Consider the following 57,671-nt stretch of genomic DNA (forward strand, 5'->3'; position numbering starts at 1 on the left):
CGGGCGCCCACGGTGTGGGCGCCCGCTTCGGGGGTCGGGTCCGAGCCTGCGGCTCCGGACGGCGGATCAGACGGTTGCGGTGGCGTCGTCCTCGGTGACGATCGTGGCACCCATCTCGCGGAGGCGGTCGGTGTGTTCCTTGGCGTGGTGTCCGCAGAACAACAGCTCACCACCGGTGGCCAGAACGGCGCGGACGCGAGCGGCGGCACTGCACCGGTCGCACCGGTCGGCAGCGGTCAACTTCGGGCTGGTCAAGGTACCGGGCATGACTCCTCCAAACTGGCCACCACTGAGTCGGTCGCCTGGGGTCTGGTCCGCCGCGCCGGGGTGGCGCGGTAGATCTACTCTGTCAGACGATGCGCGTTCATGTGTTGTTCCCCTGGGCGCACGATGGTGGCGCGTTTCACGTGAACGGCTGCAAAAGCCCAGGACGTGGACATATATGCCGAGTGTTTGTTCGCTCACAGCGCAGCGGAAGGAGTGCCGGTGACCGGGAATCTGCTGCACATCTGCAGCCGGGACGAGTGGTCTGCCGCGCAGCGGGACGGGGTCGTGGCCCCGGATTCGCTGGAGTCGGTGGGCTTCGTGCATCTGTCCACACCGGAGCAGGTGCACCTGCCGGCGAACCGGTTGTTCTCCGGGCGTCGCGACCTGGTCCTGCTCCACGTCGCACCGGAACGGCTGTCCGATCCGGTGCAGTACGAGCCCGGTGTGCCCGGCGATCCCGAATCGATGCGCTTTCCGCATCTGTACGGTCCGCTGCCGGTCGGAGCGGTCGTGGACGTGACCCCGTACGAGCCGGGTGAGGACGGGCGATTCGCGGCCCTGTGAGCCGCGCCGTCCCCGAAACCGCTCGCGCGGAACCGCTCGATCCGGGGCAGAGGTGAGCCCTGACTGCGAGCTGTCGCGGGGCAGTCCTACCCTTGCGGAATGAACGTCGACGTGACGCCGCTACCAGGCATTGGAGTACGCAAGGATTTCGAGCTGGCATCGGGACGCCGGATCGGGGTCATCACCCACCGGGACGGCCATTCCGACCTGATCATCTCCAAGGCCGACGACCCGGACGCATGCGCCGCCTCCCTTCCGATGACCGTCGAGGAGGCGGCGACGCTGAGCAACCTGCTCGGCGCACCGCAACTCGTCGCCCAGCTCGAAGAGGACCACCGGGACCTGCCGGGGATCATCACCCGCCAGCTCCACGTCCACGAAGGCTCGCGTTTCGACGGCGCGGTCCTGGGCGACACCGCGTTGCGCACCCGGACCGGCGTCTCGGTCGTCGCGGTGATGCGCGCGGGACAGGTCGCGCCCTCCCCGAAACCGGACTTCATCCTCACCGGAGGTGACATCCTCGTCGCAGTGGGCACCGCGGACGGCCTCGACGCCGCGGCCAAGATCCTGCGGAACGGCTGACCCGCACGCATGAATTCGACGACTCTCGCACTCATCGAACTGGGTGCGGTCTTCTTCGCGCTCGGGGTCCTGGGGCGTGTCGCAGCCAGGTTCGGCATGTCGCCGATCCCGTTCTATCTCATCGGTGGCCTGTGCTTCGGCAACGGCGGGTTCATCCAGCTCGGCGACATCAGCGAGTTCAGCCACCTCGCCAGCGAAATCGGCGTGGTACTGCTGTTGCTGCTGCTGGGGCTCGAATACACCGCCAGCGAACTGGTCACGGGACTTCGCCGGTCGCGCACGGCCGGAATCATCGATCTCGTCCTCAACGCGACCCCGGGCGCAGTCCTCGCGCTCATGCTCGGACTGGGTCCGATCGGCGCGTTCGTGCTCGCCGGCGTCACCTACATCTCCTCGTCCGGCATCATCGCGAAGGTCCTCGACGACCTCGGCCGGCTCGGTAACCGGGAAACCCCGATCGTGCTGTCCATCCTCGTCTTCGAGGATCTCGCCATGGCCGTGTACCTGCCGATCCTCACCGCGATCCTGGCCGGGGTGAGTCTGCTCGGCGGACTCGAAGCCGTCGCGATCTCGCTCGGGCTGGTCACCGTCGTGCTGGTCCTGGTGCTGAAGTACGGCCGCTACGTCTCGCTCGTTCTCGACAGTCCGGACCGGGAAACCCTGCTGCTGAAACTGCTCGGCGCGGCGCTGCTCGTCGCGGGTATCGCCTCGGCGCTGCAGGTTTCGGCCGCAGTGGGTGCGTTCCTGCTGGGTATCGCCATCTCCGGGTCGACGGCGCACAACGCGTCGCGGGTGCTCGAGCCGTTGCGTGATCTGTTCGCCGCGATCTTCTTCGTGTTCTTCGGCCTCAACACCGACCCGACGGCGATTCCGCCGGTCCTCGGGTGGGCGGTGCTGCTGGCCGTCGTCACGTCGCTGACGAAGCTCGCGACCGGGTGGATCGCCGCACGGCAGCACAGCATCGCTGTCATGGGCCGTGCCCGCGCGGGTGCCGCGCTCATCGCCCGCGGTGAGTTCTCCATCGTGATCGCGGGACTGGGCGTCGCGTCCGGTCACGTCGACAACAAACTCGCGGCGATCGCGTCCGCCTACGTGATGATCACCGCGGTGCTCGGCCCGGTCGCGGCCCGCGTCGTCGAACCCGTGATGCGCGCCGTGGCGAGCCGCCGATCCGGGCAGCCGGCCCAAACGCCCGGTCCCGAGCCGGATCTTCTCTGACCACCTCCGAACGCAGTCAGGGCCACCCGGAAGGGTGGCCCTGACTGCATTCCGAGATGGGTGCTCTAGTCGAGGTAGTCGCGCAGCACCTGCGAGCGGGACGGGTGCCGCAGCTTCGACATCGTCTTCGACTCGATCTGGCGGATGCGTTCACGCGTCACGCCGTAGACCTGACCGATCTCGTCGAGCGTACGAGGCTGGCCGTCGGTGAGGCCGAACCGCAGCCGCACGACGCCGGCCTCGCGCTCGGACAGCGTCTCGAGCACCGACTGCAGCTGATCCTGCAGCAGCGTGAAGGACACGGCGTCGACCGCCACGACGGCCTCGGAGTCCTCGATGAAGTCGCCGAGCTGGCTGTCGCCCTCGTCGCCGATCGTCTGGTCGAGCGAGATGGGTTCACGCGCGTACTGCTGGATCTCCAGCACCTTCTCCGGCGTGATGTCCATTTCCTTGGCGAGCTCCTCCGGCGTGGGTTCGCGACCCAGATCCTGGAGCAGCTCACGCTGGATACGGCCGAGCTTGTTGATGACCTCGACCATGTGCACCGGAATACGGATGGTGCGGGCCTGGTCGGCCATCGCGCGGGTGATGGCCTGACGGATCCACCACGTCGCGTACGTGGAGAACTTGTAGCCCTTGGTGTAGTCGAACTTCTCGACGGCACGGATCAGACCGAGGTTGCCCTCCTGGATGAGATCCAGGAACGCCATGCCGCGGCCGGTGTAGCGCTTCGCGAGCGAGACGACGAGGCGCAGGTTCGCCTCGAGCAGATGGTTCTTCGCGCGGTTGCCGTCGCGGCAGATCCAGTTCATGTCCCGGCGCTGAGCGACCGGCAGCTTCTCACCCTTCGCGGCGAGCTCCTGCATCCGGTAGGTCGCGTACAGGCCGGCCTCGATGCGCTTGGCGAGCTCGACCTCCTCCTCGGCGTTGAGCAGCGCGACCTTGCCGATCTGCTTGAGGTAGGCGCGAACCGAGTCGGCGGACGCGGTGAGCTCGGCATCCTTGCGGGCCTGCCGCAGGGCCTCGGACTCCTCCTCGTCCCACACGAAGTCGCCGGACGCCTTGTCCTTCTCGCTGGGCTCGTCGGTGTCGGTGTCCTCGTCCTCGACGACGATCTCCTCGGCACCCTCGAGGTCGTCCTCGCCGATGTCGAGATCTTCGAGGTCGGTGTCGTCGCCGTCGAAGTCCTCTTCGCCGGCCGCCTTCGTCGCCTTCTTGGCAGCGGCCTTCTTCGCGGTGGTCTTCTTCGCGGCCTTCTTGGCGGGGGCCTTCTTGGCTGCGGCCTTCTTCGCGGGGGCCTTCTTGGCTGCGGCCTTCTTCGCCGGCCGCTTCGTGGCGGGTGCGGTACCGGTCGCGGGGTCCGCGGCGGCGCCCGCGGCGTCCGAGACGGGTGCCGATTCGGCGGAAGAATCAGCGGTGTGGATGTCGGTGGCTGCCACGTACGCCCTTTCGTGACGAGGTAGTGCGGCGTCGCGCCAGAGTAGCTCCGGCGGAGAGGTCTGTCGGGATCGGACCGGTTCACGGCCGGCTGTGCACCATTGTAACGATCGTCGTGACGATCGATGTGGCGGACTCAGGGAGTGACGCCTGTTTCCGCAGCGTATGCGGCTCCGGCGATGCCTGCGGTGTTGCGGAGTTCGGCCGGTACGACGGGCGTGGTGTTCGTCAGCAACGGAATCCACTTGTCGCTCTTGCGGCTGATGCCGCCGCCGGCGACGAACAGATCCGGCCACAGCAGCGCCTCGAACCGCGACAGCACCCGGGAAACCTCCTCGGACCATCGCTTGTAGGACCAGTCCCGGTCCTCCTTCACCTTCGACGACGCGCGATGCTCGGCTTCCTTGCCGTCGATCTCCATGTGACCGAATTCGGTGTTCGGGAGCAGCACCCCGTGGTTGAGCACCGCCGAACCGATGCCGGTGCCGAACGTCAGCAGGATCACGACACCCTTCACGTTCTTCGCCGCCCCGAACCGGTCCTCGGCGATACCGGCCGCGTCCGCATCGTTGAGGACCGTCACCTCGCGCCCGCCGAGTGCCTTCGAGAACAGCGCACGCGCGTCGGTCCCGATCCAGGACGGATCGATGTTCGCGGCCGTCAGGGCGACGCCGCCCCGCACCACGCTCGGAAGGGTCAGACCGACAGGGCCCTGCCATCCGGCCTCGGCGACGATCTCGGTGACCGTGCCGGCGATGGCGGCGGGTGTCGCCGGCTGGGGAGTGAGGATCTTGATGCGCTCGCCCACCAGCTGTCCGGTGGACAGGTCGACGACGCCGCCCTTGACGCCGCTGCCGCCGATGTCGATGCCGAAACCGAGATTCGCCGCGTCGGGGCGGGTTTCCTGCGTCATCCTCGTGCTCCCTGTCGTGTGTGGATGGGCGTCGCTCGTGCCGTCACATTAGTGCGAACCGGGCCGGGCCGTGGGTGGTGTGCGGGCGTGGCGTGTGTTCGGATGGGCGGGTGAGCGAATTCCAGCCACCGGACGCCCTCCGCGGCTCCGATGTCACCGACGCGGTCCGCGTCCCCGATGTCACCGAGGCGGCCGACTCCGGCGATCACGAGGCGCTGCGCGCGGTGGCGGTGGCGGTGGCGGTGGAAGCCGCCACCCACGTCCGTGCCCGCCGACGCGAACTGTTCGGGTCGGATCCCGCCGCCGAGGCCGGTGCGGTCCGGACGAAGTCGACGATCACCGATCCCGTCACGATCGCGGACACCGAGAGCGAGGATCTGATCCGCCGACGGCTGACGCAGCTGCGCCCGGGCGACGGATTCCTGGGTGAGGAAGGCGGCGGCGATGCCGCGACGGGCGAGTTCCGCGTGCGGTGGGTCGTCGACCCCGTCGACGGCACGGTGAACTTCCTGTACGGGATCCCGGCGTTCGCGGTGTCGGTGGCCGCGCAGATCGACGGACGTTCGGTCGCCGGGGCGGTCGTCGACGTGACCACGGGCGACACGTACTCGGCGGCGGCCGGTGGCGGAGCCACGCTGACCACCGCGGACGGCATCGTCACGACCCTGCGCTGCACGCCGGTCACCGACGTGCGGCTGGCCCTCGTGGCGACGGGGTTCTCCTACGACGCCGACCGCAGGGCCCACCAGGGCCGGCTCGTCGCCGAGTTGCTGCCACGGGTGCGCGACATCCGGAGGATCGGCGCCGCCGCGCTCGACCTGTGCATGGTCGCGGCGGGCCGGCTCGACGCCCACTACGAGCACGGGCTGAATCCGTGGGACTGGGCGGCCGGTGCGCTCGTCGCTGCGGAGGCGGGAGCGTCGCTCCGGCTGCCCGCCGGGTTCGGTACCGACGGGGAACTCACCGTGGCGGCCGCTCCGGGCATCGCCGAGGAGTTCCTGGCCATGCTGACCGAGATCGGAGCCGACGCTCCGATCACGTCCCGGCGGGGGTAGCGCTCAGCAGCGTGCCGTGCGTGCGGCGGCGAGCAGATCGATGTCCAGCGGAGCGGTCTGCCCGTCGACCGGCGCCTCCCGCAGTGCCTGCAGGACCTCCTCGGCGTCGGCGTTGGGGGAGATCTCGCGCGAGTAGGTGCCCAGCGCCAGGTCGACGGTGTCGTCGGTGCGGGTGTCCTGGATCAGTTCGGCACACGGCGCGACCAGCCAGACGGTGCTGGCGGCGGCGAGCCCGTCGGGACCGAACCGGATCTGACCGTGGCACTGCATGTTCTGATCGACGTAGACCGGGTCGTTGCCGGCCTGCACGTCGGGAGCGCTCGCGAAGCCGTAGTCACCGAGCTGGGCCGCGACGTGCGTGGCCTGACCACGTTCGCCGTTGGCGTTGAACACGCGCACCCGGGTCGCGGCCACCGGGGCGGGTTCCACGTCGAGCAGCGTCGAGCGGCTCACGACCTCCCCGAGCGGCGCCGGCTCGGGCCCGCCCGGTTCGGTCGCCGCGGTCGGCGGGGCATTGCACGCGACCGTCGTCGTGTCCGGCTCCGACGACGAGAACACCGAGATCCAGACCACCATCGTGATCGCCGCCAGGATCGCGAACAGGACGGCGACCGGGGCCGTGCGTCGCCGGACGAAGGGCCGGCCGCGCTTGTCCGTCGCGCTGCCCTCGGTGATCAGGGAAACCACGCCGCCCTGCCTCTCGTCGTTCTGTGTGGGGTGCGGACATCACTGTAGAGGTCGCACCCGCGTGTCACGAGGAGGCGGTCGGCCCCAGGAATGTCTCAAGTTGCTGTGGTGTTGATGACAATTGATCGTCAATTCGCGCACACGCCCGAAACGGTTGAGAAATTCGCCTCTCCGTCGGCTATTGTTCGGCGGCCCGGTCGTCGAGGGAGGCGGCCACAAGGGTTCGGAAACGGAAGCCCCGGGTATGTCCGAGACCGGGACACCACCAGCGGGAACTTCCCGTGACAGTCGGGCGTTGCCCTGGCCGGAGAGCACCAACAGGGCTCGCCGGAAGAGCATCGGCACGAGGACTAGAGGTAAGAGGATATGGCGACTGACTACGACGCACCGAGGCGAACCGACAGCGACGAGGTGTCGGAGGATTCACTCGAGGAACTGAAGGCGCGACGCAACGAGGCGCAGTCCGCGGTCGTAGACGTCGACGAATCGGATACGGCCGAATCGTTCGAACTTCCCGGAGCAGACCTCTCCGGTGAGGAACTGTCGGTCCGGGTCGTTCCGAAGCAGGCCGACGAGTTCACCTGCTCGAGCTGTTTCCTGGTTCACCACCGGAGCCGGCTCGCGAGCGAGGAGAACGGCGTCCTGATCTGCCGGGACTGCGCGGCCTGACGGCTGCGCCGGGGACAGCGGGAGACACGGCCCCGCGGTCCCCGGAGAGAACGTGGCCGTGTCAGCTCTTCGAGGTGTCCGCACATCCCAAGGCGGCCAGCAGTTCTGCTGGCCGCCTTGTGCTGACCAGCCAATAGGGTGTCGGATCGTCCGGATCGTTCAGGACGACCAGCGCCATCGTGCCCACCCACGGCCGATGGGAGACGTAGGCGGCCGGATCGAGCTGCCGGCCCATGGCTGCACTCTTCGCGCTGGCGGGAACGACGACACCGCGGGCGATCACGTCGATCGGCAGGTGAGCGCGGTCGACGACGAGCTCACCGCCGACCACCCGGATCTCCTTCCGGGACAGCCACCACAGGATCCACACCGGAACGATCAGCAGGACCACGTAGGGCAGCCAATCCGGCAGGGCGCGAGCTGCCATGTTCAGCTCGGCGGCGAGCAAGGCGGCCACACCGAAGCCGAGGGGCCACCACCACAGAGGCACCCACAGACGTTCGGAGTAGGCCGGGGAACCGGTCGCGCTGCGGGCGGCGGCCCCGGGACGAGATGATTCAGACACGTCGTTCAGAGTAGTCGCCTGCACGGGTAGTCTCGGTCCACGTGACCGAGCTACCAGCCATCCCGCTTCGCCGTCTCGACCCGGGAATCCCCGTGCCGCGTCGGGCCCACGCCGGTGACGCCGGCGTCGACCTGTGCACCACCTCCGACGTGACCATCGAACCGGGCAGGCGGGTGCTGGTCGGAACCGGCATCGCGGTGGCGCTGCCGATCGGCACCGTCGGGCTGATCCACCCGCGGTCCGGCCTGGCTGCGAAGTTCGGCCTGTCCGTCGTGAACACCCCCGGCACCATCGACGCCGGCTATCGCGGCGAGATCAAGGTCTGCCTGATCAACCACGATCCGGAACAGCCGATCGAACTGCGGCGCGGCGATCGCATCGCGCAACTCGTCGTCCAGAAGGTCGAGCTCGTGGATTTCGTGGAGGTCGACGAACTCGACGGAACGACTCGCGGCGCGGGCGGATACGGATCGAGCGGCGGGCACGCCGGGCTCGTCAAGGAAGGTATGTGACATGTTCGGACGCCGTAAGAAGAACCGCGCCGAGTCCACCTACGTCGACGACGCCGCCTACGACTACGACGAGCACGACGACGAGGCCGGCGGTGATCCGCCCGCACCGGGAACCGGTCCGTTCGACATCGACGACATCGGTGAGGACGCGATCGGCACGACCCGGCTCGACCTCGGTTCGGTTCTCGTGCCCATTCCGCCGGGCGGGCAGATCCAGGTCGAGATGGCGCAGAACGGCGCACCGCAGGCCGTGCACCTGGTGACCCAGTACGGCCGGATCACTGTGACGGCCTACGCGGCACCCAAGTCGCCCGGCCAGTGGCGCGAAGTCGCCGGCGAGCTCGCAGACACACTGCGCAACGACAATGCGACCGTGAGCATCGAGGACGGCCCCTGGGGTCGTGAACTGCACGGCGTCACCCCGAACGCCGACCTGCGGTTCATCGGCGTGGACGGGTACCGCTGGATGATCCGCTGTGTAGTGGCGGGACCGTCCGGTGCGGTCGCCGCGAACGCACCGCTGGTGGAAATCGCGCGGGCGGTCGTCGCCGACACCGTCGTCCGCCGCGGCACCGATCCGCATCCGGTACGCACGCCGCTCCCGGTTGTGCTTCCGAAGGTGCTGGCCGAGCAGCTCGCTGCGGCCGCCCAGCAGCAACAGCAGGCCCAGCAGCAGGCCCAGCAGCAGCGGCTTCAGCAGGGACAGATGCCACCGCAGCCGGGTGGGCAGCAGATCCCCGGCCGGCAGCCGGGAGCCCCGCTGACCCCGCCTCGGACACCCGCGCCGCAACCGCCGCGACCGCGACGGGGTGAGTCCGGCTCGGCCATGCAGCAGCTCGGCTTCTGAACCCGGCCGGATCCGCGCTTGCGCATCCGCCGGGTTCATCGCCCGGGTTCACGGCCGCGGCCTCACACTCCCGGCCTGACCTCCTCCAGGACATCGGCGAAGGCCTCCTCGAGCAGCGTGGCGTAGCGCTGCGCGTCCGGCATCACGTCCGGTGAGGTGATCACCGTCAGGGTGAGGTCGTCTCCGAGGCCGAACAGCCCGTGGATGAGCGTTGCCTCCGATGTCAACGGTGGGCAACCCGCACCGAACAGGAGTGGACGCCCGGCCAGCGCCCACGGCGTGGTGTTCTTCACCCGGATGCTGGTGAGCGCGGTGTGCATGCGCGGGGCCGGGCGTGCGTCCAGCCGACGTCGGCTCGCGGCGAGTTCCCTCGGCAGCACGAACGACGGAATCGAGGCGGCGTCGGTCAGCCGGCGCAGGGAGGCCGCCGTCGCCGTCTCTCTACTCTCGATCAGCGACGCCTGGACCGCGGCGGCACGCTCCGGGATTGCGTCGATGCCCGGGTGCAGTAGGACGTTCGTCCAGCCGATTCGGTTGATCCCGAGCGACTCCGGCGCCGCCCCCACCGCGAGGGTGACGAACGCGGTCAGATCCTGTGGGCACCGGCCCTCCGTATCGGTGAGATAGCGCTGCAGGGCCAGCGAGATGGTGGTGAGCGCGAGCGCGGTCACCGTGACGTTCCGGGGCAGCGAACCGACCCGTCCCAGCCGCAGCACCAGCAGCGTCCGACGGTCACCGGGATCTCGGTTGAGCCGGGTCGAGGTGAGCTCCGGTGCGGGCGCCGATCCGGCGGCTCCGGCCGCCCGCGCCTGCTTGGCGTCCCGCACCGCGGCGCGGATCGTACGGACGTAACGGATCGTCGCGCGAGGGGCACGCGCGAGCCCCCGCGCCGCCGCGAGCACGGGATTGAGGCGCGGCTCCACCGGTCCCAGGCCGGGAAAGTGCACCGGTTCGGTGCCCTGGCCGTAGAAGGCTTCCCACAGGGGATGGACGATCGGTCCCGAGATCAGGGAGTGGTTTCCGCGGAACACCACGACCGTCGCGGGGCCCGTCGCGCCCGGAGCGTCGCGGACGCCGTGGAAGATGTCGAGCCGCCAGGCGGTCTCCCGCGCGTCGAGGGAGGCGGCAGCCAGGTCCTCGAGAACGTCGAGCAGCGCCGGCCAGTCCAGTCCCACCCGCGCGTCGTGCACGATCCGCTCTTCGACCGGCAGATCGTCGGCCACCCAGTACGCATGGTCGAGATGCCCGGGAACAGCGACGAAGCGCCGGTTCAGCTCCGCGTAGATCGGTGCACGCCGGCGGAAGTGCTCGGTGATCTCCGCGGCGGTCGGGGGTGTCCCGGCCCCGGAGTCGAAGACCCAGAAGTTGAGCGGATCGAGGTGGTGACCTCGATCGGCTTCCAGTACGTAGGCAGCGTCGATCGGCTGCACTTGTGATGTCAATGACATGCCGGAGGTATCGCGGGTGTTCGTCACGCGGTTACACGCTCCCACACGGCCAGGCAGCCCGCCCCGAGAATCGCCGGATCTGCACCGACCTCGGCGAGGGTGACGGTCGTCAGAGCGGCGCAGGGCAGCAGAGCGGCCCATTCCTGCGCGACGGCGAGCGGGTGGACCGCGTCGTCGACGGCGGCGGTGATCCCGACCGGCACCCTCACGCCCGCGAGAGCCTCCGCGTCGAGTGCGTGGAAGGCCGCGGCCTCCTCGAGCGCGGACGGCAGGTCCGGCCACTGGGCACGCCAGGACCGCGACAGCTCCCGGCCCAGCCATTCCGGGCTCGATTCGACCATCGCCGCGACCACAGGCTCGAGCCCGTGCGTACGCAACTCGTGCGCCGTCCACCGGGCACTGGCTGCGGCGGGCGCCTTCTCCGGGGAGCCGGTCCACGCCGGAAGCGCCGCCAGGACCCCGACTGCATCGGACGGGTGCTGCGCCGCCCAGTGCAGGGCCACTGCAGCGCCGATCGACACCCCGCCCGCGAGGATCGCGCCCGTGCGGGCCTCACGGTCGAGGGCGTCGAGGTAGCTGCCGACGACGCGCCGCGGGTCCGGGTCCACGGCGACGACGCGGATGCCGCGACGCTCGAGCGGGGCCCGGAACGCGGCGTCGGCGAACTGCGCGTCGGAGCCGGTTCCGGGCAGGACGACCGCGGTCAACGGCAGGTCACCGGCGGTTTGAGGTAGGTCCTGCGTGGGGAACACAGTGGGATCGGCATCGGCCATGCGTAGATAGTGCCGAACGCGAATCGAGGGTGCCGCACCGGATGTGGTTGTAGGTCTCGATTCGGTCTACAGTGGCCGTCAGAGACCCCTATGTGCGGAATGCGATCCATGCCGCACCCGTTTCAGGAGCGCTGTTATGGCACCCGCCACCGGTTACTTCCGCCGACTGACCCGCCGGTTGACCGAGGACATCGAGAGCATCGACGCCGAGGAGATCGCGGAGTCGTCCCAGGCGACCGGAGCCCGCAAGGCCGCCGAATGCACGCGAGGCGAGGAAGTGACGATGTTCGGGCGTCTGCGCAGCGTCGAGACCTGTTCGAAGGCGGCCAGTGCGACGGTCGAGGCAGAACTGTTCGACGGCACCGACTCGGTCGTGCTCTCGTGGATCGGACGCCGCCGCATCCCGGGCATCGAACCGGGCAAGACGATCCTGGTCCGCGGCCGCCTCGGAGAACGCGACGGCGCGAAGATCATCTACAACCCCTACTACGAGCTGCGCGAACGAGTCTGATCCTCGGTCGCCGGCCCCCGGCGACGGCGCGTGGCCGGTGGGATCCGCCCGCGCGTGCTCGTGATCATCACCCCCCTGAGCGGAAGGTGCCGGTGCCCCGTTGTGGCACCCTCGTAGGAGTGAGCGACAGCAAGCAGCCGACGGTACTCGAGCAACTCGGTGGATTCAGCGGGTTGGTGTCCTCGACATTGCCGGTCCTGGTTTTCGTCCCGGTCAACAGCCTCTGGGGTCTGACCGCGGCGATCTGGGCGGCGATCGCCGTCGCGACCGCCGTTCTGGTGTGGCGGCTGGCGCAGCGCACCCCCATCCAGCCGGCGATCTCGGGGTTCATCGGGGTGGCGGTGTGCGCGTTCATCGCCCACCGGACGGGTGACGCCAAGGGCTACTTCCTGTTCGGGATCTACAGCAGTCTCGCGTACGGCGCGGTCTTCCTGGCGTCGGTGCTGGTGCGCTATCCGCTCGTCGGCGTGATCTGGGGAATGCTCAACGGCCAGGGCACCGGGTGGCGTGCCCACCGGGACGCGGTGCGTGCCTACGACCTCGCGACCGTGGCGTGGACGCTGGTCTTCCTGGCCCGGTACCTGGTGCAGAACCACCTCTACGATGCCGACCGCACGGGCTGGCTCGCGGTCGCCCGCATCGGCATGGGCTGGCCGCTCACCGCGGTCGTGCTGCTGGTGACGCTGTGGGCGGTGCGTCGTGCCGATCGCATCGTCGAACCGGCCGTCACCGACGAGGGCGAGGACGCCTCGCTGCCGGGCGGCGAGACGCGCCGCGACGACAACTGACCGGAACCGGTACTCCTAGAGCCCGATCGCCTCGCGCAGTTCCTGTTCGACCTCGACGGACGCGACGAACAGCAGTTCGTCGCCACCCTCGAGCGGATCGTCGGGCTGCGGCACGATCACCCGATCGCCCCGCAGGATCGTCACGAGCGCCGCGTCGCGCGGCAGAGCCAGCTTCCGGACCGGCTTGCCGGCGAGTGCTGTCGTGTCGGGCAGTGTGATCTCGACGAGGTTGGCGCCCTTGCGCAGCGTCATCAGGCGAACCAGGTCGCCGACCGAGACCGCTTCCTCGACGAGGGCGGCGAGCATCCGCGGCGTGGACACCGCGACGTCGACGCCCCACGACTCGTCGAACAACCATTCGTTGCGGGGGTCGTTGACGCGCGCCACCACCCGCGACACGGCGAATTCGGTGGTCGCGAGCAGGCTGAGCACGAGATTGGTCTTGTCGTCGCCGGTGGCGGCGATGACCACGTCGTAGTTCTGGAGTTCGGCCGCTTCGAGCAGACTCAGCTCGCACGCGTCGGCGTGCACCCACTTGGCGTCCGGTACCGATTCGGGTTCGACATGCTCGAGTTTGCGTTCGAGCAGCATGACCTCGTGCTTGTTGCGGATGAGTTCGCGCGCGATCGAGCGCCCGACGGCGCCCGCACCGGCGATCGCCACCTTCATCTGCGTGGTCCTCTCAGTCGTTCTCGGCGGGCGGGTTCGCGGCCAGCGCGAGCGCCTCGGCGACGGTGCCCGACACCGCCGCGATGTACACCTGGTCGTCGGCCTGCAGCACCGTCTTGCGGTCGGGCAGCAGCCCGGCACCGAAGCGGATGATGAACGCGACCCGAGACTGTGTCGCGTCCTCGAGTTCCGTGACGTTACGGCCGATCCAGTCCTCGTGGAGGCTCACCTCCGCGACCGCGACCGTCCCCGTCGGGTCGCGCCAGCGGGTGGTCTCGGCGTCGCGGACGAGCGCATGCAGGAAGCGGTCCGTGGTCCACGGGACGGTCGCGACGGTCGGGATGCCGAGCCGCTCGTAGACCGCGGCGCGCTTGGCGTCGTAGATGCGGGCGACGACCCGCTCGATTCCGAATGTCTCGCGCGCCACACGCGCGGAGATGATGTTGGAATTGTCACCCGACGACACCGCGGCGAAGGCGTCGGCGCGCTCGATTCCGGCTCGCACGAGCACATCCCGGTCGAATCCCATGCCGACGATCGTCTGTCCGGGAAAGTCCGGACCGAGGCGCAGGAAGGCGCTGGGGTCGCGGTCGATGACCGCGACCTCGTTCCCGAGACGGACGAGTGCTGCGGCCAGCGACGATCCCACTCGACCGCACCCCATCACCACCACGAACACGCTCGATCTCCGTTCCGCTGCTACGCCCGACCGGCAACGTCCATTGTCCGGCGGTCGCCGGGTTGCCGAACCGAAACCGTACCGCCCCGTGCGGCGATCGCGCGTGCAACCAGCATCCAGGCTCCACAATTCGGCCATATCGGACAGGGGAGCGGGTCGGGGGTCCATCGGACGTGCGACGGCTTAGGCTTTGCGAGTGTCCAAGCTTTCGACCGCCACGAAGCGGTTGTTGTTGGGTAGGCCGTTCCGTAGCGACACGCTCGGCCACACCCTGTTGCCGAAGCGGATCGCCTTGCCGGTCTTCGCATCGGACGCATTGTCCTCGGTGGCGTACGCGCCCGAGGAGATCTTCCTGGTCCTTTCGGTCGCCGGCATGTCGGCCTTCGTGTTCGCGCCGTGGATCGGGGTGATGGTCGCGATCGTGCTGGCCGTCGTCGTGGCCAGCTATCGGCAGAACGTGCACGCCTATCCGTCCGGGGGTGGCGACTACGAGGTCGCGACCACCAATCTCGGTCCAACCGCCGGCCTGACCGTCGGCAGCGCCCTCATGGTCGACTACGTGCTCACCGTCGCGGTGTCGATCTCGTCGGCCGCGGCGAACATCGGCTCGGCGGTGCCGTTCGTCGCGCAGCACAAGGTGCTCTTCGCGATCATCGCCATCGCGATCCTCACCGCCGTGAATCTGCGGGGTCTGCGGGAGGCCGGGACCGCCTTCGCCATCCCCACTTACGCATTCATGTTCGGTGTGCTGGTCATGCTGGTCTGGGGCCTGACCCGCATCTTCGTGCTGGGGGAGGACCTGCAGGCTGAATCGGCGGGGTTCGAGCTGACGGCCGAACAGTCGAACCTGACGGCGATCGCGTTCGCGTTCCTCCTCGCCCGGGCCTTCTCCTCGGGTTGTGCCGCCCTGACCGGTGTCGAGGCCATCAGCAACGGCGTGCCGGCGTTCCGGAAGCCCAAGTCGCGCAACGCGGCGACGACCCTGCTGATGCTGGGCGGCATCGCGATCACGCTGCTGCTGGGTATCATCGTGCTCGCCGAGAAGATCGGTGTCGTGATCGCCGAGGACCCGGCGACCCAGCTGCAGGGCGCCCCGGAGGGATACCACCAGAAGACACTGATCGCGCAGCTCGCGGAAACCGTGTTCGACGACTTCCCACTCGGCTTCTACCTGATCACGATCGTCACCGCCCTGATCCTGGTGCTCGCCGCCAACACGGCGTTCAACGGGTTCCCGGTGCTCGCGTCGGTGCTGGCCCAGGACCGGTATCTGCCACGCCAGCTGCACACCCGTGGCGATCGCCTCGCGTTCAGCAACGGCATCCTGTTCCTGTCGGGTGTCGCGATCGTGTTCGTGTGGGTGTTCGGCGCCGAGGTCACCCACCTCATCCAGCTCTACATCGTCGGGGTGTTCGTGTCGTTCACCCTGAGCCAGACCGGCATGATCCGGCACTGGACCCGGCACCTGGCGACGGAGACCGATCCGAACCAGCGCCGCCGCATGATCCGGTCGCGCGTGGTCAACACGATCGGCCTCGTCATGACCGCGACCGTGCTGGTCATCGTGCTCATCACGAAGTTCGTTGCGGGCGCGTGGATCGCGATCGTCACGATGATCGCGATCTTCGGGCTGATGAAGGCGATTCGCCGGCACTACGACAGCGTCGCCGCGGAACTCGAGGGCACCGAATGGGACGGTGTGCTGCCCAGTCGCACGCACTCGATCGTTCTCGTCTCGAAGATGCACCATCCGACGATGCGCGCCCTCGCGTACGCGCGGGCGACCCGCCCGGACACGCTCGAAGCGGTCACCGTCAACGTCGACGACGCGGACACCCGCCAGCTGGTGCGGCAGTGGGAGAGCAGCGACATCACCGTGCCGCTCAAGGTCGTCGAATCGCCCTACCGGGAGATCACGCGCCCGGTCCTCGAATACGTCAAGCGGGTGCGCCGCGATTCGCCGCGCGACGTGGTGACCGTGTTCATTCCGGAATACGTGGTCGGGCACTGGTGGGAGCAGATTCTGCACAATCAGAGCGCGCTGCGCCTGAAGAGCAGGCTGCTGTTCCAGCCCGGGGTGATGGTCACGAGCGTGCCCTGGCAGCTGCACTCGTCGGCTGATGTACGCAAGGAACGAATCGACGCGGCGCCCGGTGCGGTACGGCGCGGACTCGACGATCAGGAGGAACAACGGTGAGCCGGCACGAACGGCAGGTCCCGCCGACGGATTGGTCGGGTCGCCGGATCGAGGTGATCCTCGGCAACCCCGCCCACGGCGGCTCGACCGTCGCGCGCTACGAGGGGCGGGTGGTATTCGTCCGGCACGGGTTGCCCGGCGAACGGGTGATTGCGCTCGTCACCGAGGATCGCGGTGGGGCCTACTGTTTCGCCGACGCGGTGCAGATCCTGGAGGCCTCGCCCGACCGGGTGCACCCGGTGTGCCCGATCTCGGGGCCGGGCGGCGCCGGCTGCTGCGACCTGTCCCACGCGAGCGTGCCCGCGCAACAGCGCATCGGCGCCGCGGTGGTGGCGGAACAGTTGCGTCGGCTCGGCGGGATCGACCGGCCGGTCGAGGTCGAACTGCTCCCCGGCGGCGAGCCGGACGGCACCCGATGGCGGACCCGGGTGCGCCTGGCCGTCGACCGGGTCGGAAACCCGGGCTTCCGCCGGCACCACAGTCACGACGTGGAGACGGACCTGGCGTGCCCTCAGATCGAGGCGCGCGCGTACGTCGGGCTGACCGACCGGGTGTGGCAGCCCGGTGCCGAACTGCAGGTGGTGCTGGACGCGGACGGCGAGCGGCACGTCGTGGAGATCGCGCCGCCCCACGTGTCGCGGACCGGTCGCCGTAGTCCCGGTCGCCGGGGTGCGTCGGCGCGGCGCGCGGCGGCGAGTGCGCCGCGCGCGGAGAAGGTGATGGAGGGTTCGGGCCGTCCGGTCGAACGGGTCGGGACGCGGGAATGGAGGCTCTCCGCGACCGGATTCTGGCAGGCGCACCGCGGCGCCGCCGCGACCTATTCGCGGGTCGTGGGGGAGTGGGCCGATGCCTCCGCGGGGGCGACGGCCTGGGATCTGTACGGCGGGGTCGGGGTGTTCGCGGCCGCGTTGGCCGCCCAGGTCGGTGAGGGAGGCCGGGTCGAGTCGGTCGAGTTGTCGCGCAGTGCGATCGACGACGGCGCTCTCGCCCTCGCGGACCTGCCGCAGGTGCGGTTCCACCACGGGCGGGTCGAACGGGTGGCCGCGGAGCTGCCGCGTCCCGAAGTGGTGGTGCTGGATCCGCCGCGCGCGGGCGCGGGCCGCGAGGTGATCGAGACGATCACCGCGGCGGAGCCGCAGCGGATCGTGCACATCGGATGCGATGCCGCGTCGTTCGGTCGGGACGTGGGGCTGTATCGATCGCACGGTTTCGAACTCGCCGATCTGCGGGTGTTCGCGGCGTTCCCGTCGACGCACCACGTGGAGTGCCTGGCGCTGTTCACGCGCTGACCGTCGTCGACAATCCCGGCACGGTGGGCCCGTGCCGGGATTCGTCCGTTTTAGGGCTAATTGCTTGCAGCAATCAACTAACGTATAGTTGCATGACGCAAGCAATTGATTCGAACGGAGTAGGCGGATGGCGGTTCCCACGGACACGGCAAGCGCCCTGGTCGACGTGATCTTCATGCTCGGCCGCACGGTCCGGACCGCACTGTCGCAGATCGACGAGGAAGCGCTGCCCGCCGCGTTGGTGGGGGTTCTCTTCCTCTTGTGGCGCACCGGCGAATGCCGGCAGAACGAACTCGCCAGCGAGATGTGTGTGAGCCAGTCCGCCTTGAGCCGCCAGATCGGGGAGCTCGTCGAGCGGGGCTACATCGACCGGCATCCCGACCCGGACGACAAACGCGCCCACCGAGTGAGGGTGTCCGACACCGGTGTCGAGCTGCTGCGCGGGGTCCGGGACCGCCGCGCCGCGCGCCTGAAGGACGCACTCGCCGGCTGGGACGAAACCGAAATGGACGACGCGCTGCGGGTGCTCGGCCGCCTCAACGACACGCTCGCACCCGTTCTCACCGATAACGCACGAAGGACCGCCTGATGACGCAAACGACACACGGAGCACCGGGGACACACCCGGGTGACTCGATGACACACCGGGAGATCCTCGAAGCCCTCGCCGGACTTCTCGCCGCGCTGTTCACCGCGCTGCTCAGCAGCACCATCGTCGCGACGGCGCTGCCCACCATCATCGGTGACCTGCAGGGCAGCCAGACCCAGTACGCGTGGGTCATAACCACCGCCCTGCTCGCGAACGCCGCCAGCACCCCGATCTGGGGGAAGCTCGCCGACCTGTTCAACAAGAAGACGCTCGTGCAGTCCGCGATCGTCATCTTCGTCGCCGGTTCGCTTCTCGCCGGTGTCGCCCACAACGTGCCGGTGCTGCTCGCCGCCCGCGTCGTCCAGGGTCTGGGTATGGGCGGTCTGACCGCGCTCGTCGTCGCGATCATCGGCACGATCATCCCGCCGCGCAACCGCGGCCGGTACTCCGGCTACATGGGCGCCGTCATGGCGGTGGCGATGTCCGGCGGTCCGATCCTCGGCGGCGTCATCGTCGACAGCCCCCTCGGCTGGCGCTGGTGCTTCTACGTGTGCGTGCCGATCGCGGTGATTTCCCTGGTGCTGCTGCAGCGCACCCTGCACATCACCACGGAACGCAAGAGCGACGTGCGCATCGACTGGCTCGGCGCGACCCTGCTCACCGCCGGTGTCAGCGTGCTGCTGGTGTGGGTCTCGTTCGCGGGCTCGGGCTTCGAGTGGTTCTCCACCGAATCGGCCCTGTACGTGATCGTCGGCGTCGCGCTGCTCGTCGCCACCGTGATCGTCGAGTCCAAGGTCGCCGATCCGGTCGTCCCGCTGAAGATCATCACCGAGCGCACCACCGGACTGGCGATCATCGCCTCCGTCGCCGTCGGTATCGGCCTGTTCGGCGCCACCACCTTCCTCGGCCAGTACTTCCAGACCGCGCGCGGCTTCAGCCCCACCGAGGCAGGCATCCTGACCATCCCGATGGTCGCGGGCACGCTCGTCTCGTCGGTCGTCTCCGGCCAGCTGATCACCCGCTTCGGTGAGTGGAAGGCCTTCCTCATCGGCGGTGCCGTCCTGCAGTTCGCCGGATTCGCGCTCCTGGGCACGATCGATCACACCACGTCGCTGTGGCTGATCGGGGTGTACATCGCGATCGTCGGCCTCGGCACCGGCATGCTCATGCAGAACCTGGTGCTCGCGGTGCAGAACACGGTCAGCGTCCGCAACATCGGTGCGGCCAGCAGCTCGGTCGCGTTCTTCCGCACCTTCGGCGGGGCGATCGGCGTGTCCGTCCTCGGCTCCATTCTGGCCAGCCGGGTCGCCACCCTGTCGGCCGAGGGCTTCGCGAAGATGGGCATCGAGACCGGTTCGGGCGCCGGCGGCGGCAACCTCGACCTGGGCGCTCTGCCGGAGCCGGTCGCGGCGATCATCCGCGGCGCCTACGGCGACGCCACCGGTCTGCTGTTCCTGGTCGCCGCTGCGTTCGCGGTCGTGACCCTCGTCGCGGTGGTCCTCATCCCGAAGCGGCAGCTGCGCACCACCATCGACATGGTGCCGGAGGAGAAGGAACCCGTCTCGGTGTCCTGATCCGCCGTCACGACAATCGCATCGAACGCCGTGTACCCCTGGTGCACGGCGTTCGGTCTGTGCGGAGCGGGTGAACGATCGGGGCCTTTCTGTGAGGAACATCACGATGGTCCGCCGGTGAGGTCATAACCTCATGTGAGACCCGCCGTGAGGCCGGTGCGTGGGCGGAAGTGCTTCCTGCGCTCCGTAGACTGAGTGGAACTGCTCGCGCGCCACCGCGTGAGTCGAGCCGGAGGGAGCAAAACCAGTTGGGTGTCCTTTCCCGCATCCAGTCGCCCGACGACGTGCGGCGGCTCACGCCTGCCGAGGTCAAGGAGCTCGCCGGTGAGATCCGGCGGTTCCTCGTCGAGAAGGTTTCCGCGACCGGTGGTCACCTCGGCCCGAACCTCGGTGTCGTCGAACTGACCCTCGCCCTGCACCGCACCTTCGATTCGCCGCACGACCCGATCCTCTTCGACACCGGCCACCAGGCCTACGTCCACAAGATCCTCACCGGTCGCGCCGACAGCTTCGACACGCTGCGCCAGAAGGGTGGCCTGTCCGGTTATCCCTGCCGCGCCGAGAGCGAGCACGACTGGATCGAGTCCTCGCACGCGTCGGCGGCCCTGTCCTACGCGGACGGCCTGGCCAAGGCGTACGCGCTCACCGGGCAGCGCGACCGCACGGTCGTCGCGGTCGTCGGCGACGGCGCCCTCACCGGTGGCATGTGCTGGGAAGCGCTCAACAACATCGCCGCCGGTAAGGACCGGTCGGTGGTCATCGTCGTCAACGACAACGGACGCTCCTATGCGCCGACCATCGGGGGTCTCGCCGACCACCTGGCGGCACTGCGGATGCAGCCGGGCTACGAGAAACTTCTCGACAACGGCCGGCGCTTCGTGAAGAAGCTGCCGTGGGTCGGTCCGGCCGCCTACTCGGTGCTGCACGGGATGAAGGCCGGCATCAAGGATGCGATCAGCCCGCAGGTGATGTTCACGGATCTGGGCATCAAGTACCTCGGTCCCGTCGACGGGCACGACGAACCCGCCCTCGAGGGGGCCCTGCGCCGCGCCAAGGCGTACGGCGGACCGGTCCTCGTGCACGCGGTCACCCGGAAGGGCGCCGGCTACGCTCCGGCCGAGAACCACCTGGCCGACCAGATGCACGCGACCGGCGTCATGGATCCCCGCACCGGCCGGTCCACGTCCTCGGCGTCGGTGCCGGACTGGACGTCGGTGTTCTCCGACGAACTCATCGCGCAGGCACAGGATCGCGCCGACATCGTGGCGATCACCGCCGCGATGGCCGGGCCGACCGGGCTTGCCAAGTTCGGCGAACGGTTCCCGGACCGGATGTTCGACGTCGGCATCGCCGAGCAGCATGCGGTCACCTCCGCGGCGGGCCTGGCGCTGGGCGGCCTGCACCCGGTGGTCGCGGTGTACTCGACGTTCCTCAACCGCGCGTTCGACCAGTTGCTCATGGACGTGGCCCTGCACAAGCTGCCGGTCACCCTCGTGCTCGACCGGGCGGGTATCACCGGCTCCGACGGCGCCAGCCACAACGGCATGTGGGACTTCTCGCTGCTGGGAATCGTGCCCGGCATCCGCGTGGCCGCACCGCGTGACGGCGCGACCCTGCGCGAGGAACTCGGCGAGGCGCTCGCGGTCGACGACGGCCCGACTGCTCTGCGGTTCCCGAAAGGAGCGGTGGGCGAGGACATTCCGGCGCTCGAACGTCTCGACGGAACCGTCGACGTGCTGCGGATGCCGGACGGGCGCAGCGGCGACGTGCTGCTCGTTGCCGTCGGCGCGTTCGCCGGTCTGGCGCTCGACACCGCCGAACGCCTCGCGCAGCAGGGCATCACCGCCGCGGTCGTCGACCCGCGGTGGGTGCTGCCGGTCCCGGCCGCGGTGACCGAACTCGCCCGCAATTTCCGGGTCGTGGTGACCGTGGAGGACAGCGGCGTGCACGGAGGTGTCGGATCCGCGGTCGCGGCTGCGCTCAGCGACGCCGACGTCGACGTGCCCACCCGCGAACTGGGTGTGCCGCAACGGTTCCTCGAGCACGCCTCGCGCAGTCAGATCCACCAGGAACTCGGGTTGACCGCGCAGGACGTGGCCCGTCGCATCACCGGATGGGTCGCGGGACTCGACTCCGCCGACGCGGCGGAATCGGTCGAGGAACGCAACCGCGGCGTCGGCTGACCCACTGCTCCGCCGCCTCCGAAAACGCCACCGCTCGTGCGTGTTTTCGGTAGCGGGCGCTACCGGAACCACGCACGAGCGCGGGGGGGCTGCCGACCCGTCGCGCAGTGCTGCGTCAGGTGTGCATCTCCTCGAGTTCCATGCCCTTCGTCTCCGGGATCTTCGCCTTCACGAAGAAGAACGACAGCAGCGCGAAGAACGCGAACAGGCTGTAGAGGAACCACAACCCGACCGTGCCCGTCAGAGGCGGGAACGCCAGGGTGACAGTGAAATTCGCCAGCCAGTTCGCGGCCGTGCTCAAACCCAGAGCGACGGCGCGCATCCGGTTGGGGAACATCTCGCCGAGCATCACCCACATGATCGGGCCCCATGTCGCGGCGAAGAACACCACGAACATGTTGGCGCCCACGAGCGCGACCGGACCCCACGGGCTGGGCAGCTCGACGTTCTCGCCTTCGCCGATCGCCTGCGAGAAGGCGACGGCCGCGAGCACCAGGCTCACGAACATCCCGATCGAGCCGATCATGAGCAGGATCCGTCGTCCGATTCGGTCCACGAACAGGATCGCCACGAATGTCATCGCCACGTTGATCACCGACGTGATCACCGAGGTGGTGAAGGATTGGTTCTCGCTGAACCCCACCGACTTCCACAGTGTGGTCGAGTAGTAGAAGATCGCGTTGATGCCGACGAACTGCTGGAAGATCGCCATGATGATGCCGATCCACACCAGCGGCTGCAGGCCGAACCGCGGACCGCGGATGTCCCCGAACGAGCGCGTCGATTCGCGCCGGAGCGTCAGCCGGATCTCGTGCACGCGTTCGTTCGGCCGGAGCTCGCCGGTGATGTTCGCGAGGATGTCCGCGGCCTCCTGGTCCAGGTTCTTGCCGACGAGAAAGCGCGGTGACTCCGGAATCATCAGCGCCAGAATGCCGTACACGAGAGCGGGAACCACGCCGACGAGGAACATCCAGCGCCACGCCTCGAGGCCCCACCACAGATCGTTCGACGGGCCGCCGGCGGCGTTCTGCAACACCGCATCCGACAGCAGGGCCGCGAAGATGCCGATGGTGATGGCGAGCTGCTGCAGCGAGGCGAGCGCGCCGCGATAGCGGGCCGGTGCGATCTCGGAGATGTAGGTCGGTGCGATCACCGACGCGATGCCGATGCCGAGGCCGCCGATCACACGCCATAGCATCAGATCCGGAACACTGAACGCGTACCCGGAGCCGACCGACGAGATCACGAACAGTGCGGAGCCGAGCAGCATCACCTTCTTGCGGCCCCATCGGTCGGCGAGTTCCCCGGCGAACCAGGCGCCGACGGCGCAACCGAGCAGGGCGATGGCGACGGCGAAACCGGTGAAGAAGTCGCCGAGACCGAAGTTCTCCTGGATCGAGTCGACCGCCCCGTTGATGACCGAACTGTCGAAGCCGAACAGGAATCCGCCGACGGCCGCGGCGACCGTCACGGCGATGACCTTGGCTGCGTGCCCACCGGAGGGTTGCGTCATGGGGCACCTACTTTCGTCGGGCGTCGCTGCCGCGCTGTCCAATCCGAATCAACGCTACGCCGGAAGTGCCTGCTCGCACGGCCGTTTGTGCAACGACGGCGCATCACCGTGCGGTGATGCGCCGTCGTCGGGTGCCGGTTCGTCGAGGGCGGAGGTCAGCGGGGGACGCTGGCGACTCCCGGCTCGAGGAATCGCTTGCCGTTCACCGCTTCCGAGGTTCCGGTGCGGTCCAGGTACGGGGTGATGCCACCGTTCCAGAACGCGAAACCGCCACCGAGGATCAGGCACAGGTCGATGTCCTGGGGAGCCGCGACCACGCCCTCTTCGAGCATGATGCGGATCTCCTCGGCGAACGCGCGGCGGGTGCGGTCGAGCACCTCGTCGGCGGTGGAGGGCTTGTCACCCTGCGGCCACAGCGCGGCGACCTCGGGATCGACGACCTGACCGTTCTCGCCGTAGGTCCACACGCCGGGCTTGCGGGCCTCGACGAGGGCCGACAGGCCGGCCGACGGCTTGAACCGATCCGGGTACGCCGCCTGCAGCGTCTCACCCGTGTGCAGGGCGATCGCCGGGCCGACGAGCGCGAGCAGCGTGAACGGGCTCATCGGCATGCCGAGCGCGGCCACCGCATTGTCCGCGACGTCGAACGGGGTGCCCTCGTCGACGGCGGCGATGACCTCGCCGAGCGTGCGGGTGACCAGGCGGTTGAACACGAAGCCCGGCTTGTCGCCGCACAGCACCGCCGACTTCTTCAGCGCCTTCGCGGTCGCGAACGCCGTTGCGAGGGTCGCGTCGTCGGTCTTCTCGCCCTTGATGACCTCGAGCAGCGGCAGGACCGCGACCGGGTTGAAGAAGTGGAAGCCCACGACCCGCTCCGGGTGCTGCAGATCCGCCGCCATCTCCGTGATCGACAGCGACGAGGTGTTGGTCGCCAGGATCGTCTCGGGGGAGATGTGCTGCTCGAGCTCGGCGAACACGTTCTTCTTGACGTCCATGTTCTCGAAGACGGCTTCGATGACGAAGTCGGTCTTCGCGAACGCGGCCTTGTCGAGCGAACCGGTCACCAGTGCCTTGAGGCGGTTGGCGGCGTCCGGGGACAGCCGGCCCTTGCCCAGCAGCTTGTCGATCTCGGTATGGACGTAGCCGACACCCTTGTCGATGCGCTCCTGGTCGATGTCGGTGAGGATCACCGGGACCTGGAGCTGCTTGACGAACAGCAGCGCGAGCTGGCTGGCCATCAGGCCCGCGCCGACGATGCCGACGCCGGTGATCTTGCGGGCCAGCGACTTGTCCGGGGCTCCGGCCGGGCGCTTGGCGCGCTTGTTGACCAGGTCGAACGCGTACAGGCCGGCGCGCAGTTCGTCGGAGAGCAGCAGGTCCGCCAGCGCTTCGTCCTCGGCGGCGAACCCGGCCGCGAGGGACGCCGCGTCGGAGATGTCGGTGCCGCGGGCGGTCTCGAGCAGCTCGATCGCCTTGGCCGGAGCCGGAGCGAAGCCGCGGGTCTTGCCGTCGACGAGCGCCTTGGCGCGGGCGATCGCGGCATCCCAGCCGGCGCCGCGGTCGATCTCCGGGCGGGCCGGAGTGATCTCGCCGGCCAGGACCTTCGCGGCCCACGCGAGGGACTGCTCGAGGAAGTCCGCGGATCCGAGGACGATGTCCGCGTAGCCGAGGTCGGCGGCCTGCTTCGCCTTGATGGTGCGGCCGTTGTTGAGCGGGTTCTCCAGGATCAGCGTGACCGCGGCGTCCGGGCCGACGATGTTCGGCAGCAGCTGGGTGCCGCCCCACGCCGGGACGAGGCCGAGCATGGTCTCGGGCAGGCCGAGGGCCGGCACGTTGTCGGCGACGGTGCGGTAGTGGCAGTGCAGACCCACCTCGAGGCCGCCGCCGAGGGCGAGGCCGTTGACGAACGCGAAGGTCGGGACCTCGGAGGTGCACAGGCGGCCGAACACCCGGTGGCCGAGCTGCCCGAGTTCGAGGCCCTGCTCCCGGGTGGTCACGGCGGGCACACCCTTGAGGTCCGCGCCCGCGGCGAAGATGAACGGCTTGCCGGTGACGGCGATCGCGGCGGGGTTCGCGGCGAAGGCCTCGTCGAGCGCGGCGTCGAACGCGAGCAGACCCTTCGGGCCGAACGAGTTCGGCTTGGTGTGGTCGAAACCGTTGTCGAGGGTGATCAGCGCGACCTTGCCCTCGATACCGGGAACGGACACCAGCTTCGTGTACGCGTTGGTGACTACCTCGTCGGCGAAAGCATCGATTATTGCGGTCATTTACTTCTCTCCCGCCCGGTAGTCGGCGTGGTTGGGGTTCTCCCAGATGACGGTGCCGCCCATGCCGAGGCCGATGCACATGGTGGTCAGGCCGTAGCGGACGTCCGGGTTCTGCGCGAACTGGCGGGAGAGCTGGGTCATCAGGCGCACACCCGAGGAGGCGAGCGGGTGGCCGCAGGCGATGGCGCCGCCCCACTGGTTGACGCGCGGGTCGTCGTCGGCGATGCCGAAGTGCTCGAGGAACGCGAGCACTTGCACGGCGAACGCCTCGTTGATCTCGAACAGGCCGATGTCCTCGATCTTCAGACCGGTCCGGGCGAGCACCTTCTCGGTCGCGGGGACCGGGCCGATGCCCATGACGGCGGGATCGACACCCTGGAACGCGAAGCCGACCATCCGCATACCCACGGGCAGGCCCAGTTCGGCGGCGGTGTCCTCACCGGCCAGGATGCACGCGGTCGCGCCGTCGTTGAGACCGGCGGCGTTGCCTGCGGTGATCCGGCCCGCGGTGCGGAACGGCGTCTTGAGCTGGGCGAGGTCCTCGACGGTGGTGCCGGGGCGCGGCGGCTCGTCCTCGGTGGCCAGGCCCCAGCCGTTCGCCGACCGGGTGGCGACGGGCGTGATGGTGTCGGCGATGAAGCCGGCCTTCTTCGCGGCGTCGTACTTGTTCTGCGACGCGACGGCGTAGGCGTCGGTGCGCTCCTTGGTGATCGACGGGAACCGGTCGTGCAGGTTCTCGGCGGTGTTGCCCATGACCAGCGCGGACGGGTCGACCAGGCGGTCCGCGAGGAAGCGCGGGTTCGGGTCCGCGCCCTCGCCCATCGGGTGGCGGCCCATGTGCTCGACGCCACCGGCGACGACGACGTCGTACTGGCCGAAGCCGATGCCCGACGCGGTGGTGGTCACGGCGGTCATCGCACCGGCGCACATGCGGTCGATCGCAAAACCGGGAACGGTCTCGGGCAGACCTGCGAGGATCGCCGAGGTGCGGCCGATGGTCAGGCCCTGGTCACCGGTCTGGGTCGTGGCCGCGATCGCGACCTCGTCGACGCGCTCCGGCGGCAGCTGCGGGTTGCGGCGCAGAAGCTCGCGGATCGCCTTGACGACCAGGTCGTCGGCGCGGGTTTCGGCGTAGATGCCCTTCGCCCCGGCCTTGCCGAAGGGGGTGCGGATGCCGTCGACGAACACGACGCCGCGTTGCGTTGAGGTGGTTGGAGCCACGCTGATTCCTCCTGATGGAGCGATGCTCTCGTCTCGTCGCAGTCCGCGACGAGCGGTGGGTTCCGGCCGTGGAAGGTCCGACGCATGAGAGCCTACCCGACGTTACCGCCGAGTAACTTATCACCTTCGGCACAGGTGGGAGACGCGGTTGCGGGGTTGTGATGCGATGGTGTCGATCACGTGTCCGAGCCCCCTCGGACCGCGGCGGCGAGCAGCTGTGCGGCGTGCTGCGGGGTCACCGAGGGCAACAGGTCGCGAATCTGTGTACGGCAGCTGAACCCGTCCGCCAGAATCGTCGTCCCCGGATCGGCCGCCCGGATCGCAGGCAGCAACTTGTCCTCGGCGCACGCGACCGACACCTCGTAGTGGCCGGCTTCGAATCCGAAGTTCCCGGCGAGCCCGCAGCAACCGGCGTCGAGAACAGTGGTGTCCACACCCGCGTGGTCCAGCACCGTGGCGTCGTCGCGGTAGCCCATCACCGCGTGCTGGTGGCAGTGCGGCTGAATCAGCGCCGGCACCCCGAGCGCGTGCGACGGGCGCCAGTCCGGCGCCCTCGACTGCAGCAACTCCCCGAGGGTGAATGTCTGCGCCGCCAGCCGCCGGGCGTCCTCGTTGCCGGGCATCAACTCGGGCAGATCCGACCGGAACACCGCCGCGCAACTCGGCTCGAGCACCACGACGGGAGTGCCGGAACGCAGGACCGGAGCGAGCAGCCGCAGGGTACGGGTGAGCACCTTCTGCGCGACCGCGAGCTGTCCCGTCGAGATCCACGTCAGGCCGCAGCAGGCGAACTCCTCGGGCACCTCGACCGCGAATCCTGCGGCTTCGAGCACCGTCACGGCGTCCCGGGCGATGTCCGGCTCGAAGTTGTCGGTGAACGTGTCCGGCCACAACACCACCGGCCCGTGCACTCGGTGCGGCGGCGGGGGCTCGCGCCGTCGCCACCACTGCGTGAACCGCTGCCGGGCGAACCGCGGGAGAGTTCGCCGAGGGTCGATGCCCCCGGCCCGGGCGAGCAGCGGCGACAACCCACGCGCGTGGGCGGCGGCGTTGACCACGGAGGGGGCCGCCGAGGCGACCCGGGCCAGCACCGGCAGCCAGCCCATCGAATAGTGCGCGCGGGGACGCACCCGGCCGCGGTAGTGGTGGAACAGGAACTCGGCCTTGTAGGTGGCCATGTCGACGTTGACGGGGCAGTCCGAGAGGCAGCCCTTGCAGGCCAGGCACAGATCGAGCGCGTCCCGGACCGCCTCCGAGCGCCATCCGTCCGTGATGACCTCGCCGTTGAGCATCTCGAACAGCAGCCGGGCGCGACCGCGGGTGGAGTGCTCCTCCTCGCCGGTGGCCCGGTAGCTCGGGCACATCACTCCGGACTCGTGACCGCGGCACTTGCCCACGCCCACACACCGCGCGGCGGCGCGCGAGAAGCGGTGGTCGTCGTCCGGGAACCCGAACCGGGTCGCGGGTTCGAGCGGCAGGTACGCGGAACCCTGGCGCAGGTTCTCGTCGAGCCGGTAGGGCGCGACGATCTTGCCGGGATTCATCCGGTTACCGGGATCGAACAGGTTCTTGAGCTCCCCGAACGCCGTGACCAGCCGGTCGCCGAACATGATCGGCAACAGCTCTCCGCGGGACTGGCCGTCGCCGTGTTCCCCGGACAGCGACCCGCCGTATCCGACGACCAGGTGTGCGGCCTCCTCCACGAAACGGCGGTAGCGTGCGACGCCGGGCGCGGTACGCAGATCGAAGGGGATGCGGGTGTGCACGCACCCGTGGCCGAAGTGCCCGTACAACGAGGCGGTGCCGTAGTCGTACCGGTCGAGCAGATCCCGGAAGTCCCGCAGATAGTCGCCGAGACGCTCCGGGGGGACCGCCGCGTCCTCCCAGCCTTCGTGGGTCTCCGGCCCGTCCGGGGGATAGGCGGTGGCGCCGAGTCCCGCCTCGCGCGCGGCCCACACCTTCTTCTCGAGGGCCGGGTCGTCGAGCACGCGCGTCGACGCCGACCTGTCGCGTTCCAGGTGTGCGATCATCGCGCGGGCCCGCTCGTCCGACTCGTCGGTGCTGTCGCCGGTGAACCGCGCCAGCAGCCACGCGGATCCCTCCGGCAGTTCGGCGAGCGCCTTCTCGGCGAGGCGCTTGCTGTGCTCGAGCGTGACGAGCCGGTGGTCGATGCCCTCGAGTGCGGCTGGATCGTGTTCGAGTACGAGGGGCACCGCGTCCGCGGCCTCGACGATGTCGCCGAATCCGGCGACGACGAGCGTCTCGGCGGCCGGGACCGCAACGAGATCCAGTTCGGCGCGCAACACCGTGACCAGGGTGCTCTCCGAGCCGGTGAGCAATCCCGCCACGTGGAAACCGTTCTCCGGCAACAGTGAATCGAGGTTGTAGCCGGACACGCGCCGCGGAATCCGTGGGTAGCGGGCGCGGATCTCGTCGGCGTACGAGTCGCGCAACCGGCGCAGCCCCCGGTAGATCTCGGCGCGCCGGCCCCCGGCGGCAACGATCCGGTCGAACTCGTCGTCGTCGGTGGCTCCGACCCAGATCCGCAACCCGTCGTGGGTGAGCACCTCGAGGCGGCGCACCGAATCGACGGTCTTGCCGTACGCCTGGGCCGTCGAACCGCACGAGTTGTTGCCGATCATGCCGCCGATGGTGCAGCTCACGTGCGTCGAGGGCTTCGGACCGAACATCAGGCCGTCCGGGTCGAGCTTGTTGTTGAGGACGTCGAGCGCGATGCCGGGTTCGACCTGCACGGTGCCGGCGTCGGCGTCCACCGACAGCACGCGGTGGCAGTACTTGGTCCAGTCGAGCACCACCGCGGTGTTGCAGCACTGACCGGCCAGGCTGGTGCCGCCACCGCGGGAGAGCACCGGCACGTCGCGTTCGTGGCACACCGCGACCGCGGCGACCGCGGCTTCCGGGGTCCGGGGCACCACCACACCGATGGGCACCTGACGGTAGTTCGAGGCGTCGGTCGAGTACGCGGCGCGCGAACCGGGGTCGAACCGGACCTCGCCGTCGACGCGGTCCCGCAGGTCCTGCTCGAGCGCGGTGAACGGCAGTGTGGACCGGTGGAGTTCGGAAGTCATTGCCGGTCAATCCTTTCCGGCGGTATTTGGGTGGGGTCCGTGCACGCGGTACCGGTCGATGTCGCCCACCCGCAGCGACAGGCCGTGTCCCGGTGCATCCGGATCGGGGCGGAGGAATCCTCCGGTGGGGTCGAGGTCGCCGTCGAAGAAGAGGGACTCGATCCGGACGTGATCGTGGAACCATTCCAGATGCCGCAGGTTCGGGGTCGCGGCGGCGACGTGCACGTGCAGGTGCGGTGCGCAGTGCCCGGAGATGTCGAGGTGGTGGGACGCGGCGACCGCGGCGACGCGCCGCCATTCGGTGATCCCGCCGCACCGGGACACATCGGCCTGCAGGCAATCGACGGCGCCGGCTGCGCACATGCGGCGGAAGTACGTCAGGTCGTAGCCGTATTCGCCGGCGGTGACGTCGGCGTCGACCGCCTCACGGACGCGTCGTAGCCCGTCTAGGTCGTCGGAGGAGACCGGCTCCTCGAACCATCGCACCCGCGCGTCCGCCGCGGCCGACGCCACCCGGATCGCCTGCTTGACCCCGTACGCGCCGTTGGCGTCGACGAACAGTTCGGCGTCGTCACCGATCGAGTTGCGGGACAAGTGGATACGAGCGAGATCGCGGTCGGTCGCGGCGCCGCGGTCCTGGCCGATCTTGATCTTCACCCGGGGAATCTCCTGGACGTGCACCCAGTATTCGAGCTGTGCGGTGAGCCGATCCGCGTCGTAGGTGGTGAACCCGCCGGAGCCGTACACCGGGACCCGGTCGTGCACCGCGCCGAGCAGCCGGTGCAGCGGCAGTCCCAGCAGTCTCGCCGCGAGGTCCCAGAGGGCGACGTCCACCGCGGAGATCGCGCAGGCCGCCACCCCGGGGCGTCCGGCGTTGCGCACCGACCGGTACATGCGCTCGTACGCGCGACCGGTCGCGAACGCATCGCACCCGAGAACTTCGTCGGCGAGGATGTCGGTGACCACGTCGGCGCAGGCGACGGGCCCGTAGGTCCATCCGGTGCCGACCCGTCCGCCCGCGGCCACGCGCACCAGCACGAGGGTGGTCGACGTCCACGCGAGCGTGCCGTCCGCCTCCTCGGTGTCGGTGGGCACGGTGTACGCCGTGGCGGTGATCTCCTCGATCGGTGCGTCGAGCACGCCGGCTCATCCGTTCTTGTGCGGCAGGAACTCCTGGACCTTCGTCGCCAGGCCGGTCGTGACGAATCCCCACGCGTCCTCGTCGCCCTGCAGGACCGCGGCGGTCGTGGACTTGAACTGATCCCAGGTCGCGTGGGGCGGGATCGGCGGCATATCCGGATCGGTGTGCACGTCCAGGAGGGTCGGGCGATCCGCGGACAGGGCCGTCTCCCACGCCCCCGCCAGTTCGTCCGGAGCGGTGACGGTGACGCCACCGAGACCGAGACCGGCTGCGAAGGCCGCGTAGTCGACGTCCGGAAGCGTCTGGGACTCCACGAATTTCGGGGCGCCGGACATCGCCCGCATCTCCCACGTGACCTGGTTGAGGTCGTTGTTGTGCAGGACGGCGACGATCAGCCGCGGATCGTCCCACTGCTGCCAGTACCGCTTGACGGTGATCAGCTCGGCGAGACCGTTCATCTGCATCGCCCCGTCGCCCGCGAAGACGATCACCGGGCGGCCCGGATGCGCGAACTTGGCGCCGATCCCGTAGGGCACGCCCGGTCCCATCGTCGCGAGGGTCCCGGACAGCGATCCGCGCATTCCGGGCCGGAATTTCAGTTGCCGCGCATACCAATTCGCGGCCGAGCCGGAGTCCGCCGTGACGATCGCGTCGTCCGGCAGCCGTGTCGAGGCCTCGGCGAACATGCGCAGCGGGTTGATCGGATCGGCGTCCACCTCGGCCTGCTTGTCCATCGTCTCCCACCAACGGGCGACGTCGGATTCGATCTTCTCCCGCCAGGTCCGGTCCTCCTTGCGCCGCAAGTTCGGAATCAACGCGCGCAGAGCGCTTTTCGCATCCGCGACGACGTTCACCTCGTACGGATAGCGCATGCCGATCATGCTGCCGTCGATGTCGATCTGCACCGCCCGGGCCTGTTCGAAACCGGGCAGGAACTGGGTGTACGGGAAGCTCGAACCGACGGTGAGGAGGGTGTCGCAGTCCCGCATCATCTCGTAGCTCGGCCGGGTGCCCAGCAGACCGATCGCACCGGTCACCCAGGGCAGTTCGTCGGAGAGCACGTCCTTGCCGAGCAACGCCTTCGCCGCACCCGCGCCCAGCAGGTCGGCGACCTGGGCGACCTCCTCGTGGGCGCCGCGCGCACCCTGTCCGACCAGCATCGCGACCTTCGTGCCGGCGTTCAGCACATCGGCGGCCCGGCTCACGGCATCGGCGTCCGGATCCACCGCGGGACGGTCGAAGCCGACACTGGACGGCACCATCTTGAACGCGTGGGCGGGCGGGGAGTAGTCCAGTTCCTGCACGTCTGCCGGAATGATCAGGGCGGTCGGGGCCCGGCGGGTCAGCGCGACCCGGAACGCGCGGTCGAGGACGTTCGGCAACTGCTCGGGGACCGTCACCATCTGCACGTAGTCGGAGGCGACGTCCTTGTACAGGCTGAGCAGATCCACCTCCTGCTGGTAGGACCCGCCCATCGCACTGCGGTTGGTCTGCCCGACGATCGCGACCACCGGAACGTGATCGAGTTTGGCGTCGTACAGGCCGTTGAGCAGATGGATCGCGCCGGGCCCGGACGTCGCCATGCACACCCCGACCCGGTCGGTGAACTTCGCGTAGCCGACGGCCTCGAAGGCGCTCATCTCCTCGTGGCGGGACTGGACGAACTGCGGATCGTCGTCGGCACGTCCCCAGGCGGCGAGGATGCCGTTGATCCCGTCCCCGGCGTAGGCGAAGACGTGCTTCACTCCCCACGCGCGCAGACGTTCGAGCAGATAGTCGGAAACCTTCTGGCTGGACATCGGACGGGTCCTCCTCACGGATCGACGGACCGACATCGGACTCGGTTCGGGTTCCCCGCTCCAGCGTGTCTATTCACAACCGGAACCATCGATTCGCTCGAGCACCGTTTGAGCCGGTTTCCCGCCGGGAATTCCGTTCCGAACGGTCTCGAAACGGCAGGAAGGAAGTGCCGATGGCGGATCCGGCTGCGTGCCGCGAGAGCACCGCGCCGGCGCCGGCCGACTCGACCGGGCACGACCACCGACTCCGGCCGCACGTGCTGCGCGACTACGCGCTCATCGCGGACGGGGAACGCGGTGCGCTCATCGGCCCCCGCGGGGATCTCGCGTGGATGTGCGCGCCCCGCTGGGACAGTGACGCGGTGTTCTCCTCGCTGCTCGGTGGCCCGGGTGCCTATGTCGTCGAACCGGACAGTGACCGCTACACCTGGGGTGGCTTCTACGAGGACCGCACCCTCATCTGGCGCAGCCACTGGGTCACCGCGACCGGGATCGTCGAATCGCGGGACGCGTTGGCCTTTCCCGGCGACCCGCACACCGCGATCGTGCTGCGCCGCATCGTCGCCGCCGACGCCGACGCACAGGTCGACGTCGAACTGCTCGTCGCCGCCGGATTCGGTGCGATACCCATGGACACGATCACGGCCGAATCCGGCGTGTGGACGATGCGTGCCGGCCCGCTGAGACTCCGCTGGACCGGCGCGCCCGACGCACACATCCACGACGGCCGGCTCGCCGCGACCGTCCGGCTACGGTGCGGGGAATACCACGACCTGGTGCTGGAACTGAGCGATCGGACCCTGCCCGGCCGTCCGCCGGACCCCGACGATCTCTGGACCCGCACCGAACACGCCTGGCACCGCGCACTACCCCCGGTCGAAGGCACCCTCGCCGACCGCGACGCGCGCTTCGCCTCCGCGGTGTTGCGGGGCCTCACCGGTGGCAGCGGCGGCATGGTCGCCGCCGCGACGACGTCGCTGCCGGAGCGGGCCGAACAGGGACGCAACTACGACTACCGCTACAGCTGGATCCGCGACCAGTGCTACGCCGGTGTCGCGTTCGCGACCGCCGGTCCGCATCCCCTCCTCGACACCGCTGTCGGATTCGTCTCCGAACGACTCCTCGCCGACGGTGAGGAGTTGAAACCCGCCTACACCGTCGAGGGCGGCCGGGTGCCCGACGAGAAGACCGTGGACCTGCCCGGATATCCGGGAGCGGACGTGCGCGCCGGCAATCACGTCAACGCCCAGTTCCAGCTCGACGTGTTCGGCGAGGCACTGGTGCTGTTCGCCGCCGCGGCCCGCCTCGACCGGCTCGACGCCGTGCACCACCGGGCGGTGGACGTCGCGGTCGAGGCGATCGAGAAGCACTGGCGCGACGCCGACGCGGGGATCTGGGAGCTCGACGACCGGTACTGGGCGCATTCCCGGCTGATCTGCGCGGCGGGGCTGCGCTCGATGGCGCGGTACGGGCCGGCACGGCCCTCCGGCCGGTGGAACGCGCTCGCCGACACCCTCGTCGCCGCCACCACCGAGACCTGCCTGCACCGGTCCGGACGCTGGCAGCGTGCCCCCGGCGACGACCGGGTCGACGCCGCGCTGCTGTTGCCGGCCATCCGCGGTGCCGTCCCGGCGGACGATCCGCGTAGCCGACGGACCCTCGACGCCGTGCGCGCCGACCTCGGTCGCGAAGGCTACGTCTACCGGTTCCGGCACGAGAAGGGGCCGCTCGAGGCGGCCGAAGGCGCCTTCCTGCTCTGCGGATTCGTGATGGCCCTGGCCGAGCACCAGCAGGGACACCGGACCGCCGCGGCGCGGTGGTTCGAACGCAACCGCTCCGCGTGTGGCTCGCCGGGACTGTTCACCGAGGAGTTCGACGTCGAACAACGTCAGCTGCGCGGCAACCTTCCGCAGTGCTTCGTCCACGCCCTGCTGTTCGAATCCGCCCATCGACTGGCCGAGGACCCCGGCCGAGAGGAATCGTCATGACCGAGATGCCGACGCAGGTCGTGGTGGTCACCGGCGCCACCGGTGGTATCGGCCGGGCGGTCGCCCGCGCCTACGGTGCCCGCGGCGCCCGGGTGGCGCTGCTGGCCCGCGGCGAAGCCGGGTTAGACGCGGCCGCCCGCGACGTCACCGCCGCCGGCGGCACCGCGCTGCCCATACCCACCGACGTCGCGGACCCGGACCGCGTGGAGGCGGCGGCGAGCCGCACCGAGGACGAACTCGGACCCATCGATGTGTGGGTGAACGTGGCATTCACCTCGGTGTTCGCGCCCGCGACGGAGATCTCGGCGGCCGAGTACCGCCGCGTCACCGAGGTGAACTACCTCGGCTACGTCTACGGCACCTGTGCCGCACTGCGCCGGATGAAACCCCGGAACCGCGGCTCCGTCGTACAGGTCGGCTCCGCGCTGGCCTATCGAGGCATCCCCCTGCAGAGCGCGTACTGCGGTTCCAAGCACGCCATCCAGGGCTTCACCGAATCCCTGCGCTGCGAACTGCTGCACGAGCACAGCGGCGTGCACGTGACAATGGTGCAGATGCCCGCCGTGAACACCCCGCAGTTCTCCTGGGTGCGTTCGCGGTTGCCCAAGCGGGCGCAGCCGGTACCGCCGATCTTCCAGCCCGAGGTCGCCGCGCGTGCGGTGCTCCACGCGGCCGACCACCCGCGACGCCGTGAGTACTGGGTGGGGGCGAGCACCGCCGTCACGCTGGCACTCAACGCCGTCGCTCCCGGTCTGCTCGACCGGTATCTGGCCCGGACCGGCTACGCCTCGCAGCAGACCGAGCAACCCCGTGACCCGGACCAGCCGGAGAACCTGTTCACCCCGGCCGACGACGAGGAGGGGCGGGACTTCGGTGCCCACGGAGCCTTCGACGAGCGGGCGCATTCACACAGTCCGCAGGTGTGGGCCTCCCAGCACCACGGCGTGCTCGGGGGCGCCGCGGTCGCGGTCGTGGCCGGAGCCGCGGCGATCGGCGTCGGCCGCCGCCTGCGCCCGTGAGGCGGTCCCGGCATCACGTCCCCGGCGTGCTGCCGGTAACGATCGTTCCGCTCAGGCCGTCAGAACGGTCGCCAGCCTCGGTGCCACGACCTCGCGCTGCCACGGCCGGGCACCGCCCTCGACGAATCGCATCGCGATGTACTCGGTGACGTCGACACCGGGGACCGGGTCCCAGTCCCAGCACAACCGCCGCACGAGTTCCGGACTGATCAGGTTCTCGACCGGAACCTGCACGGACTCGCTGATCGCGGTGAGTTCCGTACGGGCAGCGGCCAGGCGCGCCGCCGCCTCCGGGTGATGACGCGACCACCGGTTCGCCGGCGGGGGACCGACGAACGGCTGCGCGAGTGGCGGCAACTGCGACTGGGGCAGCGCGCGGGCACGTTCGATCGCGGCCAGCCACACCCGGGACAAGCGGCGTTGCCGCGGCCCACCGAAGACCGGCAGCGCGCGCAGTTCCTCGGGGCTGCGCGGATCGGCCTCCGCGGCCGCGATGATGGCGGAATCGGGAAGCACCCGACCCGGCGCGATGTCGCGGCGGGCCGCCATCTCGTCGCGGGTCGTCCACAGTTCCCGCACGATCGCGAGGCGCCGCGGATCCTTCAGGGTGTGGATCTTCGACGTGCGCCGCCACCGGTCCGGCTTCGGTGCCGGCGGCCCCGCCGACCGGACGTGCTCGAACTCCTCGGCAGCCCATCGCGACTTCCCCTGGCGATCGAGTTCCTCGGCCATCGCGTCCCGCAGGTCGACGAGGATCTCGACGTCCAGAGCCGCGTAGTTGAGCCACGATTCGGGCAGCGGCCGGGTGGACCAGTCCGCGGCACCGTGGCCCTTGCGCAACTCGAAACCGAGCATGCGCTCGACGATCGCGGCGAGCCCGACCCGCTCGAACCCGGCGAGCCGTCCGGCCAGTTCGGTGTCGTACACCGAATCCGGGTGCAAGCCCAGCTCCGCCAGGCACGGAAGGTCCTGGTCGGCGGAGTGCAGCACCCACTCCAGTCCGTTGATCGCCTCGGCGAGCGGTGCGAGCGCACCTGCGGTGGGAATCGGGTCGATCAGCACCGTTCCGGCCCCGGCGCGCCGCAGCTGGATCAGGTAGGCACGTGATGAATAGCGGTAGCCGGAGGCGCGTTCGGCGTCCACGGCGAGCGGCCCGCTTCCCGCCGTCAGCGCAGCCGCGGCGGCGTCGACACCCGCCGCGGTGGTGATCACATCCGGGACACCGTCGCGCGGGGTGAGCAGGGGAACGGGTGTCCGCAGGGACTCGTTTTCTTCTGCTACCGACATGAAATGGACTCTAGACCGATTCGGAGCGGTCGAGCGCGGACTGTCGGGACCGGTGCCCCCGCGTCAGCGCTGGAGGCGCACCACACCGACCGGGGGAAGACCCGCCGCATACGCGAGGACCTCGCAGAACGCCTCCACGTGCGGACCCAGCTCGCCGGACAGCGGCGTCCACGACGCCCGCAATTCCAGTTGGTGGGCCCGCGCGGGTCCGGCGATGTCCCCGAACCGCACCGAACTCGTGGACGTGACCGTGCCGCCGAGCGCCGTCAGCGGTTGTCCGTGCGCCTCGAGCGCGTCGACGAGCCAGCTCCACGCGACCTCCGGGAGCAGCGGATCCGACGCCAGCGTCGCGTCGACGTCCGCCTGGATGTAGGCCACCAGCCGCATCGTGCCGTCCCAGGCGTCGTCACCGGACGGATCGTGCAACAGGATCAACCGTCCGAACGCGTCGCCTTCGGATTCCTCGGGAACCGGCCCGGATTCGTCGTGCAGCACCTCGGCGCCCAGCGCGTAGCTGAACGGGGCCAGTCGTTGGGGCGGCCGGATCGGACCGACCTCGATCTCCGGGCGCACCGTCGCCGCGTTCATCGCTTCGATCGCGGCGCGGAACTGAGCGGGTTCTGCGGGCGAGGTGGTCACGACAGCGGACGTTAGTGCCGGTGATGCACAGCACGCGGGAGGCGCGCCGATTCCGGAGGCCTACGGCGGCGTGGCAGCATGGGCAGCATCCCGTGCCCGCCGTGACGGGTACCGAACCATGCTCCTGGAAGACGAGGATCGATGACCGGCCTGGAAGACACGAACGTCGGCTCCACCACCCCCGCGGAGTACCCGAGCCGACGCCGGCTCGACACGGCCCCGTTGCTGGCCGCAGCGCGCGGCACCGAGCCGACCCACCGACCGGTGTGGTTCATGCGCCAGGCAGGCAGATCGCTGCCCGAATACCGGGAGATCCGGGCAGGAATCGGCATGCTCGAATCCTGCTTCCGGCCCGAACTGGTGTGCGAGATCACCCTGCAGCCGGTCCGTCGCCACAAGGTCGACGCCGCCATCCTCTTCTCCGACATCGTGGTGCCCCTCAAGGCCGCCGGGATCGACCTCGACATCGTCGCCGGCACCGGTCCGGTCGTCGCGAACCCGGTGCGGTCCGCCGCGGACGTCGCCGCGCTGCCGACCCTCGAAGCCGAGGAGGTCGGGGCGGTCGCGCGCGCTGTGGGATTGCTCACCCGCGAGCTCGGTGACACCCCGCTGATCGGGTTCGCCGGCGCGCCGTTCACTCTCGCCTCCTATCTCGTCGAGGGCGGACCGAGCCGCAACCACGAGCGCACCAAGGCGCTCATGCACTCCGATCCCGCGACCTGGCACGCCCTGCTCGGCCGGCTGGCGGACATCACCATCGCGTTCCTGCATGCACAGCTGCACGCGGGCGTCGACGCGATCCAGTTGTTCGATTCGTGGGCCGGGGCGCTCTCGCTCGCCGACTACCGCGAGTACGTGCTGCCGCACTCGCAGCGGGTGTTCGCCGAGATCGAGGCGGCCCGGGTGCCGCGCATCCACTTCGGGGTCGGGACCGGTGAGCTGCTCGGCGCGATGGGCGAAGCCGGCGCCGACGTGGTGGGCGTCGATTGGCGCATCCCGCTCGACGTCGCCGCCGGTCGCATCGGCCCGGGCAAGGGCCTGCAGGGCAACCTCGATCCGGCGATCCTGTTCGCCGGGTGGGACGTGATCGAACGCGAGGTGCGCCGGATCGCCGCCGAAGCCGATCGTGCCCGCGCCGCCGGCGCCACCGGCCACATCTTCAACCTGGGCCACGGCGTGCTGCCCGACACCGATCCGACAGTGTTGACCCGCGTCGTCGAACTGGTGCATTCGCTGTGAGCACGCCGACCGTCGTAGTCGTCGGCGGTGGTGTCACCGGACTCGTGACCGCCTACCGGCTGCGGACGAGCCTCGGTGCCGGCGCCCGGATCGTGATCCTGGAACAGTCCGATCGGCTCGGCGGGAAGCTGCGCACCGTGCCGCTCGCGGGCGACCCCGTCGACGTCGGTGCCGAGGCCTTCATCGGCCGCCGCCCCGAGATGCCCGCGCTGCTCGACGAACTGGGCCTGACCGATCAGCTCGTGTACCCGGCCGGTGCCCGGCCGCTGATCTACGCGGGCGCCGAACTGCATCCGATGCCGGGCGGCACCCTGATGGGCATCCCTGCCGATGCGCAGGCACTGGCCGGGCTCGTCGACACCGCCACCCTCGACCGGATCGCCGCCGAACCGGACCTGCCGTTCCACTGGGAACGCGGGGGAGACGTCTCGGTCGCCGAACTCGTCGGGACACGATTCGGGGATCAGGTGGTGCGGCGCAGCGTCGATCCGCTGCTCGGCGGGGTGTACTCCGGCCTGTCCGACACCGCCGGTGTGCGCGCGACCCTCCCCACGCTCGCCGCGGCACTCGACGACGGTGCGCCGAGCCTGAGCGAGGCCGTGCGCCGGGCGTTGCCGCCGCCGTCGACCGCCCCGGTCTTCGGGACACTCCGCGACGGCTACGGCGTGTTGCTCGACGCGCTCGAGCGGGCCGCCGACGCCGAGATCCACCGCGGCACGGCGGCATCGGCGCTGCGTCGCGCCGGCCGCAGATGGTCGATCGACCCGATCGGGGAGGTCGACGGCGTCGTCCTCGCGGTGCCCGCGCCGCAGGCCGCCGCGCTGCTCGCCGACGCGGTTCCCGCCGGGGCCGAGCAGGCGGCCCGGATTCCGCTCGCGTCGTCGGTGGTCGTCGCGCTCGCGCTGCCCCGGGATTCGGGGCTGCCCCGCAACTCCGGGATCCTCGTCGCGACCGGCGAGGATCTGTCGGCGAAGGCGTTCACGCTGTCGAGTCGCAAGTGGCCGCACCTGGCCGAGCGTGATGTGGAACTGGCGCGCGCGTCGTTCGGGCGGTTCGGCGACGCCGGGCTCGTCGACGCCGACGACGATCTGCTGATCGCACTGGCCCGCAAGGACCTCGCGACCGTCACCGGGGTGACCGCGGAACCGGTCGCCGCGTTCGTGCAGCGCTGGCACGGCGGGCTGCCGCAGTACCGCGCGGGACACGACGAGATCGTCGCGGCACTCGAGGCCGCGGTCGCCGACGTCGACGGCATCGAAGTGGCCGGAGCGATGCTGCACGGCGTCGGTGTGCCGGCGTGCGTCGCATCGGGTACAACGGCCGCAGCGCGGCTGACGACACGAGTGGCAGGATGAGGAACATGGCACGTCTCGATTTCGACAAGCTCAATTCGACCCTGCGTTACGCGATGTGGTCGGTGTTCCAGGTGCGTCCCGGGGTTCTGGGCGACGACCGCGCCGAGGCACTCGAGGATCTGCAGAAGTTCCTCGCCTCGTACGAGAACACCGACGTCGTCGTTCGCGGCATCTACGACATCGCCGGCATGCGCGCCGACGCGGACTTCATGTTCTGGACGCACGCCGAGCGCATCGAGGATCTGCAGAAGTTCTACGCGGACTTCCGCCGCACCACGATCCTCGGCCGCGCCAGCAACCCGGTGTGGTCGAACACGGCGCTGCACCGCCCCGCGGAGTTCAACAAGAGCCACGTTCCGTCGTTCATCGCGGGCGAGGATCCCGGCAACTACATCTGCGTGTACCCGTTCGTGCGGTCGTACGACTGGTACCTGCTGCCCGACGAGGACCGTCGCCGCATCCTCGCCGAGCACGGCAAGGCCGGCCGCGGCTACCCGGATGTGCGCGCGAACACGGTCCCGGCGTTCGCGCTCGGTGACTACGAGTGGATCCTCGCCTTCGAGGCTCCGGAACTCGACCGCATCGTCGACCTCATGCGCGATCTGCGCGCGACCGAGGCCCGTTACCACGTGCGTCTGGAGACCCCGTTCTTCAGCGGCCCCCGCGTCGACGCGGACCGGCTGATCAACGCGCTGCCCTGATGCGGATGCCGGAGCAGGAAGCCGAATCGAATCACAGCAGGCCTCCGCGGCGGTACTCGCACATGTCCCACTGGGGCATGTACGAGGCCGAAGCCGCGAACGGTGAGGTCACCGCCGTGCACCCGTACCCGGGTGACGCCGACCCGTCGGCGATTCTCGGCAACCTGCCCGGCTCGGTGCGGCACCGGTCCCGCATCACCGGTCCCGCCGTGCGGCGCGGCTGGCTCGAGAACGGACCGGGGCCGAGCAGCGCCCGCGGCAGCGACGAATTCGTCGCCGTGTCGTGGGACGAACTGACCGGACTGCTCGCCGGGGAACTGCGCCGCGTCGTCGACACCCACGGCAACCGTGCGATCTTCGGCGGTTCCTACGGGTGGTCGTCGCCCGGCCGGTTCCATCACGCGCAGAGCCAGGTCCACCGGTTCCTGAAGATGCTCGGCGGCTACACGCGCTCGGTGCACAGTTATTCGCTCGGCGCCACCGGCGTGATCATGCCGCGGGTCGTGGGCACGCACTGGAAGCTGTTCGCACGCTCCACCAACTGGGACGTCATTGCCCGCGAGACGGACCTGATGGTGTGTTTCGGCGGGGTGCCGCTGAAGAACACCGCGGTCAACGACGGGGGCACCAGCAACCATCCGACCCGCGACGCCCTCGACCGGTTGCGCGCCCGGGGCGGGCGCATCGTGTCGATCAGCCCGCTGCGCGACGACCTGCACGGCGACGCCGAACGACTGGCCCCGCGCCCCGGCACCGACGTCGCGATCATGCTGGCCCTCGCGTACGTGCTCGCCACCGAGGACCTCGCCGACCGCGCGTTCCTCGACCGCTACTGCACCGGCTACGACAAGTTCGAGGACTACCTGCTCGGGCGCACCGACGGCATCCCGAAGACCCCGCAGTGGGCGGCGGACCTGTCCGGCCTGCCCGCCGCAACCCTCACCGACCTCGCCCGCCGCATGGCCGCCGGGCGGACCCTGGTCACCGTCACGTGGTCGCTGCAGCGGGTCCGCCACGGCGAGCAGGCCCCCTGGGCCGGGGTGACGCTCGCCGCGATGCTCGGCCAGATCGGCGTGCCGGGCGGGGGATTCGGGCACGGATACGGATCGATGAACGAACCCGGGCTCGCGCCGGTGCCGTATCCGCTGCCGACGCTGTTCCAGGGACAGAACCCGGTCGACGAGGCGATCCCGGTCGCCGCGATCTCCGACCTGCTGCTGCGGCCGGGGGAGCAGTACGACTTCGACGGACGGCGCCGCACCTTCCCCGACATCCGGCTCGTGTACTGGGCCGGCGGCAACCCGTTCCACCACCACCAGGATCTCGGCCGGCTGAAGCGGGCGCTGGCACGGCCCGACACGATCGTCGTGCACGATCCGTACTGGACGCCGATGGCCAAGCACGCCGACATCGTCGTGCCGTCCACCACGTCGTTCGAACGCGAGGATCTCTCGTGCACCCGCAACGATCCGCTGCTGGTGGCGATGCAGGCCGCGACGCCCCGCTACGCGCAGGCCCGCGACGACTACGACACGTTCGCCGCGCTCGCGCACCGGCTGGGATTCGGACCGCAGTTCACGGAGAACCGCACCGCACGGCAGTGGATCGAGCACCTCTACGAGCAGTGGCGCGGATTCGTCCTCGCCGACGGGGGAGAGGCACCCGAGTTCGAGGAGTTCTGGCATCGCGGTCACGTGCGGATGCGCACGGAGGACGACCTGACGTTGTTCCAGGACTTCCGTGAGGATCCGGACACGTATCCGCTCCGCACCCCCAGCGGGCGCATCGAGATCTTCTCGGCCGACATCGACGGATTCGGCTACGACGACTGCGCCGGACACCCCACCTGGTACGAGCCGGAGGAATGGCTCGGCGGCGCCCGCGCGCAGCAGTTCCCGCTGCATCTGATCGCGAACCAGCCGCGCACCCGGTTGCACAGTCAGCTCGACCACGGCGCCACCAGCCAGGCTTCGAAGATCCACGGACGCGAACCTCTACACATGCACCCCGAGGCGGCCGCGGCGCGCGGCCTCGACGCCGGGGACATCGTGCGGGTGTTCAACGACCGCGGCGCGTGCCTGGCCGGTGTGGTGCTCGACGACGGGCTGCGGCCGGACGTCGTGCAGTTGTCCACGGGCGCCTGGTACGACCCGCTCGACCCGTCGGACCCGAACTCGATGTGCGTGCACGGCAACCCGAACGTGCTGACCCCCGACATCGGCACGTCGTCGCTGGCGCGCGGCTGCACCGGGCAGCACGTGCTGGTCGAGATCGAACGATTCGACGGCGAACTGCCGCCGATCCGCGCGTACGACCCGCCCGTGGTCCGCGCCCGCTGACCCGTCGGGGCTCTCAGCGTTCGAGGGTCGCCTGCACCTCCCGCAGCGTGCGGGCCGAGGCGCGCAGGCCCTCGCGCTCCTCGTCGGACATCGCCACGTCGAGCACCTGGGCCGCCCCGCGGCTGTCGACGACGGTCGGCAGCGACAGGCACACCCCGGACAGATCCTCGGGACCGCTCTGGAGGGTCGACACCGGCAGCACCCGGTGCTGATCGCGCAGCACCGCCTCGATGATCCGGGCCGTGGACAACCCGATCGCCAGATTGGTCGCGCCCTTGCCCCGGATGATCTCGTATGCGCTGTGCACCACCCGGGCGGAGATGTCGGCGCGCGCCGCCGCGTCGAACAGGGGCGCGGAGGTGCCGTCGCCGGCCACGAACTTCGCTGCTGCGACGCCGCCGATCGTCGCCCCCGACCACAGCGTGATCTCCGAGTCGCCGTGTTCACCGACCACTACGGCGTGCACGTTCTCCACGGCGACCCCGGCGCGCTCGGCGATCAGGAAACGCAGGCGTCCCGAATCGAGCACGGTCCCCGAACCGAAGATGCGGCCGGGCGGGGCGTCGGTCGCGACGATCGCGGCGTGCGTGACGACGTCGACGGGATTGCTGACGAACAGCACCACCGCGTCCGGGGACTGCTCGAGCAACGCGGGCGTCAGGACCTGCACCAGCGCCACGTTCGCCGCGGCGAGGTCGAGCCGCGACTGCCCGGGCTTCTGCTTGGCACCGGCGGTCACCACGATCATGTCCGATCCTGTGGTGACGGCGAGATCGTCACCGCCCTCGATCCGGCACGGTGGCGCGAACTGGGTGCCGTGATTCAGGTCGAGGACCTCGGCCCGGACCTTGTCGGGATTCGTGTCGTACAACGCCAGCGCCTCGGCCGAACCCCGGATGAGGCACGCATACGCGATCGCGGTCCCCACGGTGCCCGCCCCGACGATCGTCACCTTGACCTTCGGCCTGCCGAGGATGTGCTCACTCATGCCTCGACATCCTCCCGGCTGCGGACCGGTCCCGCAGCCGGAGCGGCTCAGTTCGCCGGGACCAGGCGCAGGCTGATCGAGTTGATGCAGTACCGCTGATCGGTCGGTGTCGGATAACCCTCGCCCTCGAACACGTGCCCGAGATGGCTGTGGCACGACGCGCAGAGCACCTCCACCCGGCGCATCCCCAGCGAATCGTCGGGCCGCAGGATCACCGCGTCCGAATCGGCCGGATCGTAGAACGACGGCCACCCGCAGTGCGAATGGAACTTCTCGCTGCTGCGGAACAACTCCGCGCCGCAGGCGCGGCACTCGTAGACACCCTCGGTCTCGGTGTCGGTGTACTCGCCGACGAACGGGCGTTCCGTGCCCGCCCGGCGCAACACCGCGAACTCCTCGGGAGTCAACAGCTCCCGCCATTCCTCGTCGCTGCGTTCGACCTTCGGTGCGGGTTCCGGGCGGGGCGTGGAAGTCATGATGCCGAGGCTAGTCGCGGACGGCCTGTGCGGCCATGCGCTCCTCGGGTTCCTCCGGTTCGTCGGGGACGGCGACGGGTTTCTTCGGCAACAGGAATGCCGGTTCGATGCCCGAATCCAGGCGTCCCTCACGACGCGCGGCGAGGTACCGGTCGAGCAGCACCGCGAACACGACGATGATCAGCAACGACCACCCGAACGTCGTCTTCATGTACTCGGCGGCGCGGCCCATCTCCGGCCAGCGGCCCGACAGCCAGCTGTCGTAGCTGAGGAAGCCGTAGACGGCCAGCCACGCCGGCCAGTTGCGCATCACCGAGTTCGGCAGCACCACCGTCATCAGCAGCGGGAACAGCATCATCGAGTAGTACATCTGGCCCAGCGAGCCGAGCAGGAACGAGGCGGTGAGCAGCAGGCCGGTCGCGGTGCCGACGAAGAACAGCTCGTCGTGGCGGCAGTAGCGGTACAGCAACCACAGCGCCACCAGCACCATCGCCATGAGCACGACGCGAAGCCCCAGGATCAGCCAGCTCGGCAGGCCGTAGTACATGCCGTTTCCGACGATTGCGCTGTTGAAGTAGTCACGGGCCTCGAGCAGGTAGGGCGTCGTGTGTTCGACGAACTGCCACGGGTCGACGGAGAGCGGCCAGGCGATCGCCATCAGCGCGACCGGCATCGCCACCGCCGTGACGAACACCTTCCACTGGCCACGGACCAGGGGCAGGAACAGCAGGGGAGCGAGGATCGGTTTGACCGCGAACGTCAACCCGATCGCGACGCCGGCCCACAGGTCGCGACGCGCGAGCAGCAACGTCAGGAACGCGATCTCCCCGAGCAGCACGAGACCGTTGATGTTGGTGAACACCAGCGTGTTCGTCACCGTTTCGGAGCTGAACGCCCCGAGCACGAGGATCGGCGCGATCACGGAATCGAGACCGTAGCCGAACATGCGCAGCAGCAGGTACAGCGCGATCAGGATCGCGATCGCGTTGGCGAGAATGAACAACCAGCGGGAGCGTTCGGGGTCGATCACTGCGATCGGTGAGATCAGCAGAGTGCCCGACGGCGGATACAGGTAGTGCGGATCGACCCACCGGAAGTTCGCGGTGTAGACGGGCTGCCGATTGAGGAACGCCAGCGCCGCGTTGTACACGGGTGTGAAGTCGTCGGTCCGGAAGCCGTTGACGGCTTTGATCACCACGCGGTGCAGCACCGTGAGCAGGGCCAACGGCCACACAACGCACTTGACCACCTCCACGGTGGTGCGGGCGGTGCGGGGCTCGAGACGACTGAGGAACACTACGGCACGGTACACCGGAGCCGCCGATCGGTGATCCACCCGCCCCGGCACGACGCTGCGCTCAGGCGGGACACAGGCTGCCGTTCGGCGGTAGTTCTCCGGTCTCGAGATATGCCGCGACCCGGGCCTGCGCGCACGTCGAGTGCAGGGCCGCCGCATAGCCGGCGCCCTGCCACGACACCACCGCCCATCGGGCGCCCACCGCGGTCAGTGCGCCGGTGACGGATTCGAGCCCGCCGTTGCCGACGACGGGGTCGGCGGCGGACCCGAGGACCAGCACGGGCACGTCCACCGCATCCGGCAGCGGCGGCGCCGGCATGCTCGGCCATGCGGAACAGGCCGTCAGTCCGGTCGCGGTGTCCGCGCCGAACAGCGGGTAGCTCGCTCCCCACGTGCGCTGCAGCTCCAGGGCGCGGGTGGGCGTGGGCTGCCGCTGCTTGTCGCTGCACCGGGACACGAACTGGCCGGCCGAGCTCAGCTGCGCCTCTGCGGGGTCGACGAGTTCGAGCAGCGGCATCACATCACCGTCGCGCGCGGCGGCCAGCGCATCGGACAGTTCGCGGACGCGGGCCTGCAGGTCGCCGCGGGGGCTGCCGAGGAACCCGGTCACGGCGGTGAGCATCGCGTTCGACGACAGCGGTGCCAGTTCCCCGTTCGCGGCCTTCGCGTGCAGGTCCTCGAGGACCGCCCGCGGCGTGGTGCCGAGCGAGCACTTCAGCGCCACGCACTGGCGGGCGAACGCGTCGACCGCGGCTTCGGCGCCGCGCGCCCGGCTCTCCGCGAGAAGCTCGGCGTCGGCGGTTGCGGCGGCGGGGGAGTCGAGGATCAGCCGGCCCACGTGCGTCGGGTACTCGGCGGCGTACGCCAGCGCGACGGTGGCGCCGTTCCCGATGCCGAGCAGTCCGATCCGCTCCACGTTCCAGGCCAGGCGCAGCTGGTCCAGGTCGTCGGCGGCATGTGCGGCCCCGAACATCAGCTCCTGCGGTTGCAGGTAGTCGGTGCATGTGATGGTGATCTCGCGGCTCAGCTCCGCGACGCGGCTCGGTCCGTCGCCGCTGCGGCCGAACTGGCCGAGATCGCCGAGCGCACGGAGGTCGGCGGGATAGATGCAGTCGATGGGCTGTGACGGTCCGATCCCGCGCCGGTCGACCGCGACGATCGGTCGTGTGGCGAGTACACCGGACATCGGTCCGGTGGCGAGGGCGGCGAGTGCGGTGCCGGACGGCATGTCCGTTCCCGTGGTGAGCACGAGCGGCGCGACGTCGGTCGGGGTCTGCGGCAGGCGTGCCCGCGATACCCCGAGCGGGAACGTTCCCGGCACCGTCCCGGCCTCGTCGATGGGTGCGGTGATCTCCGAGCATTCGAGGACCAGCCCGGTCGGACCGGCGGGCAGTTTCTGCGCCGCGACGGTGTCGGCGGTGCAGTCGCGCCACGCCAGGTCCTCCTCGGGCACGGGCAGCCCGGGCTCGGTGGCCTCGTCCTGTTCGGGGGCGGGGACGGCCCCGTCACCGACGTCCCGAACCACCGCGACGTCGGGCCTGGCCGAGGGCCCCGTCCCGCAGGCGGTGACCGTCGCCGCGAGCGCGACGAGGGAGACCGCGAACACACCGGTTCTGCGCATGCCGACAGCCTGCCAGGTCGCCGGGATCCGGGTGTGCACCGGTCCACGCGCGCAGCGTACGCGGGCGTGAGACGCGTGCACTCACGTGAGGTGAAGATCGGGTGACGCCGATGTGAAGTAGGTCGCAATCCGCCGCTGGTGTACGTATGGCCTCACCACACGCCTCTACCCTGGAGGAATGCAAGAACGTCTCGTCGATCGCAGTCCCGTGGTGCCGGCCGAACAACTGGTTGCACAGCTCGTGCCGCCCGCGATGTTCGACGAGGTGAGCTTCGCGTCGTACATCCCCGATCCGAACCAGCCGAGCCAGGCCGCCGCGGTCCGCGCTGCCGAGGCGTTCGTCGGCAAGATCGGCAAGATCCGCGGCGGCAAGCGCGGTCTGTTCGGTCGCAAGGCGCCGTCCACCGGCGCCGGGCTGTACCTCGACGGCGGGTTCGGTGTCGGCAAGACCCACCTGCTCGCGTCGATCTTCCACAGCGCGCCCTCGCCCAAGGCGTTCGGCACGTTCGTCGAGCTCACGCACGTGGTCGGCGCGCTCGGCTTCAACAAGGCGGTCGAGGAGCTCTCCACCCACAGCGTGCTCTGCATCGACGAGTTCGAGCTCGACGATCCGGGCGACACGATGCTGGTGTCGCGTCTGCTGACCGAGCTGTCCGCGCGCGGCGTGTCGATCGTGGCGACCTCCAACACGCTTCCCGGCCAGCTCGGTGAGGGCCGGTTCGCGGCACAGGACTTCCTCCGCGAGATCAAGAAGCTCGCCTCGATCTTCGAGACGCTGCGCGTCGACGGCCCGGACTACCGGCACCGCGACCTGCCGCCGGCGCCGGACCCGATCTCGGCGGAGGAACTGATCGAACGCGCCGAGCAGATCCCCGGCTCCACGCTCGACGACTTCGACGAGCTGTGCGCGCACCTGAGCACGCTGCATCCGTCGCGTTACGGCAAGCTCATCGAGGGCGTGTCGGCCGTCTTCCTCAACGGGGTGCACCCGGCCGAGGACCAGTCCGTCGCACTGCGTCTGGTGGTGCTCGCCGACCGGCTGTACGACGCGAGCATCCCGGTGACCGTGGCCGGTGCCAAGCTCGACGAGATCTTCACGCCGGAGATGCTGGCCGGCGGCTACCGCAAGAAGTACCTTCGCGCGACCTCGCGTCTGCTGGCGCTGTCGCGCTTCGAGGTCGCCGCCAGCTGAGGGGTATGCTTCAGGCGCCTCTCACAGTTCGCGCTGCATGACGTAGTCCTGGTGGGTCTGCGAACCCACCAGGAACGTGCGCGTGCCCACCGTCCGGAAGCCCTGCTTGAGGTAGAAGGCCTGGGCGCGTTCGTTCTCCTGGTTCACCCCGAGCCACAGTCCCGCACGCCCGGCCGCCGCGGCGCGCTCCACGATCGCGGCCATGAGCGCCGCCGACACGCCGGTGCCGTGACGGCCCGGCAGCACGTACAGCTTGCTGATCTCCACGGCCGGGGTCGCCGTGATCATCGCCGCGATGTCGGGGTCGGCCGGCGGTGCGTCGATCGCCATCAGGTAACCGACGATCTCGCCGCCGATGCTCGCCTTCAGCACGATCCGGGTCGGATCGGTCAGGTACTCGCCGAACCGTTCCGCCGAGAGGGTCTGGGCGATGAACTCGTCGATGTCGTCCCGGTTCGATCCGGGAGGGCACGCGAGCGGAAACGTGGTGGCGGCGACGTCGGCGAGCGTTTCGGTGTCCCAGATCCCGGCCTGTGCGACGGAGACGGCGGACTCTTCGACTGAAGGCGTGGACATAGGTTCCAGTAGACCACCCGGCCCACGCGCAGGTGGGCGGGGCATCGAGCCTGCCCCCGGAAATGGCTGAACCCCAGCCTTGGATGGGGGGTCATGGCTGGGGTTCATCTACCATCGGGGGGGATGGCACCACTGACGATACATGAGGGGTTCCTCAGGTTCCACTTTCCGCGGTCACGTTTCGATCACGTATCGACGGTGCAAAGGTTGCCTTTCGGACTTTCACCCTTTACTGTGGCCTGTCATGAAGCGCGTACTCGTAGTTCACCGCCGTAGCGGGGTCTGATTCGGACCGACCCCTCGCTGCGGGTCGTTGAGCTACCTGTCGGTCCTCCCTTCTCGTGGAAGACCTCCTCCGATGAACGCCTTCACCTCCTTCGCTCCCGATCGTCGTATCGCCGCTGCGCGTCCCTTCGCCTCCTGCACCGAGACCGATCGGCTCACCTCGCTCGACCCGTTCGCCGCCCGCTACGGCCGTGCCCTGCCGCTCGCGCTCCGCGCCGAAGCCGCCGGCATGTCCTGGACCGAATTCGCGGCGAACTACGCCCCGCAGGGCGGGCCGCTGGAACTTCGCGCCTGGAACACCACCGTGTTGACCGGGGGACTGTGCGCCTACGAGGCGACCTTCGAGCTCGACGGGACGGAGCGCAGCACCGCCTCCGTCGCGACCGGCCCGGTGTCCGCGATGACCGGCATGATCCACGAGCTCGGTTTCCGCCTCGAAATCCGTTCGTTCCACCGCCAGGACATGGGGGACACCCACGCGACGTTCCTGCTGTGCGAGTCCGACGACGAGAGCAGCTGCTGGGTGATGGGACTGGGCGGCACGGCCGCGGAGTCGACGCTGCGGGCGATGATCGCGGGAATCAACCGTCTGTACGGCACGCGCTGATCCACCGAAGCTCGATCCATCGAAGCCGGGACGGCCTCGCACGAGCGATCATGCGAGGCCGTTCGGCGCTCGGCATCTGAATGCCGCTCCCGGGAACGGAACGACCCGACGCAGACCGACGAACGGACACGGGTTAATGGCCAGAATGTGTGTACAGAACCCCCGATTTCTGAGCCCTGACCTCGGATGATAGCGACCCGAACATGCTCTGAAAGCATGTTCGGTGTCAGCTACCCGGAATTCCCCGCTCTGTGGTGTATGCGGAGCCAAGTTGGTCAAGAACGGCACCACCACAGCCGGCCGCACCCGCTGGCGCTGCAAAACCTGCGGCGCATCGACGACCCAGTCACGTCCGGACATCACCCGCAAAGCACAACTGAACGCATTCCGGGCATGGCTTCTCGACGGCCACACACCCACCCAGGTGGCCTCCAGCGCCCGCACCTTCCGCCGCGACACCTCCTGGTGCTGGAACATCGAAATCCCACCACCGACCCCGGCCCCGACACCGGCCGATCTGGTGATCCTCGACGGCACCTACTTCCAATCCTGGTGCCTGCTCATCGCCACCGACGGCCACCATGTCATCGACTGGCAATGGTGCGACCGCGAGAAGAAGATCGCCTGGCTGCAGATCCTCGAGCGCCACCGCGCCCCGACCGTCGCCGTCATCGACGGCGGCACCGGCCTGCACGCCGCGATCGCCGAGCAGTGGCCCACCACCCGCATCCAACGCTGCTACTTCCACATCTTCCAGGTCGTGCGCCGCCATCACACCCTCAAACCCCGACTCGAAGCCGCCCGCGAAATCCTCACTCTCACGCGAGCTTTGATGAATGTCCAGGGCATCGACCAGGCCGTGCTGTGGTTGCAGGCGTACGCGGCGTGGGAGGCCCGCTGGGACGGTTTCCTGCGTCACCGCACATACGCGAAAGCACATGTGGCCCGCCCGAGCGGGGTCTCGGACGACCAGCAGTGGTGGTACACCCACCGGGACCTGCGCAAGACCCGTGGCCTGTTCCGCCGCTTGATCGCCGGCAACCACCTGTTCACCTGGATCGACCCGGAGCTGACCGACGACGAACACCCACTGCAGCGGACCACCTCACCGCTCGAAGGTGGCCCGAACAAGGCGATCAAGGACCTGTTCCGCACACACCGTGGGCTGCCGGTCGAGCACGCTCGCCGGGCCGCGGAATGGAAACTCAACAGTCTGACCGCCGAGCCCCGCGATCAGTGGACTCTGGTCCGGCCCGAGCACCACACGCCGTCCCGGACGACGCGACGCGACACCACCGAGGACGAACCGATCGGCCCGACCATGGGCACCGACTTCAGCTGGGAGGACGGAAACGGTCGTCAACAGGGTTGGGCGGGCAGATCACGCCGGTGAACCGAGCCGACACACCGGTAGCCGTACACACATTTTGGCCTATAACCCACGGACACAGAACGAGGAAGACCCCCTTCGGATGAAGGGGGTCTTCCTCGTATTCTGGTGCGCGATACTGGGATTGAACCAGTGACCTCTTCCGTGTCAGGGAAGCGCTCTCCCGCTGAGCTAATCGCGCCGGCTCGAAACGCCGGTTGTGGAGCGGATGACGGGATTCGAACCCGCGACCCTCACCTTGGCAAGGTGATGCGCTACCAGCTGCGCTACATCCGCATTGCACGTGATTTTCGAACCGATCGACCCACGTGCAGGTCGATCGTGGTGCGCGATACTGGGATTGAACCAGTGACCTCTTCCGTGTCAGGGAAGCGCTCTCCCGCTGAGCTAATCGCGCGAGGTGGAGACGGGAATCGAACCCGTGTGCACGGCTTTGCAGGCCGTTGCCTCACCACTCGGCCACTCCACCGTAAAAGGTCGAGTCCAACCTCTCGAGCGGATGACGGGATTCGAACCCGCGACCCTCACCTTGGCAAGGTGATGCGCTACCAGCTGCGCTACATCCGCATTCGCACCGTTCGGCGTTGTGCTCTCCGTGGTGCGGTTGAGAACATTAGCCGACCATCGACGAAACACACAAATCCGCAGGTGAACCGGCATATATGACTCGGTGAACCAGTGCCCTCGCCGCATCGGTGGACCGTCCGTCGGCGGTGGGCGGGCCGGAACGGGTCGAGACGGGCCGAGGAGCCGGGCCGGAACGGACCGCGGACGGTGTGCCGGGCGCCGGCCCTCGGTGCCCGTCGCCGGCGAAGGGGACGAGCACGCACGCGCGCACGTGAGCGGGACCGTTTCCGGGTGTCGGCCGGGCCCGGGGCTCCCATCGGGGTCGTGTCTTCCCTTCGGAATCGCGTCTGAACTGGCGATTCGTCTTCATCCGGTAGTCGTGTTAGTGTTCCATCTCGTTCGAGCCGCTGCGAAGCGGCGCGGTCCCGTGGCTCAGTGGAAGAGCGTCCCGTTCACACCGGGGAGGTCGCTGGTTCGATCCCAGCCGGGACCACAACAATCGCCCGATCACGAGAGCACCCCGATGGGGTGCTCTTTTCGTATGCGCCCCGTCCCGTGCATGCCCTCGACGGCCGTTGTCCGGACGGGGTTCGATGGGAACGGCGGGGCTGTCGTGGCAGGTGTGACCTGCGCAACCTCACCAGATGGTGTGACTGATGGCAGGATCGATCTCACCGCAAGGAGGATGGGGCTGAGATGAGTGTCGCCGACAATCAATGGCCGGCCGTGGGGATGACGGGCGCCCGATTCGGCACTGCCGCGCGGCGGCGGAGGTACATTCCGAAACACGCCGCCACAACTGCCTCGGAGATGGATGACGACGTGTCATACATCGACGAGGATCCGGTAGCGGACGCCGCCGCCGGAAGGCATCCTGTGGACGCGGTGGGGGCAGTGCAGCCCAGGATGTCCGAGACTTTCGTGGGGGACAAGAACATGGATCAGGAAGCGCCGTCGTTCGTGCGCCCGTTCGTGCGCAGCCAGGGGCGCACCCGGGCCGAAGTGGATCTTCCGCTCGAAGCGCTGGTTTCGACATCCGCGATGGTGGCGACGTCCGAGAACACCGGGGTGATGCCGAGTCTCGACGAGCACCGCATCGTGCTGGGACTCTGCTCGCAGCCACGCTCGATCATGGAGGTCGCCGCGCTCGCCGGGATTCCCCTCGGTGTCGCGCGGGTGCTCGTCGGCGATCTGGCGGCCTCGGGGGAACTCACCGTGCACCGGACGGTCGACCGGGTCGGTCCCGGCGCGGAACTCCTCCGGCGGGTCCTGAGCGGACTGAACGAGCTCTGACCCGGCCGTCGCGATCGCGATCGGTCCTCGATCCGGCACAACGGGGCGGCGACGGCGCGACCGCGCCGTGCCGATAGCGGCGGGACCGGGGCGTGCCGATAGCATGGGGAGGTTGCCGACGCGCGCCTCTGCGCGGCCGGCCACCGTCCATCGTCAGGCATCGAGCCGGAGGAGTTCACCACAGTGACCACGCCCGCATCCGCGAAACCAGCCACGCTCGTCCGGGTGCCCGCGGGAACCACTGCCGGTGCCGCCGTGCGTGACGCCGGGCTGCCCGTCAAGGGACCCGAGACGATCGTCGTCGTCCGCGACCCGGAGGGTGCCCTCCGCGACCTGGCGTGGACGCCCGAGGAGGACGTCGAGGTCGAGGCGGTCGCCGCCGACACCGAGGACGGACGCAGCGTTATCCGGCACTCCGCCGCGCACGTGCTGGCCCAGGCCGTGCAGCAGGAGTTCCCCGAGGCCAAGCTCGGCATCGGCCCGCCCATCAAGGACGGCTTCTACTACGACTTCCAGGTCGAGCGCCCCTTCACCCCGGAGGACCTCGCGAAGCTCGAGAAGCGCATGAAGAAGATCGTCAAGGACGCGCAGCGCTTCTCCCGCCGAGTCGTCGAGAACCTCGAGGACGCGCGCGAGGAGCTGAAGAACGAGCCGTTCAAGCTCGAGCTGATCGACGACAAGTCGGGCATCGACGACCCCGAGATCATGGAGGTCGGCGGCAAAGAGCTGACCATCTACGACAACCTCAACCCGCGCACCGGCGAGCTCGTGTGGAAGGACCTGTGCCGCGGACCGCACGTCCCGACCACCAAGTTCATCCCCGCGTTCAAGCTGACCCGCAGCTCCGCCGCGTACTGGCGCGGTGACCAGGACAACGCCGGTCTGCAGCGTGTCTACGGCACCGCGTGGGAGTCCGCCGAGGCGCTGGACAAGCACCTCGAGCTCCTCGCCGAGGCCGAACGTCGGGACCACCGCAAGCTCGGCAACGAACTCGACCTGTTCTCGTTCCCCGACGAGCTCGGTTCCGGCCTGCCCGTGTTTCATCCCAAGGGCGGCATCATTCGTCAGGAGATGGAGAACTACTCGCGCCGGCGGCACGTCGAAGCCGGTTACGAGTTCGTGTACTCGCCGCACATCACCAAGGGCCACCTCTACGAGGTGTCCGGTCACCTCGACTGGTACCGCGACGGCATGTTCCCCGCGATGCACATCGACGAGGAACTGAACGAGGACGGGACCGTCCGCAAGCCGGGGCAGGACTACTACCTCAAGCCCATGAACTGCCCGATGCACGACCTGATCTTCCGGTCGCGCGGGCGTTCCTACCGCGAACTGCCGTTGCGCATGTTCGAGTTCGGTTCCGTCTACCGCTACGAGAAGTCCGGCGTCGTCCACGGACTGACCCGCGTGCGCGGCATGACGCAGGACGACGCGCACATCTTCTGCACCCCGGAGCAGATGCGCGACGAGCTCACCAGCGTCCTCAACTTCATCCTGGACCTGCTCAAGGACTACGGTCTCGACGACTACTACCTGGAGCTGTCCACGAAGAACCCGAAGAAGTTCGTCGGCAGCGACGAACTGTGGGAGACGGCCACCGAGACACTGCGTGAGGTCGCCGAGGCGTCCGGTCTGCATCTCGTGCCGGACCCGGGCGGCGCCGCGTTCTACGGTCCGAAGATCTCCGTCCAGGTCAACGACGCCCTCGGGCGCAACTGGCAGATGTCGACGATCCAGCTCGACTTCAACCTGCCCGAGCGGTTCGAGCTCGAGTACACCGGCCAGGACGGCGCCAAGCACCGCCCGGTGATGATCCACCGCGCGCTGTTCGGTTCGATCGAGCGGTTCTTCGGTGTGCTCACCGAGCACTACGCGGGCGCGTTCCCGGCCTGGCTGTCGCCGGTGCAGGTCGTCGGCATCCCGGTCGCCGAGAACTTCGCCGATCACCTGCTCGACGTCGCGCAGCAGCTGAAGGCCGAAGGCATCCGCGCCGAGGTCGACCTCAGCGACGACCGCATGCAGAAGAAGATCCGCAACCACACCACCCAGAAGGTCCCGTTCATGCTGCTCGCCGGTGAGCGGGACGTCGAGGCCGGTGCGGTGAGCTTCCGCTTCCGCGACGGCACCCAGGTCAACGGCGTGCCGGTGGCCGAGGCCGTGCGCATCGTCGCCGACTGGGTCCGGCGCCGCGAGAACGCCTCCCCCACCGCCGCGCTCATCGCGCCCGAGGGCGCGGAGCTCGGGTCGTGACCGGCGACCGGGGCTGCGGCCCCGCCGAGACCGAAGCCCTCGTCGACCGGGGTGTCGGCGAAGCCGACCATCTGCAGCGGTTGTGGTCGCCGCACCGCATGTCGTACATCACCGAGTCCCCGCGGGCGGAGGACGGCCCGTACGAGCCGTTCACCGACATCCCGAAGATGACGGACGAGGAGGGACTCGTCGTCGCGCGCGGAGAGTTCGTCTACGCGGTGCTCAACCTGTACCCGTACAACCCGGGCCATCTGATGGTGGTGCCGTACCGGCGGGTGGCGAACCTCGAGGACCTGACCTTCGAGGAGAGCACCGAACTGATGGCGTTCGCGCAGCGCGCGGTGAGGGTCATCAAGCGGGTGTCGCGTCCCCACGGCTTCAATGTCGGTCTCAATCTCGGTGCGGCAGCAGGAGGTTCGCTTTCCGAGCACCTGCACCTGCACGTGGTTCCGCGGTGGGGCGGCGACGCCAACTTCATCACGGTCCTGGGAGGCTCGAAGGTGATGGTGCAGTTGCTGCGCGACACGCGGGCACTGCTGGCATCCGCATGGGACGAGTGACACCGTCCACTCCTGAACACGACCCGTACGGGTTCGCCGTGCGCAGCGGACGAACGGCGGACGGTCGTGGCAGGATCGTGTCCCGAACGGGACGAATCGAGCCGGAAACGGGGGTCGCGAGATGCTGAGCTTCTTCGGGCGGGCATCGGTGTCGAAGGTCACCGCGCCGCTCGGCAGGGCATTGATCCGCACCGGCCTGACTCCCGACGCGGTGACGCTGATCGGCACGGTCGCGACGATCGCCGCCGCCCTCACGCTGTTTCCGATGGGGCAGCTGTTCTGGGGCACGATGGTCATCTGGCTGTTCGTGATGTTCGACATGCTCGACGGGGCCATGGCCCGGGCGCGCGGCGGTGGCACCCGGTTCGGCGCGGTTCTCGACGCCACCTGCGACCGAGTCGCGGACGGCGCGATCTTCGCGGGCCTGGCCTGGTGGGCGGTCTACGACGAACAGAGCCGTCCGCTATTCGTCGCCACGCTGATCTGCCTCGTGTCGTCCCAGGTCATCTCGTATGCGAAGGCGCGGGCGGAGGCGAGCGGGCTGTCCGCCGACGGCGGCCTGATCGAGCGCCCCGACCGGTTGATCATCGTGCTCGTCGGCGCCGGCTTCACCGGTCTCGGGATCGACTGGGCCATCCACGTCGCGATGTGGCTGCTCGCGGCCGGCTCGGTGATCACCGTGTTCCAGCGGGTCATCGCCGTGCGTCGTTCGCCCGGCGCCCGGGAACTGCTGCCGATGACCCCGGCACCGTCCACCGGCACCGACGGAGAAGCCGCATGACGTCCGCCGAGCGCCTGACCGATCTCGGATACGGCGCCGGATGGCGGCTGGTGCGCGCGCTCCCGGACCGGGTCGCGCGCGTTCTGTTCGACACCGGCGCCGACATCGCCGCCCGGCGGAACGGCGGCCCGCAGCAGTTGCGACGCAATCTCGCCCGCGTGCTCGGCGTCGCCCC

The 57,671-nt window shown here is 69.3% G+C and carries 49 protein-coding genes, 6 tRNA genes and 1 pseudogene (1 of these 56 running past the window's edge); 29 read left to right on the plus strand and 27 right to left on the minus strand.

Annotated features, from left to right (window positions below; all coding sequences use genetic code 11):
- Positions 1-66 precede the first annotated feature (66 nt).
- Positions 67-267, minus strand: a complete 201-nt coding sequence (locus ACWDUD_RS09310; protein WP_197256691.1) for a DUF7455 domain-containing protein — start codon at positions 265-267, stop codon at positions 67-69.
- 219 nt (positions 268-486) lie between these two features.
- On the opposite strand from ACWDUD_RS09310, the gene ACWDUD_RS09315 reads away from it, so the two are divergent.
- The 3 genes from ACWDUD_RS09315 to ACWDUD_RS09325 all read left to right on the plus strand — a co-directional run bounded on the left by ACWDUD_RS09315 (position 487) and on the right by ACWDUD_RS09325 (position 2,631).
- Entirely contained in the window at positions 487-831 is a 345-nt protein-coding gene (locus tag ACWDUD_RS09315; protein ID WP_450109130.1) for a DUF952 domain-containing protein, read from the plus strand.
- A gap of 99 nt (positions 832-930) precedes the next feature.
- Positions 931-1,413: a cation:proton antiporter regulatory subunit gene (locus ACWDUD_RS09320; RefSeq protein ID WP_450109131.1), complete on the plus strand. Its 483-nt coding sequence runs from the start codon at positions 931-933 to the stop codon at positions 1,411-1,413.
- A gap of 9 nt (positions 1,414-1,422) precedes the next feature.
- On the plus strand, positions 1,423-2,631 hold the full coding sequence (locus ACWDUD_RS09325) for a cation:proton antiporter (protein WP_450109132.1): 1,209 nt from the start codon (positions 1,423-1,425) through the stop codon (positions 2,629-2,631).
- A 65-nt stretch (positions 2,632-2,696) separates the two neighbouring features.
- On the opposite strand, the gene ACWDUD_RS09330 is transcribed toward ACWDUD_RS09325, so the two are convergent.
- Positions 2,697-4,070 carry an RNA polymerase sigma factor gene (locus ACWDUD_RS09330; RefSeq protein ID WP_197256681.1) on the minus strand — a complete coding sequence of 458 codons (1,374 nt, stop codon included), beginning with the start codon at positions 4,068-4,070 and terminating at the stop codon, positions 2,697-2,699.
- 134 nt (positions 4,071-4,204) lie between these two features.
- The gene (gene ppgK / locus ACWDUD_RS09335) at positions 4,205-4,981 is read right to left on the minus strand and encodes a polyphosphate--glucose phosphotransferase (RefSeq protein WP_450109133.1); all 777 of its coding nucleotides are present in this window, start codon (positions 4,979-4,981) and stop codon (positions 4,205-4,207) included.
- Positions 4,982-5,196: 215 nt separating this feature from the next.
- On the opposite strand from ppgK, the gene ACWDUD_RS09340 reads away from it, so the two are divergent.
- A complete protein-coding gene (locus ACWDUD_RS09340; RefSeq protein WP_197252650.1) occupies positions 5,197-6,036 on the plus strand; it encodes an inositol monophosphatase family protein in 840 nt (279 codons plus the stop codon).
- Positions 6,037-6,039: 3 nt separating this feature from the next.
- On the opposite strand, the gene cei is transcribed toward ACWDUD_RS09340, so the two are convergent.
- Positions 6,040-6,723, minus strand: a complete 684-nt coding sequence (gene cei, locus ACWDUD_RS09345; RefSeq protein ID WP_197252641.1) for an envelope integrity protein Cei — start codon at positions 6,721-6,723, stop codon at positions 6,040-6,042.
- 366 nt (positions 6,724-7,089) lie between these two features.
- Here cei and ACWDUD_RS09350 point away from each other — a divergent pair, with 366 nt between their 5' ends.
- Positions 7,090-7,392: a DUF4193 domain-containing protein gene (locus tag ACWDUD_RS09350; RefSeq protein WP_068162126.1), complete on the plus strand. Its 303-nt coding sequence runs from the start codon at positions 7,090-7,092 to the stop codon at positions 7,390-7,392.
- A 61-nt stretch (positions 7,393-7,453) separates the two neighbouring features.
- Here the strand turns inward: ACWDUD_RS09350 and ACWDUD_RS09355 are convergent, their stop codons facing one another.
- Positions 7,454-7,957 carry a DUF3093 domain-containing protein gene (locus ACWDUD_RS09355; protein ID WP_248675125.1) on the minus strand — a complete coding sequence of 168 codons (504 nt, stop codon included), beginning with the start codon at positions 7,955-7,957 and terminating at the stop codon, positions 7,454-7,456.
- 41 nt (positions 7,958-7,998) lie between these two features.
- On the opposite strand from ACWDUD_RS09355, the gene dut reads away from it, so the two are divergent.
- Together dut and ACWDUD_RS09365 are read left to right on the plus strand one after the other, a co-directional pair.
- Positions 7,999-8,469 carry a dUTP diphosphatase gene (gene dut / locus ACWDUD_RS09360; RefSeq protein ID WP_197252642.1) on the plus strand — a complete coding sequence of 157 codons (471 nt, stop codon included), beginning with the start codon at positions 7,999-8,001 and terminating at the stop codon, positions 8,467-8,469.
- 1 nt (position 8,470) lies between these two features.
- Positions 8,471-9,316, plus strand: a complete 846-nt coding sequence (locus ACWDUD_RS09365; protein WP_450109134.1) for a DUF3710 domain-containing protein — start codon at positions 8,471-8,473, stop codon at positions 9,314-9,316.
- 62 nt (positions 9,317-9,378) lie between these two features.
- On the opposite strand, the gene ACWDUD_RS09370 is transcribed toward ACWDUD_RS09365, so the two are convergent.
- Complete coding sequence (locus ACWDUD_RS09370; RefSeq protein WP_450109135.1) at positions 9,379-10,764, minus strand: wax ester/triacylglycerol synthase domain-containing protein; 1,386 nt, start codon at positions 10,762-10,764, stop codon at positions 9,379-9,381.
- Positions 10,765-10,787: 23 nt separating this feature from the next.
- Positions 10,788-11,537, minus strand: coding sequence for an alpha/beta fold hydrolase (locus ACWDUD_RS09375; RefSeq protein WP_450109136.1), 750 nt, complete (start codon positions 11,535-11,537; stop codon positions 10,788-10,790).
- A 136-nt stretch (positions 11,538-11,673) separates the two neighbouring features.
- On the opposite strand from ACWDUD_RS09375, the gene ACWDUD_RS09380 reads away from it, so the two are divergent.
- Positions 11,674-12,048: an OB-fold nucleic acid binding domain-containing protein gene (locus tag ACWDUD_RS09380; protein ID WP_197252645.1), complete on the plus strand. Its 375-nt coding sequence runs from the start codon at positions 11,674-11,676 to the stop codon at positions 12,046-12,048.
- 119 nt (positions 12,049-12,167) lie between these two features.
- Positions 12,168-12,836 (plus strand): DUF3159 domain-containing protein, encoded by a 669-nt coding sequence (locus ACWDUD_RS09385; RefSeq protein ID WP_450109137.1) that lies wholly within the window; start codon positions 12,168-12,170, stop codon positions 12,834-12,836.
- Between the two features lie 15 nt (positions 12,837-12,851).
- On the opposite strand, the gene ACWDUD_RS09390 is transcribed toward ACWDUD_RS09385, so the two are convergent.
- Together ACWDUD_RS09390 and ACWDUD_RS09395 are read right to left on the minus strand one after the other, a co-directional pair.
- Complete coding sequence (locus tag ACWDUD_RS09390) at positions 12,852-13,646, minus strand: potassium channel family protein (protein WP_450109138.1); 795 nt, start codon at positions 13,644-13,646, stop codon at positions 12,852-12,854.
- Positions 13,561-14,352, minus strand: a pseudogene (locus tag ACWDUD_RS09395) (NAD-binding protein); the annotation flags it as partial. The pseudogene ACWDUD_RS09395 and the gene ACWDUD_RS09390, both read right to left, overlap by 86 nt.
- 28 nt (positions 14,353-14,380) lie before the next feature.
- Here ACWDUD_RS09395 and ACWDUD_RS09400 point away from each other — a divergent pair.
- The 5 genes from ACWDUD_RS09400 (at position 14,381) to dxs (ending at position 22,016) form a co-directional block, all read left to right on the plus strand.
- Complete coding sequence (locus tag ACWDUD_RS09400; protein WP_450109139.1) at positions 14,381-16,381, plus strand: APC family permease; 2,001 nt, start codon at positions 14,381-14,383, stop codon at positions 16,379-16,381.
- Complete coding sequence (locus ACWDUD_RS09405; RefSeq protein WP_450109140.1) at positions 16,378-17,670, plus strand: class I SAM-dependent RNA methyltransferase; 1,293 nt, start codon at positions 16,378-16,380, stop codon at positions 17,668-17,670. The genes ACWDUD_RS09400 and ACWDUD_RS09405 overlap by 4 nt, the downstream gene beginning before the upstream one ends.
- Positions 17,671-17,797: 127 nt before the next feature.
- Entirely contained in the window at positions 17,798-18,259 is a 462-nt protein-coding gene (locus ACWDUD_RS09410; RefSeq protein WP_450109141.1) for a MarR family winged helix-turn-helix transcriptional regulator, read from the plus strand.
- On the plus strand, positions 18,259-19,833 hold the full coding sequence (locus ACWDUD_RS09415; RefSeq protein ID WP_450109142.1) for an MDR family MFS transporter: 1,575 nt from the start codon (positions 18,259-18,261) through the stop codon (positions 19,831-19,833). The genes ACWDUD_RS09410 and ACWDUD_RS09415 overlap by 1 nt, the downstream gene beginning before the upstream one ends.
- Positions 19,834-20,081: 248 nt before the next feature.
- On the plus strand, positions 20,082-22,016 hold the full coding sequence (dxs, locus tag ACWDUD_RS09420) for a 1-deoxy-D-xylulose-5-phosphate synthase (RefSeq protein ID WP_450109143.1): 1,935 nt from the start codon (positions 20,082-20,084) through the stop codon (positions 22,014-22,016).
- 115 nt (positions 22,017-22,131) lie between these two features.
- On the opposite strand, the gene ACWDUD_RS09425 is transcribed toward dxs, so the two are convergent.
- The 6 genes from ACWDUD_RS09425 to ACWDUD_RS09450 all read right to left on the minus strand — a co-directional run bounded on the left by ACWDUD_RS09425 (position 22,132) and on the right by ACWDUD_RS09450 (position 33,046).
- Positions 22,132-23,571, minus strand: a complete 1,440-nt coding sequence (locus ACWDUD_RS09425) for a sugar porter family MFS transporter (RefSeq protein WP_269437615.1) — start codon at positions 23,569-23,571, stop codon at positions 22,132-22,134.
- Positions 23,572-23,684: 113 nt separating this feature from the next.
- Complete coding sequence (locus ACWDUD_RS09430; RefSeq protein ID WP_450109144.1) at positions 23,685-25,796, minus strand: 3-hydroxyacyl-CoA dehydrogenase NAD-binding domain-containing protein; 2,112 nt, start codon at positions 25,794-25,796, stop codon at positions 23,685-23,687.
- Entirely contained in the window at positions 25,797-27,017 is a 1,221-nt protein-coding gene (locus ACWDUD_RS09435; protein WP_197252536.1) for a thiolase family protein, read from the minus strand. It abuts the gene before it with no gap.
- Positions 27,018-27,193: 176 nt separating this feature from the next.
- On the minus strand, positions 27,194-30,106 hold the full coding sequence (locus tag ACWDUD_RS09440; protein ID WP_450109145.1) for an FAD-binding and (Fe-S)-binding domain-containing protein: 2,913 nt from the start codon (positions 30,104-30,106) through the stop codon (positions 27,194-27,196).
- Positions 30,107-30,112: 6 nt separating this feature from the next.
- A complete protein-coding gene (locus ACWDUD_RS09445; RefSeq protein WP_450109146.1) occupies positions 30,113-31,246 on the minus strand; it encodes an enolase C-terminal domain-like protein in 1,134 nt (377 codons plus the stop codon).
- Positions 31,247-31,252: 6 nt separating this feature from the next.
- Entirely contained in the window at positions 31,253-33,046 is a 1,794-nt protein-coding gene (locus ACWDUD_RS09450) for a thiamine pyrophosphate-requiring protein (protein WP_450109147.1), read from the minus strand.
- A 173-nt stretch (positions 33,047-33,219) separates the two neighbouring features.
- On the opposite strand from ACWDUD_RS09450, the gene ACWDUD_RS09455 reads away from it, so the two are divergent.
- Both ACWDUD_RS09455 and ACWDUD_RS09460 read left to right on the plus strand, forming a co-directional pair.
- Positions 33,220-35,034, plus strand: a complete 1,815-nt coding sequence (locus ACWDUD_RS09455; RefSeq protein ID WP_450109148.1) for a glycoside hydrolase family 15 protein — start codon at positions 33,220-33,222, stop codon at positions 35,032-35,034.
- Positions 35,031-36,053 (plus strand): SDR family oxidoreductase, encoded by a 1,023-nt coding sequence (locus ACWDUD_RS09460; RefSeq protein ID WP_248675136.1) that lies wholly within the window; start codon positions 35,031-35,033, stop codon positions 36,051-36,053. Before ACWDUD_RS09455 ends, ACWDUD_RS09460 begins: the two co-directional genes overlap by 4 nt.
- 51 nt (positions 36,054-36,104) lie before the next feature.
- Here ACWDUD_RS09460 and ACWDUD_RS09465 read toward each other — a convergent pair whose 3' ends face one another.
- Positions 36,105-37,340 carry an HRDC domain-containing protein gene (locus ACWDUD_RS09465; RefSeq protein WP_197252532.1) on the minus strand — a complete coding sequence of 412 codons (1,236 nt, stop codon included), beginning with the start codon at positions 37,338-37,340 and terminating at the stop codon, positions 36,105-36,107.
- Positions 37,341-37,403: 63 nt separating this feature from the next.
- On the minus strand, positions 37,404-37,979 hold the full coding sequence (locus ACWDUD_RS09470) for a DUF3000 domain-containing protein (protein WP_197252531.1): 576 nt from the start codon (positions 37,977-37,979) through the stop codon (positions 37,404-37,406).
- 141 nt (positions 37,980-38,120) lie between these two features.
- Between ACWDUD_RS09470 and hemE the strand changes: the two genes are divergently transcribed.
- From hemE to ACWDUD_RS09490, 4 genes are all read left to right on the plus strand, one after another.
- A complete protein-coding gene (hemE, locus tag ACWDUD_RS09475; RefSeq protein ID WP_197252530.1) occupies positions 38,121-39,218 on the plus strand; it encodes a uroporphyrinogen decarboxylase in 1,098 nt (365 codons plus the stop codon).
- A complete protein-coding gene (locus tag ACWDUD_RS09480; protein ID WP_450109149.1) occupies positions 39,215-40,573 on the plus strand; it encodes a protoporphyrinogen oxidase in 1,359 nt (452 codons plus the stop codon). The genes hemE and ACWDUD_RS09480 overlap by 4 nt, the downstream gene beginning before the upstream one ends.
- A gap of 5 nt (positions 40,574-40,578) precedes the next feature.
- Positions 40,579-41,274, plus strand: a complete 696-nt coding sequence (gene hemQ / locus ACWDUD_RS09485) for a hydrogen peroxide-dependent heme synthase (RefSeq protein WP_248675140.1) — start codon at positions 40,579-40,581, stop codon at positions 41,272-41,274.
- A 62-nt stretch (positions 41,275-41,336) separates the two neighbouring features.
- A complete protein-coding gene (locus ACWDUD_RS09490) occupies positions 41,337-43,613 on the plus strand; it encodes a molybdopterin-dependent oxidoreductase (protein ID WP_450109204.1) in 2,277 nt (758 codons plus the stop codon).
- Between the two features lie 13 nt (positions 43,614-43,626).
- On the opposite strand, the gene ACWDUD_RS09495 is transcribed toward ACWDUD_RS09490, so the two are convergent.
- The 4 genes from ACWDUD_RS09495 to ACWDUD_RS09510 all read right to left on the minus strand — a co-directional run bounded on the left by ACWDUD_RS09495 (position 43,627) and on the right by ACWDUD_RS09510 (position 47,995).
- The gene (locus ACWDUD_RS09495; protein WP_450109150.1) at positions 43,627-44,601 is read right to left on the minus strand and encodes an L-lactate dehydrogenase; all 975 of its coding nucleotides are present in this window, start codon (positions 44,599-44,601) and stop codon (positions 43,627-43,629) included.
- Between the two features lie 47 nt (positions 44,602-44,648).
- On the minus strand, positions 44,649-45,077 hold the full coding sequence (gene msrB, locus ACWDUD_RS09500; protein WP_450109151.1) for a peptide-methionine (R)-S-oxide reductase MsrB: 429 nt from the start codon (positions 45,075-45,077) through the stop codon (positions 44,649-44,651).
- 10 nt (positions 45,078-45,087) lie between these two features.
- Positions 45,088-46,374 carry a glycosyltransferase family 87 protein gene (locus ACWDUD_RS09505; RefSeq protein ID WP_450109152.1) on the minus strand — a complete coding sequence of 429 codons (1,287 nt, stop codon included), beginning with the start codon at positions 46,372-46,374 and terminating at the stop codon, positions 45,088-45,090.
- A gap of 61 nt (positions 46,375-46,435) precedes the next feature.
- Entirely contained in the window at positions 46,436-47,995 is a 1,560-nt protein-coding gene (locus ACWDUD_RS09510; protein ID WP_450109153.1) for an alpha/beta hydrolase, read from the minus strand.
- A 178-nt stretch (positions 47,996-48,173) separates the two neighbouring features.
- Between ACWDUD_RS09510 and zapE the strand changes: the two genes are divergently transcribed.
- A complete protein-coding gene (zapE, locus tag ACWDUD_RS09515) occupies positions 48,174-49,187 on the plus strand; it encodes a cell division protein ZapE (RefSeq protein WP_248675144.1) in 1,014 nt (337 codons plus the stop codon).
- A 21-nt stretch (positions 49,188-49,208) separates the two neighbouring features.
- Here zapE and ACWDUD_RS09520 read toward each other — a convergent pair whose 3' ends face one another.
- On the minus strand, positions 49,209-49,763 hold the full coding sequence (locus ACWDUD_RS09520; RefSeq protein ID WP_450109154.1) for a GNAT family N-acetyltransferase: 555 nt from the start codon (positions 49,761-49,763) through the stop codon (positions 49,209-49,211).
- 358 nt (positions 49,764-50,121) lie between these two features.
- Here ACWDUD_RS09520 and ACWDUD_RS09525 point away from each other — a divergent pair, with 358 nt between their 5' ends.
- Together ACWDUD_RS09525 and ACWDUD_RS09530 are read left to right on the plus strand one after the other, a co-directional pair.
- Positions 50,122-50,655 carry a 2-isopropylmalate synthase gene (locus tag ACWDUD_RS09525; RefSeq protein WP_450109155.1) on the plus strand — a complete coding sequence of 178 codons (534 nt, stop codon included), beginning with the start codon at positions 50,122-50,124 and terminating at the stop codon, positions 50,653-50,655.
- Between the two features lie 223 nt (positions 50,656-50,878).
- Positions 50,879-52,048: an IS1249 family transposase gene (locus ACWDUD_RS09530; RefSeq protein WP_450109156.1), complete on the plus strand. Its 1,170-nt coding sequence runs from the start codon at positions 50,879-50,881 to the stop codon at positions 52,046-52,048.
- 103 nt (positions 52,049-52,151) lie between these two features.
- Here ACWDUD_RS09530 and ACWDUD_RS09535 read toward each other — a convergent pair.
- The 5 genes from ACWDUD_RS09535 to ACWDUD_RS09555 all read right to left on the minus strand — a co-directional run bounded on the left by ACWDUD_RS09535 (position 52,152) and on the right by ACWDUD_RS09555 (position 52,612).
- Positions 52,152-52,226: transfer RNA gene (locus ACWDUD_RS09535), tRNA-Val, on the minus strand.
- Positions 52,227-52,245: 19 nt separating this feature from the next.
- Positions 52,246-52,321, minus strand: a tRNA-Gly gene (locus ACWDUD_RS09540).
- 46 nt (positions 52,322-52,367) lie between these two features.
- Positions 52,368-52,442: transfer RNA gene (locus tag ACWDUD_RS09545), tRNA-Val, on the minus strand.
- Position 52,443: 1 nt separating this feature from the next.
- A tRNA-Cys gene (locus ACWDUD_RS09550) sits at positions 52,444-52,514 on the minus strand.
- Between the two features lie 25 nt (positions 52,515-52,539).
- A tRNA-Gly gene (locus tag ACWDUD_RS09555) sits at positions 52,540-52,612 on the minus strand.
- Positions 52,613-53,033: 421 nt separating this feature from the next.
- Between ACWDUD_RS09555 and ACWDUD_RS09560 the strand changes: the two genes are divergently transcribed.
- The 6 genes from ACWDUD_RS09560 to ACWDUD_RS09585 all read left to right on the plus strand — a co-directional run.
- A tRNA-Val gene (locus ACWDUD_RS09560) sits at positions 53,034-53,105 on the plus strand.
- Between the two features lie 329 nt (positions 53,106-53,434).
- Positions 53,435-53,905 (plus strand): DUF742 domain-containing protein, encoded by a 471-nt coding sequence (locus tag ACWDUD_RS09565; RefSeq protein ID WP_450109157.1) that lies wholly within the window; start codon positions 53,435-53,437, stop codon positions 53,903-53,905.
- Positions 53,906-54,088: 183 nt separating this feature from the next.
- Positions 54,089-56,155, plus strand: coding sequence for a threonine--tRNA ligase (gene thrS, locus ACWDUD_RS09570; protein ID WP_197252522.1), 2,067 nt, complete (start codon positions 54,089-54,091; stop codon positions 56,153-56,155).
- Positions 56,152-56,715: an HIT family protein gene (locus tag ACWDUD_RS09575; protein ID WP_248676667.1), complete on the plus strand. Its 564-nt coding sequence runs from the start codon at positions 56,152-56,154 to the stop codon at positions 56,713-56,715. Before thrS ends, ACWDUD_RS09575 begins: the two co-directional genes overlap by 4 nt.
- A 121-nt stretch (positions 56,716-56,836) precedes the next feature.
- Positions 56,837-57,496 carry a phosphatidylinositol phosphate synthase gene (gene pgsA / locus ACWDUD_RS09580; RefSeq protein ID WP_450109158.1) on the plus strand — a complete coding sequence of 220 codons (660 nt, stop codon included), beginning with the start codon at positions 56,837-56,839 and terminating at the stop codon, positions 57,494-57,496.
- Positions 57,493-57,671 carry the beginning of a phosphatidylinositol mannoside acyltransferase gene (locus ACWDUD_RS09585; protein ID WP_450109159.1) on the plus strand. The gene runs 724 nt beyond the window's last position, so only the first 179 of its 903 coding nucleotides appear in the window; its start codon is at positions 57,493-57,495; its stop codon lies off the right edge, out of view. The genes pgsA and ACWDUD_RS09585 overlap by 4 nt, the downstream gene beginning before the upstream one ends.

The sequence above is a fragment of the Rhodococcus sp. NPDC003382 genome (assembly GCF_053589135.1).

Bases quoted from the DNA above. Each gene is read 5' to 3' on its own strand.
- ACWDUD_RS09490 (WP_450109204.1), top strand. From the start codon at position 41,337: ATGTCCCACTGGGGCATGTACGAGGCCGAAGCCGCGAACGGTGAGGTC.
- ACWDUD_RS09320 (WP_450109131.1), top strand. From the start codon at position 931: ATGAACGTCGACGTGACGCCGCTACCAGGCATTGGAGTACGCAAGGAT.
- ACWDUD_RS09410 (WP_450109141.1), top strand. From the start codon at position 17,798: ATGGCGGTTCCCACGGACACGGCAAGCGCCCTGGTCGACGTGATCTTC.
- ACWDUD_RS09430 (WP_450109144.1), bottom strand. From the start codon at position 25,796: ATGACCGCAATAATCGATGCTTTCGCCGACGAGGTAGTCACCAACGCG.
- ACWDUD_RS09520 (WP_450109154.1), bottom strand. From the start codon at position 49,763: ATGTCCACGCCTTCAGTCGAAGAGTCCGCCGTCTCCGTCGCACAGGCC.
- ACWDUD_RS09415 (WP_450109142.1), top strand. From the start codon at position 18,259: ATGACGCAAACGACACACGGAGCACCGGGGACACACCCGGGTGACTCG.
- ACWDUD_RS09460 (WP_248675136.1), top strand. From the start codon at position 35,031: ATGACCGAGATGCCGACGCAGGTCGTGGTGGTCACCGGCGCCACCGGT.
- ACWDUD_RS09375 (WP_450109136.1), bottom strand. From the start codon at position 11,537: ATGGCCGATGCCGATCCCACTGTGTTCCCCACGCAGGACCTACCTCAA.
- ACWDUD_RS09440 (WP_450109145.1), bottom strand. From the start codon at position 30,106: ATGACTTCCGAACTCCACCGGTCCACACTGCCGTTCACCGCGCTCGAG.
- ACWDUD_RS09465 (WP_197252532.1), bottom strand. From the start codon at position 37,340: ATGTCGGTAGCAGAAGAAAACGAGTCCCTGCGGACACCCGTTCCCCTG.
- ACWDUD_RS09365 (WP_450109134.1), top strand. From the start codon at position 8,471: ATGTTCGGACGCCGTAAGAAGAACCGCGCCGAGTCCACCTACGTCGAC.
- ACWDUD_RS09525 (WP_450109155.1), top strand. From the start codon at position 50,122: ATGAACGCCTTCACCTCCTTCGCTCCCGATCGTCGTATCGCCGCTGCG.
- ACWDUD_RS09380 (WP_197252645.1), top strand. From the start codon at position 11,674: ATGGCACCCGCCACCGGTTACTTCCGCCGACTGACCCGCCGGTTGACC.
- ACWDUD_RS09370 (WP_450109135.1), bottom strand. From the start codon at position 10,764: ATGTCATTGACATCACAAGTGCAGCCGATCGACGCTGCCTACGTACTG.
- ACWDUD_RS09495 (WP_450109150.1), bottom strand. From the start codon at position 44,601: ATGAGTGAGCACATCCTCGGCAGGCCGAAGGTCAAGGTGACGATCGTC.
- pgsA (WP_450109158.1), top strand. From the start codon at position 56,837: ATGCTGAGCTTCTTCGGGCGGGCATCGGTGTCGAAGGTCACCGCGCCG.
- zapE (WP_248675144.1), top strand. From the start codon at position 48,174: ATGCAAGAACGTCTCGTCGATCGCAGTCCCGTGGTGCCGGCCGAACAA.
- hemQ (WP_248675140.1), top strand. From the start codon at position 40,579: ATGGCACGTCTCGATTTCGACAAGCTCAATTCGACCCTGCGTTACGCG.
- ACWDUD_RS09450 (WP_450109147.1), bottom strand. From the start codon at position 33,046: ATGTCCAGCCAGAAGGTTTCCGACTATCTGCTCGAACGTCTGCGCGCG.
- ppgK (WP_450109133.1), bottom strand. From the start codon at position 4,981: ATGACGCAGGAAACCCGCCCCGACGCGGCGAATCTCGGTTTCGGCATC.
- ACWDUD_RS09325 (WP_450109132.1), top strand. From the start codon at position 1,423: ATGAATTCGACGACTCTCGCACTCATCGAACTGGGTGCGGTCTTCTTC.
- hemE (WP_197252530.1), top strand. From the start codon at position 38,121: ATGACCGGCCTGGAAGACACGAACGTCGGCTCCACCACCCCCGCGGAG.
- ACWDUD_RS09310 (WP_197256691.1), bottom strand. From the start codon at position 267: ATGCCCGGTACCTTGACCAGCCCGAAGTTGACCGCTGCCGACCGGTGC.
- ACWDUD_RS09455 (WP_450109148.1), top strand. From the start codon at position 33,220: ATGGCGGATCCGGCTGCGTGCCGCGAGAGCACCGCGCCGGCGCCGGCC.
- ACWDUD_RS09510 (WP_450109153.1), bottom strand. From the start codon at position 47,995: ATGCGCAGAACCGGTGTGTTCGCGGTCTCCCTCGTCGCGCTCGCGGCG.
- ACWDUD_RS09350 (WP_068162126.1), top strand. From the start codon at position 7,090: ATGGCGACTGACTACGACGCACCGAGGCGAACCGACAGCGACGAGGTG.
- msrB (WP_450109151.1), bottom strand. From the start codon at position 45,077: ATGACTTCCACGCCCCGCCCGGAACCCGCACCGAAGGTCGAACGCAGC.